Consider the following 57671-nt stretch of genomic DNA (forward strand, 5'->3'; position numbering starts at 1 on the left):
TGGCCAATATGACCTACAACGCCTATAGTAATGCAAGGAGTTGCCAGGAAATGGAAATTCAAAAGTAAAACGCAAGAGAAACGGCAAAATTTTTAAACCTCTATCCACCAATAGGAATTTTTATAATGAGCACAGACGTACAAAGAGGTTCAAAATTATATAAAATGAGAGAAGAAGGATATTTTAAAGAAACAAGTAACAGAGAAAACCTAGAAGAACAAATAGAATTATTAAAAAAATCTAGATGTTCCGGGAAATGTCCTCTACTCATCAGGCCACATAGTAAATCTTGTAAAAGTAACATCTCACATGAGAAATAAGAAAAATGATAAAAAATTAGAAGATGCCCTAAAAAATCTAGATGAAAAAATCCTAGATTCAAAAATAAGGGTAGGGCTATTTAGACTGTATGGTCTAATAGCCTCAGAGCGTAGACAAAGTATGAATGTAGATAATAATTTATTTAAATAAAATTAAGCTACGTACCATCTCGACTAAGTGAGTGAAACGAACGCACGGAGAGATCTCATTAGATTTCTCGACTCACTACGTTCGCTCGAAATGGGAAAATTTTTAGTTTGTCAACAGACTGGGACTATTTAGACTGTATGGTCTAATAGCCTTATTTTTTTCATATCTTTTTCTTCAAATAATCCCAAATCATAGTGGTTGGTTATTATTATTTTTTTGCCATTTTTGTTTAAATCTTTGATTAGATTCGCTATGTATTTTGCTTTTTCTTTGTCAAGTTCATTAAAAGGTTCATCTAATAAGTATAATTTTTTATCAGTAAATAGAAGTAAAATCAAATATAAAAATTTAAATTCTCCACCTGATAGGTGGTAGAGGGTTTTATCGAAATTTTCATTAATAAAATTATTTATGTAAGAATTTTTTCTTATTTTTTCTAGAAGATTTTCATTATTTATTTGGTCAAAAAATTCCACAAAATCTTTCACCTTTATTCTTTCATAAAAAGAAAAATGTTGGCTTAGATAGATTATATCTTTTTTGTCTATATGAGGTTCTATCCTAACCTTATTATCAAAATAAAGGCCATCTAAAAAAAGAGTCTTTCCTGAACCGTTTTTGTCACAAATATAATTTATTTTATCTGAAAAATCTATCCTATTTATTTTGAAAATCAAAGTTTCTATATTAAAAACACTAAACATCATCTACGCTCCTTTGAAAATGGACTGAAATTTTTTATTGAATATAGAGATAAAGCACTAGTTAAGACAGATATTAAAATATAAGTTCCTATATAGGAAAAATTTTTATCTATTAGGGCATTTATCAATAAAAATATTTGATAAAAAGGATTTATAAGATTGATTTTTGAAGGAGAATTTAAAAGAAAAACTCCGACAAATACGCAAATATCAGTTATAGTTGATATAGAATTTACGTGGACATCTTTTAAAAGAGTTAGGTTATAAGATAAAAATCCTATATTTATCAAAATGAAAACTAATACCATATCGTAGGAAAAAAGTTTTAAAAAACTTATTTTAAGAGCAAAGCTTGCACCAATACAAAATATTAGGCTGCAAAGACTTGCATAAATAATTTGTGATATGAGAAGAGCCCCAAAATATTTTGTTTTTTGATAATTTAAACCGAAAATAAATTTACACATACCACTTTCTCTTTGTCTTAGGGCCCTTAATCCCACCCCATAAATATAGGAAGTTACTATTATATAGGCACAATAGATTAAAGCTTCATTGATATCAATTTTTTTGTGAGAATTAATAAGCAAAAAAACTAGGGGAAGAATTATTGACCAAAATATAGAAATTTTGTCTTTGAAAATTATTTTGAAGTTGAATTTTATTAGCGATTTTAACATAATATTTTCCTTATAATTATTTTTGAATAAGCAGAAACACTTTCTCGTATTATAACATAAATATATTAGAGGAAAAAAATTTGAAATAAAATTTAAAAATAAAATTTTTAAAATATAAATCCTTGTAATTGATAATAAATCTTGAAAAAAAACATATTTTATGCTAAAATAAAAGCAGTATTTAGGAGGGAGTGAGTTTTGCACTCCCTTTCCTTTTCGTTATTTTTATAAATTTACGAAAAAATTGAAAAAATATGATTTTATAAATTAGTCAAGATATTATATAATAAAAGTAATATTTTAAGGAGGACTTATGACAGAAACAAGAGTTAGATTTGCACCATCACCAACAGGTTACCTCCACATCGGTGGACTTAGAACAGCACTTTTTAATTACCTTTATGCAAGACATACTGGTGGAAAAATGCTTTTAAGAATTGAAGATACAGACAGAACCAGATTTGTTGAAGGAGCCTTGGAAAATTTATTAAAGACTTTAAAATGGTCAGGAATTGAAATTGACGAAGGCGTTATGCTTGATGAAAATGGTCAAGTTACTGAAAAAGGAAATTGTGGTCCTTATATCCAATCTGATAGGGTTAAGGCTGGAATTTATGATAAATATATTGAAAAATTAATCGAAGAAGGCAAGGCTTATTATTGCTTCTGCTCAAAGGAAAGACTAGATAATTTAAGAGCAAGACAAAAAGCTGATGGTCTTACACCAAAATATGATGGACTTTGCCGTTCACTAACATTAGAAGAGGCAAAAGAAAAAATTGCCAATGGTGAAAAATATACTGTAAGATTAAAACTTCCAAAAGATACAGATATTTCTTTTGAAGATAGGATTAAGGGAAAAATTACCTTTAATACAAATGATATGGATGACCAAGTTTTAATAAAAGAAGACGGATATCCAACCTATCATTTTGCAGTTATTGTTGACGATCACGAAATGGGAATCACCCATGTTGTAAGAGGGGATGAATGGATTTCATCAACTCCAAAACACGTATTTTTATACCAAGCTTTTGGATGGGAGGCTCCAGAATATATCCACCTTCCTACAGTTTTAAATAAAGATCACAAAAAATATTCTAAGAGAAATGGAGATGGAATGGTTGAAGATTTCATCGAAAGAGGATATTTACCAGAAGGATTAATAAATTATTTGGCTCTTTTGGGATGGTCACCTGATAGTGAAGAAGAAATTTTTACAATGGAAGAACTTGCTGACCAATTTACTTTTGATAGGGTAAATAAAACTGGAGCAGTTTTTGATGTAAGAAAACTAGATTGGGTTAACGGTCATTATGTAAGAGAAATGAGCGTTGAAGATTTGGCAGCTGCTATAAAACCATATTGTATTGAAGCAGGATTTTTCGGGGAAGATTATCCAGAAGAAAAATTAAATCTTCTTGCAGCTACTTGGCAATCAGCAATTGATAAATTTTCTGATATAAAAGATGAAGCTTATGTTTATTATGTAGATGATAAAGATATGAAATGGACTGATGAAGCAGTTGAAGCTATAAAGACTGATGAGGCTAAAACTTTATTTGATGCCTTTATCGGAAAGCTTGAAGAAGTTGATGAAGTTGAGCTTGATTTTGCAAAAACCATAATGAAATCTATCCAAAAAGAAACAGGAATAAAAGGAAAGAATTTATGGTTCCCAGTTAGGGCAGGACTTACAGGAAATGTTCACGGACCAGAACTTGTAAATGCCTTTGTAATTATGGGCAAGGAAAAAATGATCGAAAGATTAAATTACGTTAAGGAAAATTTTTAAGATGAAAATATATAATACATTCACAAGAAAAAAAGAAGATTTCAAAACAATCGATGAAAATAAGGTAAGAATGTATGTATGCGGCCCTACAGTTTATGATTATATGCACATAGGAAATGCTCGTCCTTTGGTAATTTTTGATACAATGAGAAGATATTTAAGATATCTTGGAAATGATGTAAAATACGTTGTTAATTTTACAGATGTTGACGATAAGATTATAAACAAGGCCATAAAAGAAAATATATCAACTAAGGAAGTTACAGATAAGTATATAAAAGCTTATATGGAAGATGCAAAAGATTTAAATCTTGACGAAGAGCACACCATTCACCCAAAAGCTACAGAAACTATGGATGATATTATAGATTTTGTAAAAGAATTGGTAGATAAGGATTGTGCATACGAATCTGATGGAGATGTTTATTTTGATATTTCAAAAGCAAAAGATTATGGCCATCTTTCAGGAAAAAATATTGAAGATTTAAGAGAAGGCGCATCAAACAGATTAGATGATAAGGATAAGGGCAAAAAAAGAAATCCTATGGATTTTACCCTTTGGAAAAAACAAAAAAGAAGGAGAAATCTCTTGGGATTCTCCTTGGGGCAAGGGTAGACCGGGCTGGCATATAGAATGTTCAACCATGAGCAAAAAATTATTGGGAGAGACAATCGACCTTCATGCTGGTGGAGAAGATTTACAATTTCCTCACCACGAAAATGAAATTGCCCAATCAGAAACAAGGTCAGGCAAAAAATTTGCAAATTATTGGATGCACAACGGCATGATCCAAGTTGATGGAACCAAAATGAGTAAGTCTTTGGGAAATTTCTTTACCCTACACGATATCAAAAAAGAATACGACCTTATGGTTGTAAGATTTTGGCTATTATCTGCAGGTTATAGACTTCCAATAAATTTCACAAGAGAAATAATAGAGCAAGCCAAAAATTCCCTAGAAAGATTAAACAATGCCAAATTTAGGATGGATGATCTTTTAGAAAAGGCAAGTGGAAATTTAAAAGATGAAGAAAAAGACTTGGTAAAAGAGCTTGATAATTTTGAAAATAATTTTAGAAAAGTAATGGATGATGATTTAAACACAGCAGATGCCCTTACAGTCTTATTTGAAATTTCAAAATTTGCTAACACCAAACTAGATTCAAATTCTTCAAAAGAATTTGTAGAAAAAACAAGAGCTTTATTTATAAAACTTGAAGATGTACTTGGTATAGAAAATAGGAAAAAAACAGACGATTCCCTTGATGAAGATTTGATAAATAAACTAATTGATGAGAGAAAAGAAGCTAAAAAGGCAAAAGATTTTGCAAAGGCTGATGAGATTCGTGACAAACTTTCTGACATGGGAATTATAATCAAAGATACAAGAGAAGGAACCAAGTGGGAGCTTAAATAATGGCAAGCATATATGGAAGAAAATCTGTACTTGAAACCATTGATGCAGGGGAAAATATAAAAAAAGCCCACATCCTTGATAACAAGGGTAAAAATCACAAGTTAATTGATAAGATTATAAATAAATTAGAAGATAAAAATGTGCCAATATTTTTTGAAGACAAGGATTATTTTTCAAAAATTTCTGGCAACCACCAAGGTGTTGAAATCGAAGTAGAAGATTACAAATACAAGGACTTGGATGATTTAAAAGATAAAAAAAGACTAATGATTTTAGATCAAATAGAAGATCCCCACAATCTTGGTGCAATAATTAGAAGTGCAGAGGCCTTTGGATTTGATGGAATAGTTATTTCAGAAAGAAGATCTGCTAAAGTAAATTCAACAGTATATAAGACAAGTGCCGGAGCAATCAACAACATAGACATAGCCATGGTTAAAAATATAAATAGGGCCATAAAAGAAATAAAAGAAGAAAATTTTTGGGTTTATGGACTAGCTGGAGAAGCTGATGGCGATATTACCCAAACAGATCTTACAGGAAAAATCGCCCTAGTTGTTGGTAATGAAGGAAAGGGACTTTCAAGACTTGTAAGAGAAAATTGCGATGGACTAATAAAAATACCCATGCTTGGCAAAATAAATTCATTAAACGCATCGGTAGCAAGTGCAATCGCAATCTATGAAAGTCTAAGACAAAATGGCTTTAACTAAAAAAAATATAACCTATGTTGATGGCTATAACATAATAAACTCTTGGCCTGACTTAAATCATATAAAAGAAAATTCCCTAGAGCTTGCTCGTGAAAAATTAATAGACGAGATGGCAGAATATGCCTCTCTTTCAAATGAAAAAGTTGTAGTAGTTTTCGATGCCTATAATTCTGATGGTGAAAAAGAAAATATATTTGAAAAATTAGGAGTAGAGATTGTCTATACCAAAAAATTTCAAACGGCTGACACCTACATCGAAAAAATGACCAATCAATATGCACGTCGCCACAATGTAAAAGTTGTAACCGACGATGGGCAAGTCCAATCACTTGCCTTTGAAAGAGGAGCAAGTAGGATTACTGCCCTTGAGCTTAGGAATGATCTTTTAAATAAAAGGGTAAAAATAAAAAGAAGTCAAAAAAAAGACTTTTCAAATAATTTCAAGCAATTTCCCTTATCAGATCACATAATAAAAAAACTTGATGATATAAAAAAGACTTGGAAAAATAAATGGTAAAGGTAGATAAATTCAATTTATAAAAATTCAAATCATTTTTATAAGAACTTGGCTGCTTAGCAGACCAAATTTATGGTGGTTATATGGATAAAATAAATTTTAATGATGAAGAAATCTTTGAAAAATTTAAGGATTTCTTTGACGAAGAAGATATTGATCAAAAAGAGGCAGAAAAATTATATAAAAGCCTAACAGAAGACGAAAAAGAAGAATTTGACCAATACTTAGAAGACGAACAATTAGAAGATGACGAAGAAGAAAATATACACAAAATAAAAAACTCCCTAGTGGCAAAAAAAAGAAGTGATATAATAAGGCTTTCCGACTTAACAAACGAGCAAATTGTAGAACAATTTCAAGAAGGAAACCAAAATGCCCTTGGAGCCTTGGTAGATAAAAACCAAGGGCTTGTAAGAAGTAGGGCTTCATACTTTTATCGCTCACACGGAAATGACCTTGAACTTGAAGATTTGGTCCAATCAGGCATGCTTGGAATGATTAGAGCTGCTGAAAAATTTGATTTGACCTTAGGATACAAATTTACAACCTACGCCTACAAGTGGATTGATAAGGCTATAAGAAAAGCAATCAACAAAGAAGGTCACACAATAAGAATACCAGCTGGGAAATATTTAAAATTAAACAAACTAAAACAAATATTAAAGGCAAATCCAGAAGCAAGCGAAGAAGAATTATATAAGATTTTAAAACAAGAAGGAATCGACAAAAAACAAGCTGATGATTTATTCCTAATAAATAGAAATCAAGTAAATTCTACAAGTCTAAATATAAATCTAGACTCAGAAGACTCAACAGGTGATGAGCTAATGGATATGGTAGGAGATGATTCAATCCCAGTAGACGATCAAATCCTAAAAAAAGATATGGAAGATTTCCTAATGAAAGCCCTAGACCAACTGTCAGATAGAGAAAAACAAATAATAATCTACAGGTATGGTCTAGACAACGAAAAACCAAAAACCCTAGAAGAAATAGGAACAATCTATTCCCTATCAAGAGAAAGAATCAGACAAATAGAAAACCAAGCCCTAGGAAAACTAAAACAATACAGTGATCAAGATTAGATAAATAGCTTAAAAACGCCCCTGTGTGGGCGTTTTTAATATTTATCCCGCGAACGAAACCGAAGATGAAAAATTCTGCAAAATAAATCTTTATGCTAGTTTATTAAAAAATGAGTGATAAGTTAGCGTTAATTAGCTTAAAAACGTGCCAGTGGCACGTTTTTAATATTTATCCCTCGGACTAAAACAGAGAATTACAAAAAGCAAAATAAAATACTATGCTAAATTATTAGAAAAAGAGTGATAAATTAGAGTGTAAATTAGCTTAAAATCGTGCCAGTGGCACGATTCAGAATGTAGACAAAGTGTGAATGTGGATAATAATTTATTAAAAAATAAAAATTAAGCTATATACCATCTCGACTAAGTGAGTGAAACGAACGCACGGAGAGATCTCATGAGATTTCTCCGCTCGTTACACTCGGTCGAAATGGTCAAATTTTTAGTTTGTAAGCAGCCTGAATCGTGCCATAGGCACGATTTTTAAATTCATAAATAAAAAAATCTCAAAAATCAAAAGTTTAATCAAGCCCATATCGGGTAAGCTCTTAATAAGAATGTTTCTACAAAAAATGAAAGGAGATTGTTCATGAAAAATCCTTTAAATAAAACTTTATCAGTAATGGGTTTGGTTTTTATTATAACTTTAATTTTAAATCTAATCTTAGATATTGAATTTTATAATACAAATGCAAGTATAAGTTACCTTGCTTTTGCCCTTGTATATTTTTGTATAAAAAAATTTACAGGAAAAAATAGAGATTAATATATGATAGATTTAATTTTAATTATCTTAACTATCTTTGTAGTCTTATTTGCAGTCTATCAGGCTGATAAAAATAAGAAAAAGAGCAATAAAAGCCTAGAATATAAAATCTCAAAATTTGTTGCAAATATCTTGAATTTTATAACATTTTTAGATTTTTCTGATGTAAATAATTTGATAGGTGATATAGAAAATGACGAGTAAAAAAGGGCTATGCATATTTTGCATAGTCCTTTTTTAAACTCTATAGTATTATTTAATTTTTCTTTTTATAAAATGTAGGGCTGAGGATAGTCCTAAAATACTGAAGACTTCTATTAAATTATTTTCTACTCCCATTTTTGGATTAGAATTTGTTAATGTTTTTGTATTTTTATTTTCTATAGTTTTTTCAAGTCTTTTAACTTTAGGTGCTTGAGATCTAGTTATATTTATTTTCTTATCTTCAGGTTTTTTAACTTTAGGTGCTTGAGCTCCAGGTATATTTCTTTTCTTACCTTCAGGCCTTTTACTTCCAGGAGTATTTCCTTTATTATTTTCAGGTCTTTTGCCTTTAGGTGCTTGAGCTCCAGGTATATTTCTTTTCCTATCTTCAGGTTTTTTGCCTTCAGGCCTTTTACTTTCAGGAGTATTTCCTTTGTTATCTTCAGGTTTTTTACTCTCAGGATTTTTAGATTCAGGCTTAGAATCTTTGTCTTTTCCAGGATTTTCATTTTCAGGTTTTTGCGTCTCTGGATTTTTATTTTTATCTGGATTCTTAGGTAATTTTGATAAGTCAAATTCAGGTTTTACATTTACTAATGGCTTACCCTTTGAGGATTGGAAGTTTTTGTCTTTTGATGGTTTTGTTTCGGGTTTTTCTTTAGCTTGATTTGGTTTTTCTTTACTTTGATTTGGTTTTTCTTTACTTTGATCTGGTTTGCTTTGACCTTTGTCTTCTTTTTCCAAAGCTTGCAAAGACTTTTTACTTTTATCTATATTTAATTTTAATTCCTCGATTTCCTTTTCTAAGGCTAGTATTTTTTCTTTAAATCGTCAATTTTTTCTTGGATAAGATTTTTATTTTTTCTATCTGTTCTTTATTTTTCCTTAGATTTTCGATATTTTCTTTTGCTTTTTCTATTTCCTTATCAAGATCTTTAATTATAGCATTTTTATTTTGGATTGATGTATCCAATTGTTTTATCTTTTCTTTATTTTCAGCGATTTTTTCTTCTATTTCTTGTTTTTGGGCTTTTAATTCTTTTAATTTTAAATCTTTATTTTCTAATAAGTCCAAGTCACCTTGTTTTTCTTTTATTGATTTTTTGATTTGGCTTAATTCATTGCTTGTTTTTTCAACTTCTTCTCTTTGATTAGCTATTTCTTTTTCCTTATTATCAAGGTCTGTTTTTTCAGAATCTAGATTTTTCTCAAGCTGTGGCAGGGAGTTTCTTATATTATTAATTTCTTTTTCAGTGCTATTGATTTCTTTTTCTAGTGCTTCTTGTTTTTCTATTAAGTTAGTAATATCTTCTACTTTGTTTTCTGCTATAGTTTTATTTGCAAACTCTTCTTGTTGGTCTAAGATTTCGAAAGCTGATTTTGCCCCCTTAATTCTATTAGATAAATCTTTAATTTCTTTATTTAAATCAGCAATTTTTCTTATATCATTTTCATTTTCTCTTTTTTCTTCTTCTATTTGTTCTAACTCACTTTGAATTTGGCCCGCTTGTTTTTGTTTTTCAGCTAAGGATTTTCTTGCTCCATTTATATTTTTATCTAAGTTTAGATTTTCATTAGTTAAATTTGAAGATATATTTGTTTGTTCTTGTCTATTTTGCTTAAGTGTATTAACTTCAGCATTTAAGCTACTTAGTTGAGATTCTACCTCTTTAATATCTTTTTCAATTTGTGCAATTATTGCGTCAAAATCAGGATAGTTTTTATCCATATTTTGTGAAGCTTTATCTTTTGAAGCTTCTTCAAAATTTTTCTTAGCCTCTTTAGCTCTTTCTAAGGCAAATTGCTTATTTTGAAGGCCTGCTTCTTTTTCCTCAACTTGTTTGCTTTTTTCTTCAAGAAGATTATTTATCCTGTCAATTTCACTTTTAGCCTTTAGAATTTTTTCTTCATTATCCTTAATTTTTTGAGTGCTATTTTTTATAGTATTATCAAAAGGAGCCATTTCTTTCTCTAAACTATTAAATTCATCCTCTTTTGATTTTATATAATCATCAGAGTATTTATGGTAGTTAGGATATTTTTTAAGAAGGTCATTTAGTTCTGAGCTTTTTTGATTATATTGTTCTTGGTTGGATTTATTTAATTTATTAAAATTATCCCTTTGTTTTCTTATTGATTCCAAATGTTTTTTAGCTTTTGATATTTTCTCTTGAGGGATTTTATTTTTTTCCTTGATTTTCTCAACTTGTTCATCCAAATATTTCTTTTCATCTCTTATTTTCTCAAGATTTTTAGGATAAATTTCCAAATCTTTCCTTAATTTATCAATATAAGCCTTATCCCTAACATAGCCTTGCTTTTTCTTAGCGTAAGCTTGTTCATTAGATTTTAAACTTTCTTCAAGTCCCCTTTTTTCTTTATTCAAATTTTCGAGCTTTTCTTTTTTACTAGAAATTTCTTTTTCTATCTCTAATTTCTTATCACTAACAATATTTTCTTTTGCTTTCTTAATTTCTTCGTCTTTATTTTTTAAATCTTCTTCTAGTTTTTTATTTTTATCTGCAATATTATTCTTATCTTGCCTATGGGTATCAATTTTTTTTTCTTCGGAAGTCTTTTTTTCATCAAGCTCTTTAAGCCTATTATTTTCTTTTTCTATTTCTTGGTCATGGTTTGATTTGATGTTAGAAAGCTCATTCTCATTATTATTTTTCTCTTTAATCAAGTTATTTTTTTCCTTGATTTTTCCTTCCAATTCACTTTCTTTTTTTGCTATGTCTTCTTTAATAGTATCTTGTTTGCTCTTTAAATTCTCATTATTATTTAAGGAAGTATCTAGTCCAGATACTTCATCAGCCTTAACCTTGTCAGTGTTAGAAAATAAAACACTAGACGACAGGGCAAGGACTAAAGCAAATTTAAAAATATTATTGTTCTTTTTCATAGTTTATACCTCATGTTTAATATTGTATTATATATGTTTCATATATGTTGAAATAATTCTACCAAAATAAAACTAAAAAGTCAATAAAAAATTTTAATTTAATTGCACACTCAAATTTATCAAAATTATTTTATAAAAATCAGTAAATATGTGGGTTTTATGGAAGTGGATTTTATACAAAATATGTAGAAATTTTAAAAAATCTAATATGGATTTTATTTTTAAAAATATATCTAAAATATTTAGCTTATTTATCTATAAAATATTAATTTCAACTTAGATAATAAAATAATAAATAAAAAATAGACTGTTTGCATAAAGCTACAGTCTATTTTAACTTTGGAAAATATTTATAATAAATTTTATTTAGAAAAATCCAACTTCATATCTCCATCTTTTATCCAGCCTATTTTTCTTACAAAATAATAAATTATCAAAGAAACTATGGCTGGAAGGATTATGTGCATTAAAATTACTACAGATAATAATTTGAAAAATCCTACCTGGTTCATTGCTGTGAAGGTTGAGATTTGTCCTACCAAACCGCATGTTCCCATGCCTGCTCCTATTGGGGAATTTTCTAGTTTAAAAATTATTGTTGAAACTGGTCCAAGGATTGCTGATGCAAGAGTTGGTGGGATTAATATTTTTGGATTTCTCATTATGTTTGGCATTTGTAACATGCTTGTTCCAAGTCCTTGGGCAATTAAGCCTTGGGTTTTGTTTTCTTTAAATGAAATTACTGCAAAGCCAATCATTTGGCAACAGCAACCAATTGTTGCAGCTCCTGCGGCAAGGCCTGAAAGGCTTATGGTCATACAAAGAGCAGCTGATGAAATTGGAAGTGTTAAAACTATTCCAACTATTACTGATACAATTATTCCCATTATAAAAGGTTTTTGTTTAGTTGCATCCATTATTATAATTCCGATTTTTGTCATGAGTGTTTGGATAAAAGGTCCAACTAAATTTGCAATCATTACTCCAACTAAAACTGTAACAATTGGGGTCAAAACTATATCGATTTTTGTTTCTTTTGAAATCATTTTAGCAATTTCTACACAAAAAAGTGTTGCTATAAAAACTCCCATGGGTCCACCCAATTTGTTTGCGGCAAGCCCTACTATTGTTGATGAAAATAAAATTAATCTGTCAGCATTTAAGGCGTAGGCAATTGAAACTGCTATTGCAGGGCCGGTTGCTTCTTGGGCAAGGGGCCAGACAGTTTTAGATAAAAAGTCAATTCCAAAAGAGTTTCCAATTGTATTTAAGATTGTCCCTACCAAAAGTGTTGCGAAAAGCCCAAAGGCCATTGATCCTAAGGCATCAATAAAATAAACTTTTGCCGATAAGCTTATTCCTTTTCTTTTTAAAAAATTTTTCATTTTTCCCTCCTAAAATTCTTTAAATATAATTTTATATTATAAATAAAAATTTGTAAATATTCGCAAAATTTGTTTATTTTTTTATAAATATTTAGATAATTTGTATTTTATCAAACTATTATACAGGCGAACCATATTAAAATAATCGAAAAAATTAAGGATATAGTTTTTTTATTAAAAGAAAAAAATAGGGTATAAATATTAAGGAATAAAAATTTCATTATTATGTCTTTTTTATTGCTAGCAATAAGTTTTTATATAAGCTTTTTGTATTTTAAAGAAAGGATGATATTATGATAAATTATTTTAAAGAAGCAGAAGAATTAAAAGATGAATTAGTTAAAAATCGTAGACATATACATGAAAATCCAGAATTAGGATTAGTCTTACCTCAAACTAAGGAATTTGTAATAAAAAATTTAAAAGAAATCGGGGCTGAAATAAAGGAAATTGGAGAAAGTGGAGTTCAAGCTACTATCAAAGGAGAAAAGGGTCCTGGTAAGAGAATTTTAATAAGGGCTGATATGGATGCTCTCCCAATGGATGAGGAAAGTGGTCTAGATTTTTCATCAAAAAATAAGGGAGTAGCCCACACTTGTGGACACGACCTTCACACATCAATTGGTCTTATTAGTGCAAAATTATTAGCAAAGCATAAAAAAGATTTTAAGGGCGAGGTAAGATTTATGTTCCAACCTGCTGAAGAAATTTTTAAAGGATCAAAGATGATGATTGAAGAAGGTGTACTTGATGGGGTTGATGTTGCACTTGCCCTTCACACAAACCTAACTCATGAGGCTGGATCAGTTTCTTATTATGAAGGATATATGGCAACAAGTTGTGATAATTTTAAAGTTACAATCAAGGGTCAAGGAGGACATGGTGGTTATCCTCACACAACCAAAGATCCAATTAATGCAGGAGTTATGATTTACCAACAATTTAATCAACTTATAAGTCGTGATGCAAATCCTTCTAAGCACACAACTTTAACTTTTGGACAATTTTCTTCAGGTTCAAATTCAAATATTATTCCTGATACAGCAATTTTACAAGGAACTATGAGAACTTATGACCCAGAAATCAGGGAAAAATTATTAAAAAGAATTGATGAAATTGTAGAAGGAGTTTCAAAGGCAAGTGAATGTGAAGTTAATTTGGGATATTTTGCCTCAGTTCCTTCACTTTATTCAGATCCATCTCTTACAAAAGAGCTTGTTGAATATGTAGAAAAATCATCTGATATTGAAATGATTTCTGGTGAAAGGCTAATGGCAAGTGAGGATATGGCCTTTGTTTCAAGAAAAGTTCCTACAGTTTATTTCCTACTAAATTCAAAAGTTCCAGGAAATAATTATTCTCACCACAATCCAAAGGTTGATTTTTCAGAAGATGCAATGCCAATAGGTGTAGGCTTATTTTTGACCTGTGCTATTAATTGGTTAAATAATAATTAATTTTTATAGGCTAAGTTTATTAGCCTATTTTTTATTTCTCTAAGGTACAGAATTTATCTTATAAATTTAAGCTATGAGATCTATCGACTACTAAAACTCAATCGCTTTGCAGCTTTTTCGTGTTTTCCAATAGTTTTAGGGATAAATATGGCAAATCAAGGCATATTTATCTGCTCGAGATGGGTAGTTTTTAGATTTGATTTATTGCTAAAGGAGGTTTTGATTTATTTGTAATTAGAATAATTTATTTAATTATAGGCGATATTTAAGAAAGAGATCTCTCGACAGGCTCGAGATGGGTAATTATTGGCTTTAATTTTATACTGAAGAAGTTTTTAGAATTTTTTTAAATTATAATTTTATTTATTATTCTATTTTAGATTAAATAATAAGTAAGAATGAATCAAATACATCAAACTTTAGCTTAAAATCTTTTCTATTATTTCTCATCTCGAGCGAATGTAATGAGTCGAGAGATCTCTTTTTTTGTTTTATTTTTTTATTTTATTTTTAAGTTATTCAAAAAAATTTTGAAATTTTACTCCTTATTTAATCAATTAGATATCTCGATTATGCTCGAGATGGGTGATTTTGGGATTGGGTTTAGTGCTGAAGGATATTTTTATTTATTTTTAAATTTTTAATTTGTAAATTCTATTTCCAAATTCAATTATTGAGTTTAAAGATTTAAGAAAAGAGTCAAACAATTTAAACTTTAGCTTAAAGCTATATTTACACATTACCCATCTCGGCCGAGCGAAGTGAGCGGAGAGATCTCTTTTGTTTTATTTATTTTTTAATTTTTGATTTCTTTAGTAATTCAAATAATTTTTTTATTTCTTTAATTCTTAAATTTTATCAATAGAAAAATCCCTTTATATAAGTATAATTTTTATAAAAGGAAGTGAATTATGGAAAAGGAAAAACCATTTGTTTATATAGATACTAATTTTAGTTTGTCAGAAATTTTGATGTTAAAGCTTGCTTTTAATTCTAATGAGTTTGAAATTGTTGGGATTTCTTCTGTAAATTCTTTTATGGATGCAAAAAGTGCCGCTTTAAATATTTTGTCTATGACTTGTATGGAAGATTTGATTTTGCCAATTTGCCAGGGCTCATCTTTTAATTTAAAAAATCAAGAGATTTTGACTAGGGGAGAAAATTCTGTGATTTTTGATAAAGAAGATGACTACTTGTCAGAAGAAGATCCTGAAGATTTTCTTTATAATTTGGCAAAAGACTGCGGAAGGCTTGATATCATTGCAACAGGTCCCCTTACAAATATAGGAAAAGCTATAGAAAAATATGATGATTTTGTAGATTATATAGACCATATTTTTATTTTAGGATCAAATTTTTCATCAGGTGATATTACCAAGTCATCAGAATTTAATTTTTTTACAGATCCAAAGGCTGCAAATATTGTTTTGAAAGAAAAAATTGAAACTTTTATTTTACCAATTGACCTTTCAAATTCTTTGACCTTGCCTGACGAGATTTTGAAAGAAAATTCTTCTGACCCAGTTTTAAATAAGATAAAGGAAATTTATAAGATTTACCCAAAAAATGAAAGGGAATTGAAGGCTGCTATCTTGCTTTACATGGTAGTAAAACCTCAAGCCTTTATTTTTGAAGAAAAATCAATCAAGGTTAATGAAGATTTTGATAGGGGAGCTATTAGTGAAATTTCTTCTAAAAACAAAAAATATGTAGCAAATAGGCTAAATGACCAAACATTTTTTGACTTTTTATTTGATAGGCTTGGAGTATGAAATTTAAAAAACCAGGGCAAAGAATTTTCAAAACTTCCCTAGCAGTTTTTTTTGCCTTTACCTTATCTCATTTTAGGTCGGCTCATGCTCTTCCCTTTTATTCGGCTATTGCTGCAATAATTTGTACAAAAAATGATGTAAATGGATCTATTAATATTGGATTAAATAGAATTTTGGGTACTTTTATTGGTGGTTTTGTTGGCTTTTTATATCTTTTATTTGTAAAGAAAAATCTTACAAATGAGATAGAAGAATATTTTTTGCTTTCTGTGATTATGGCATTTTTGATTTGGCTAGTTTCATCATTTGAAAAGCCAAATGCTATTTCTATAATGTGTATAGTTTTGGCATCTGTATCAATTAACCATGCAGGAGAAGATTTTGGAGCCATTGATTTTGCAGTAAATAGAGTTTTGGATACCCTAGTTGGGGTTTTGGTTGCGATCTTAATTAATTCTATTGATTTTGAAATTTTAAAATTTATTAAATATGAAAAAGATAAGTCATAGTTTCTTATCTTTTTTTATTGTATTTTATATGGTAAAATAATTATAAATAGGTAAAAAAAAATAAGGAGTATTTATGCTAAAAGTAGAAAGACTTAAAAAAAAGTTTTGGCGATCTTGATGCTTTAAAAAAAATAGATTTTGAAGTAAAAGATGGGGAACTTTTTGGAGTTATAGGCCAAAATGGTGCAGGAAAATCTACACTTTTTAGGTGTATAATGAACTTTTATTCAAAATATGAGGGCAGTATTACTTATAAGGGCAAAAAATTTTCAAAAGTTCCTTTGGAAAAAATTGGATTTTTGCCAGAAGAAAGGTCTCTTGATCCTAAAAGAAAAGTAGAAGATCAAATAAGATATTTTGCAAAATTAAATAAGATGAGAAAAATTTCAGATCAAAAATTAAAAGAATGGTTTGATTATTTTGAAATTGATGGAAAATTATCATCAAAAATAAAGGAGCTTTCCAAGGGAAACCAACAAAAAGTCCAACTTCTATGTGCTTTAATTTATAAGCCAGAATTTGTAATTTTGGATGAGCCTTTTTCAGGTCTTGATCCATACAATATCAGACTTTTGGAAAAAATAATCAAAGATGTAAATAAAGAAGGAACAACAATTATGTTTTCATCTCACAATATGGAAAATGTGGAAAGTCTTTGCCAAAAATTGATCATGCTTAAAAAAGGAAATATAGTTTTAAACGGTTCACCTCAAGAAATTAGAAATTCTTACGAAAGAAAAAAACTTGTGGTTGAATCAAGCGAAGATTTGTTTTTCCTAAATGATGAAAATATTGAAATGATTTCCCAAGATGGTGATAAGTGGACCTTTATTTTAAAAGATGAGGACTATGCTAAGGTAATTTTCAAAAAAATTGTCGATAATATTGGATTCGTACCATATTTTGACCAATCACCTCCAACATTAAATGAAATTTTTGCAAGAAAGGTGGAAGAAAATGAATAGGTTTATGACTGTATCTACCGATACTCTAAAAAAACATCTTAAAACTCCTACTTTTTGGATTATGGTTTTGATGCCTTTCATTATGGCAGTAGTTATTGGGATAATTTCCTATATTTCCTACTCAACCAAAACTCCAGACACAATCGCAGTTGTAACGGAAGAAAAATATAAGAAAAATTTCCAAAATAATCCTATGGTAGATTTTGAATTTAAGGAAAAAAATGAGGCCAAAAAAGCCCTTGATGATAAGGATATTTCAGCCTATCTTGAAGTTAAAAACAAAGATGGACTTTTAAATTTTGATTATTATGGAGATACAACTGCAAGGACTCCTATGCTTGTCATAAATTCTTTGGCAGAGAATATGCAAAGAAAAGAAAATTTGAAAAATTCAAATATAGATGCCAAGCAAAATGCCATAATTAGCCAAAAACCTAAGGTAAATCTTCACGAAATAAAAGACAATTTAAAAAATCCAGGAAATATGTTCGCCCTTTTTGCTACAATTTTCATAATGTATTTTGTCTTGATTTTTTACTCACAAATAATAATGCAAGATATAGCAATAGAAAAGGGCTCAAAAATGCTAGAATTTATATTCTCATCAGTTAAGGCGGGAACCTATATGGCAGGAAAAATTTTTGGAACAATCCTTGCCATGCTAGTTCATTTTGGAATATATGTAATTTTGGGACTTGTGGGATTTGCAGTAATTAAATTTACAGGTTTTTATGATAAGATAAGATCAATGCTAGATATAAATATTTCAGATTTATTCAAGGGAATAAACACCAACTTGGTTATTGAAATAGTTTTATTTATGGTTTTGGGATTGATTTTATATATAATCCTTTCAGCCATGCTTGGATCTTTGGTACAAAAACAAGAAGACGCTGGAAAAATGGCAACACCAATAATGCTAATAATAATGTTTTGCTATTTCATTTCCACATCATTTGTAGGAAGCGAGCCAAATTTATTTATAAAAATCCTATCCTACATCCCATTCTTATCAACATTCTTCATGCCAATGAGATTAATTTACGAAAATGCAAGTCTTTTCCAAGGAATGATTTCACTAATTATTTTGTTAATCGGAATTGTTTTAATGTATATAATTGCAGCGAGAGTTTACAAGAAAAATATCCTAAATTATTCAACAAATAAACTATTTGGAAGAGGAAAAAAAATTGAAAATTAAAAAGAAAAAGAAATAAAAAACGGATGTTGCAAATTATGAATTACTACCGTCTTACAATCATAAATTTTTTACGATTATTTTGAAAGGGTTAATAATTTTGCAACATCCTTTTTTATTTAAAAATTTTATTGAATTTTTGCTTTTATAACCATCAAATCACTATCTTCGATTGCCTTTAGGGCATGCATTTCATTAGGATCCATAGTTATTATATTACCAGGAACTATAATCTCATTTCCATTTTCTCCAGTAAAATCAACCTTGCCCTTATAAATTACAACTACTACACTTTTATCTGACTTATGACTTGGGACTTCTTCACCTTGTTTGATTTGAAGGTGGGTAATTTGTAGTTTATCCTCATCAAGCAAGTGTTCAAATTTACCATCTAAAATATTTGCGCTTAATTTTTTCATAAAGCCTCCTTATATATAATTAGTATTAATTCTTATCCTATAAAAATTTAAATTATTTCTTGGATAATTTTTTTAATTTCTGGCAGTGTTTCATCTTTAAAAAACTTGTTCTTAGCCATCCACCTATTATTCAAAGGACTTGGATGGACTAGGGGAAAGTATTCTGGCAGGTAATCTTTAAAATTTCTTACTGTTTCTGTTAGGTTTTTCTTAAAATCATCTTTAAGGTAAAACTTTTGTGCATAGGCACCTATCAATATAGTTAAATTTATATTTTTAAGCCCTTCAAGTAGGAGAGGGTGGTATTCTTTTGCTATAAATTTTCTTGGGGCCTTGTCACCACTTTTTGCCTTACCAGGATAATAAAAGTCCATGGGAATTATTGAAAAATTTTCGCCGTGGAGGGTATCCATACTTATACCGAGCCAATCAACTAAGTTTTCCCCGCTCTTATCATTAAATAAAATTCCACTTTCCTCAACTTTTTTTCCGGGAGCCTGACCAATTGTTAAAATTTTAGCATTTTTATTAAACTGAAAAATTGGACCAATTCCTCTTTTTGTGTAAGTTTTATTTCTAGGATCAGCCTTTAATTTTTCAATTATCTTTTCTATTTGCATAAACACCCCTAGTTACTTTTAAATAAAATTATATACTTTTATTATTATTTTATTTTTTATAAATTCTATAATTAATTCCACCAACAAGGTCTACTCCGTAAGGGGAATTTTCAAAATATCCTTTCAAAAATTCATACCTATATTCATGATAAGGTGAAATTTCTTCTTTTAATTCAAAACCATTTTTATTAATTTCAAAAGCTTCGTGGTGGTCGTGGCTATGGCCTCCTTCACAAGTGTTTGAAAGAGAATCTTCTGGATTTATAAAATCTTTAAAGTATCTCTCGTGGGTATTTACATTTGTAATTAAAAATAAGTCGCCGTTTTCATCAATTGTTGCAGAAAGACCATTATCACATGGCATGCCATCAAGAAGCATGGTATTTAAATCTTGAAAAATTTCATTATAATCAGAGAAATTTTTTCCCTCTCCTTGTTTTTTTCCAAATTCAAATAATTTTTCCTCTGTTTTTTTGCTATTTTTTATTGCAAAGGCAAGTCTATTTTCAACAACAGCAATTTTTGAATCAAGCCAACCGTGAATATTTTCTTGGTCAATTAGATTTTCTAAATTATCAGTTGAAACAGGGGCAATTTTTTCGTCAATTTCTTTTGTATTTCCATCCAAAAGAAAATTTGTAATCTTATCTTGAAACTTTATCTTATCATACATCATATAATGTATTGGTCCTAAAAATTCACTCATTTAAAACTCCTTTTTCTATTTTAAATTTATTATATTAAAAAAATAATTTTATTTCTGTAACCCATGTTACATTCTAATATTTTACAAGAAATATTTTAAAATTAAAGACTTAAATTTTTGTATATTTATAATGAAATTCTTGGGGAAAATGATATATTTACACAATTTTAAATATACTATATAATAAAAAAGTAATAATAAATTTATTGGGAGGGGTTATGAACAAATTAACTACAAAAAAAATTACATATACAGGACTTTTTATCGCCCTAGTTTTTATTTTCTCAGCATTTTTCCAAATTCCATTAAAAACTCCAATGGGAGATACAAGATTTCATTTGGGAAATGTATTTTGTCTTTTAGGTGGAATAATTTTAGGACCAGGACTTGGTGGCCTTGCTGCAGGATTGGGATCTGCAATTTTTGATTTAACAAATCCACTTTATTTCGCATCAGCTCCATTTACATTTATAAATAAATTTATGATGGGCTTTGTAGCAGGTTTAGTTTTTCATAAGGTAAAAATGAAAAATGAGAAATTAAGAGCTGCCCTTGCAGGCTTATGTGGACAAGTAACCTATATTGTTCTTTACCTACTTTATACTTTCATAAAAAATAAAGTAGCCATGGGCTTATCATTTGAAGCAAATATGGTAGAAGTTGTACAAAAACTTGGAGTTTCCTCAATAAACGGAATAATTTCAGTAATAGTTGCTGCTATATTTTCAATTGCAGTTTCAAAAAGAGTAAAAATGGACTAGAAATAGTCCTTTTTTAAATGCTGATTTTTTGTTTTTTATCTTAAATTTAATTTTTTTATAAAATCAATACTTCGTAATGTTAGGGCGGAGGAAATGGGGGAGTTTCGATTCTCCCCCTTTTTCCTCCCCCTAACATTACGAAGTATTAAAAAATAATTGTAATTTAGTATATTATAAAAATTTAATTTTAAAAATCAACAACTATCTTTTATTTGGGTATAATGTTTAAAGAATGTTTAAGTTAAAAGGAAAAATGAAAGGATTTTTTTATGGTTTATAAAAGATTTGGTGATAAGTTAGTTATTAGATTAAAAAAAGGCGACAAACTTGTGGAATCTGTTAGGGAAATTCTTGAAAAGGAAAATGTTAAGGCAGGTTTTTTGACAGGAATTGGTGCTACAGATAATCTTGAGGTTGGTCTTTTTGATCCAAAAACTAAGGATTATAATATAAAAAAAATATGAAGAAGATTTAGAGATTGCAAATCTTTGTGGAAATATTTCAAATAAAGATGGAAAACTTTATACCCACTTTCATATAACTTGTGGAAGGGTAGAGGATAATGCCCAAAAAGGACAAATTCCAGGATCTGCTATTGGTGGTCATTTAAACGAGGCTATTATTTCTTTGACAGCAGAAATTTTTGTAACAATTATTGATGGGGATATCAATAGGGTTTATGACGAAGATTTGGGATTAAATTTAATTGAGTTTTAATATGGATTATTTTGTTTTTGACATGGACGGGACTCTTTTTGATACCGAGAAAATTTATTACAGTACTTGGATTGAAATTAGTAAAAAAGAAGGCTTTCATTTTGATATAAATGATAAATTAAACTTATCAGGAAAACAAGAAAAGGAAGCTATAGACTACATGATAGAAAATTTTTCTATGGATTATGATAAGGCAATTAGGGTCAGAAAAGATTTAAATGCTTTAAGAGATAAGCGCTTTGGCGAAATTGATTATTGTATAAAAAAACCTGGACTTATAAATTTATTGACATACTTAAAGGAAAATGAGAAAAAAATAGCCCTAGCCTCTTCATCTTCAAGAAAAAGAATTGATTTTTTCCTTGATAAGGAAGGTGTGAGACATTATTTTGAAAAAATAGTTTCATCAGATGATATCACAAAGGGAAAGCCTGATCCAGAAATTTTTAATTTGGCTATGGAAAAATTGGGGGCTGATAAGGATAAAACTTATGTTATTGAAGATTCTTTGGCAGGAGTAAAGGCAGCAAGAGCAAGTGGAGCCAAGGTTGTTTTGATAATTGACCTTGATGATTCAGACCTTATAAAAAGTCAGGCAGATTTGGTATTCTCATCTCTTGATGAATTTTTGGAGTATATAAAAAAAAATACAAAAATAGATACTAGAAATAAGGATTTTAAATTATCCTGCCCATCTTGTGGGGAAAATTTTACAAAATCCTTGCCAACAGCAGTTTTTTCTATAAATGATAAAGAGTTTTTAGAAAATATTGGCCTTGTAGAATGTCCTTCATGTAAAAAATTATTTAAATTAAACTACAGATATGTTTACACAGATAATGACAAAAAATTAATGTTTGTAAATGACCCCAAATTTGCTCAAAAAAGAAACCAACTTGCCTTTAAGTCTTCTTTGAAACTTTTGGATAAGTTTAACAAGAATAAGGCAGGAGATTTCTTGATAAGAATGTGCCAAGATGATAAGGACTTGAAAGAAAAAATTTCTATTTTTAATGATGGCAAGATTGATAATATAGTTGAATTAATGAAACTTGTCCTAATCCAAAGTCCAGATTTTAAATTTGATAGGGAAAGTATTTTAAAAATTTATTATAAGGACAATGAATTTATTATAAACACTAAAGAAGGAAAATTTAAGATGCCCTTTATTGACGACTTGTATGAAAGTTTGTATGAAAAGTATATCCCTTTTATAGATATAAAAAATACAGAAATGATAGATCAAAATTGGGCTAGGAAAATAGTTAAAGAAATATGAAAATATACTTAGAAAATGAAAATTTAAGAAAAATTGTATATGATATTTTAAATATTTTTTATGACAAAAAAGACTTTTCTTTTGTAGGAGAAAATGAGGATATTTCAATCAAAAATGGACTTGTTAACACAAAAGATAAGTCTTACTTTTTTGATTCTAATTTGAAATTAAAAGAGATTCTATTTGAAATTTTTAAAGATGAATTGAAAAAATCTCCTCCTTGGGGGATTTTGACAGGATCAAAACCGTCAAAACTTCTAAAGAATCACAATCTAGAAGATTTGAAAAATATTTATAAAGTAAGTGATGAAAAAATTAATCTTTTAAAAAAAGTAAAAGAAAGTCAAGATAGGCTAAAATTTGCCCCAAATTCTTTTAACCTTTATATAAATATTCCCTTTTGCCCTCAAAGGTGTAAATATTGTTCCTATCCTACTATTGTGTCAAACATAGTAGATAAAAATCAATATGTAGATTTTTTATTAAAAGAAATAAAAGGGATAAGCTTAGATAAAAAATTAGATACAATTTATCTAGGAGGGGGGACTCCTTCAAATTTATCTCTTAAAGATTTGGATAGGATTTTGTCCTTATTAAATGAAAAATTTACTTTTGATGAATTTACCTTGGAAGCTGGCAGGGAAGACACCTTAGATTTTGAAAAATTAGACTTGTTTAAGGAAAAAAATGTAGGAAGAATTTCTCTAAATCCCCAAACTTTTTCAAAAAATGTTTTGGAAAATGTAAATAGGCCCATTGATTTTGAAAACTTTATAAAAATTTACAAATATGCCAAAGATTTGGGCTTTATTATAAATATGGATTTTATAATTGGACTCTTTGGTGAAAATAGAGAAAGTTTTAAGAAAAATTTTGAAATTTTAAAGGACCTAAATCCAGACAACCTTACCTTTCATGCCCTAGCTCAAAAAGTTGGGTCAAAATATTTTGAAGAAAATATAAATGGTGATATCAATGAAGCTATAAAAATATCAAAGGATATAGAAAAATTTACCAAAGAAAATTCCTACAAACCCTATTATCTTTACAGGCAAAAAAATATAATAGGAAATTTGGAAAATGTAGGTTATGAAAAAGGGAATACTGCCCAAAGATATAATATTTTGATAAATGAAGAGCTAGAAAATATTATAGGCCTTGGCATGAATGCAAATTCTAAATTGATGAATGGGAAAAAATATAGGAATGAAAGAAATTTAAGAGATTATTATAAGAATATAGAAAAAGAAATTTCTGATAAGAATAAATTAATAGAAAATTTTAATCCTTGATACAAGGCTTATTTTTTATATTATATAAATTTATATGATAAAATAAGCCTATAGATAATTTAGGAGGGGATATGAATAATAATATAAAACTTGTAGCTATAGATCTTGATGGAACTCTTTTAAATTCTGATAAAAAAGTTTCAAGAAAAAACATTGAAACTATAAGAAAATTAAGGGATAAGGGAGTATATATTACAATTTCCACAGGAAGGCCTGTAGGTGGATTTTCTTGGATTCTTGATGACTTATCCTTATTTGCAGATGATGATTATTCCATTACTAATACCGGATCTCTTATTATAAAAAACAAGGATAAATCAGATATTTCCAAGGAAGTTTTGTCAATGGATGATTATTTTAAATTAAAAAATATGATCAATGATAAGATGCAAATTGGAATTTACAATAAATATAATTTATACTCTAACAGCGAAAAAATAAATGAGCACTTTGCCTTTGAATCAAAAATTTTAAAAATGCCAATCGAAAAATTTGATGAATCTAATAAAAATCAAAGTGTTGATAGGATTTCTATTACAGGTGATGGGAAAGTTTTGGATATTTTTGAGAAAAATTATAACAAAAAGTTATTAGAGACCTACCAAACAGTTAGAAATGTCCCAGAAGTTTTTGAAGTTTTAAATAAAAAAGCTGATAAGGGCCAAGCCCTTCAAAGACTTTGCCATTATTTAAATATTGATATAAAAAATACCCTAACAATTGGAGATTCAAATAACGATAAGACCATGTTAAGTATATCTGGTCTTTCAGCAACTTGCCAAAATGGAAGAGAAAGTGTGAAGGAAATGGTCGATATAGTTTCAGCTTATTCAAACGATCAAGATGGAGTTTCTAATATTTTGGAAAAAATATTTTTTGATAAGTAAATTGAAAAAAGGCACAAAACCAGTATTATAAGATTAGTTATTTATGTAAGATTTTTTTAAATCTTACATATTTTTATGTTAAATTTTTTTAAAAAGATAGGAAGTATTATGAGTAAATTTTGCTCTCTAGCTTCAGGATCTTCGGGAAATTCTGTTTTTGTTGAGCACAAGGGATCAAAAATTTTGATTGATTGTGGATTTTCTGGAAGAAAAATTGAAAATCTTTTATCCCAAATTGATGAAAAGCCAAGTGATTTGGATGCTATTTTTCTAACTCACGAACACATGGACCATGTAAAAGGGGCAGGTGTTATAAGTAGAAGGTATGATATTCCAATTTATGCAAATAAGGGAACCTGGCTTTCTTTTATAAAAAATGCAGGCAAATTGAAAGAAGAAAATATTAAAATTTTTAGGTCAAATTCCTTTTTGAATTTCAATTCTTTTGATATTTTTCCAATTTCAATCCACCATGATGCAAATGAACCTGTTGGTTTTATTTTGTATTTGGATAATAAAAAAATTACGGTTTTAACCGATACGGGAATAATTGATGATAGGATTTTAAATGAAATAAAGGGATCTGATGTTTATTATTTCGAGGCTAACCATGACCTAGATGCCTTAAAAAGGGGGCCTTATACCTATCCTATGAAAGTTAGGATTATGGGAAAAATGGGACACTTATCAAATGATCAATCAGCAAAAATTTTGGCAGATGCTCTCCAAGGGAAAAATGAAAAAATTTTTCTTGCCCACTTATCAGAAACAAATAATTCAGAAGAACTTTGTAAAATAACTGTAGATAATTACCTAAAATCCTGTGGACTAGACACAAGTAGAGATATAAAACTAGAAGTTGCAAAAAGACATGCACCTTCAAGCATAGTGGAGTTATGATGGAATTAGTAGAAATTGAAAGATCGATTATAAAAAAATATAGGAAAGAAATTTGGTCAAAATTTGTAAAGGCTGTAAAGAAATATGAATTAATAAATGAAGGCGATAAGGTGGCCTGTGCTATTTCTGGTGGAAAAGATTCACTTTTAACTGCAAAACTTGTAGAAGAATTGCACAAACATTCAAAGGTAAATTTTGAAGTAGAATATATTTGTATGGATCCAGGTTATGATAAGGAAAACAGGGATTTGTTGGAGAAAAATTTAAAATATTTAAATATTCCAGCCAAAATTTTTGATTCAGATGTTTTTGAAATTAGCGAGAAAATTTCTGGAGACTATCCTTGCTATATGTGTGCAAGGATGAGAAGGGGATTTTTGTATGCTAAGGCAAAAGAGCTTGGTTGCAATAAAGTTGCTCTTGGCCATCACATGAATGATGCAATAGAGACAACCTTAATGAATGTTTTATATGCTGGAAACTATAAAACAATGAAGCCAAAACTTATGGCCCAAAACTTTGATGGAATGGAACTTATTAGGCCCATGTATTTTATAGAAGAAAAAGATGTAATAGCTTGGCGTGATTATGTGGGATTAGACGCTTTAAATTGTGCTTGTACTGTTACAAAAAAAAGTGAGTCTTATACAAGAAAAAAATAAAAAATCTTATAGAAGATTTAAAAGAAGACATACCAAATGTAGAAAAATCAATCCTAAGGTCAGCAGAAAATGTAAATTGTGATATGGTTTTGGGATATCAAATAAAGGGAGAAAAACATTCATTCTTGGAGGAATTTGAAAAATGATATTAGATTTGTTAAAGGTATTTATCCTTTCAATTGTAGAAGGGGTTACCGAATTTTTACCAGTTTCATCAACTGGACACCTAATTTTGGTAAATGAATTTGTAAAACTTGAACCGGAAAAATTTGCCAATGCTTTTAATGTAATTATTCAATTGGGGGCAATTTTATCAGTAGTAGTTTTATACTTTAGGAAATTAAACCCTTGGGATTTGGAAAAAACTAAAAAATATTTTCCAAAAAATTATGAAAAGCTAAATGGTCAATCAAAAATTTATTACAGGTTAAGCCACCCTCACAAAGAAACAATGGATCTTTGGAAAAGAGTAATAATTGGGGTTATTCCTGCAGGAGTATTGGGATTATTGTTAGATGATATAATCGATGCTTATTTATTTAATCCAATGGTAGTTGCCCTTATGCTTTTTGTTTGGGGTATTGGAATAATTTTACTTGAGAAGAAAAATAAAAATGAAAATAGACAAAGAGTTGATAATCTTTCCCTAATTTCTTATAAAACTGCATTTTTTATAGGATGTTTCCAAGTTCTTGCTATGATTCCAGGCACATCAAGATCTGCTGCAACAATAATTGGGGCTATGATTTTGGGACTTTCAAGATCTGCCAGTGCAGAATTTTCATTCTTTTTGGCAATTCCAACCATGCTTGGAGCAACTCTTTTAAAAGTTTTTAAAAATGTATCAGGTTTTAATGCTTATGAATGGATTTTAATTCTTATTGGAATGATTTTATCTTTTATAGTTGCCTATATAGTAATTAAGAAATTTATTTCTTATGTTCAAAAAAACGACTTTATAATTTTTGGAAAATATAGGATTATTCTTTCTATAATAGTATTTTTATATTTTTTAATAATTAAATAATAAATTTTAAAAGGCGGATTAATCCGTCTTTTTTTGAATTTATAAAACTTTAAAAAAAACAGCTTATAGTGTAAAATTAGTATATAAGAATTTGAAAAAAGAGGAATTTATATGAAAATATTGTTTTGGATTTCTGCCTTTGCACTTTTTTATGCAATGGTTGGATATCCTTTAACTTTAATTATTTTAGATAAAATTTTAAAGAAAGAAAATAAAAAAGATTATTCTTATAAGCCAAAGGTATCTATGGTTATATCTGCTTATAACGAAGAAAAAGTTATTGAGAAAAAACTAGAAAATATAATAAAATCAGATTATGAAAATTTGGAAATTATAATTGCAAATGATTGTTCAGATGATAGGACTGTTGAAATTTGTGAAAAATTTATAAAAAATCATCCGGACTTTGATATAAAAGTAAATACAGCCAAAGACCACTTTGGAAAAACCAATGCCCAAAACGAGGCAGTTGCTGTTGCAAGTGGAGAAATTATTGTATTTTCTGATGCAAATTCCATGTTTAAAGAAGATGCAATCAAAGAATTGGTTTCATTTTTTACCTCAGATGACATTGAATATGTTTGTGGATCTCTTATTTATAAAAAAGATGGGCAAATATCTTCAGTTGTTGCTGAAAATACTTATTGGGATTTGGAACTTAAAATGCGTGAAATCGAATCAAAAATTTCTACCATAGCTGCAGGAAATGGTGCTATTTATGCTTGTAGGAAAAAAGATTATAGGCACTATAACTTGGTTTCATCCCATGATTATGAAATGCCCCTTCATGCTGGACTTAATAAGAAAAGAGCCTTGTATAATAAGGATGCCATAGCAGTAGAAAAGGCAGGGGCGACAACCAAGGATGAATTTAAAAGAAAGGTAAGGATGCAAAGAAGGATTCTTACTAATATTTTTACAAATATAAAAAGACTAAATATATTTAAGTATGGTTGGTTTGCATTTTTCCATTTCAACCACAAAACATTAAGATTTCTGCAAGCATTTTTCCATATTTTAATATTTGTAGCAAATATATTCTTGATAAAAAGTGGAATTTTTTATCAAATAACAATGATAGGACAAATTTTATTTTATATTTTGGCACTTTTGGGATACTTAAGTAAATCAAAGGCAAAAATTTTATATTTTCCCTTATATTACAGCCTTATGATGCTTGCCCAAATAAGGGGAGCTTATAATCAGATAAGTGGAAAATCAAAGGCAACTTGGGAAAAAGCGGAGTCAACAAGATAGTATGAAAATAGAAGTAATAGTTTCAACTATGGGGCAAAAATCCATAGATTTTTATAAAAAATTAAATATAAAGTCAGACTGTCTTATTATTAACCAAACCGATCACGAATCCTATGAAGAAGTTTATGATAAGGAAAATAAAATCAGGATGATTTCAACAAAGACTCGTGGCCTTGGCAGGAGTAGAAATCTTGGACTTTTAAATTCCAAGGCTGATGTAATTGTTTTGTGCGATGATGATGAAGTATTTGAAGATGATTATGTTGAAAAAATTGAAAGTGAATTTAAAAATCATCCCCATACAGATTTTTTTATAATGAAAACAAAAATTTACCAAGATAATAAGGAAATTATTAAGGTTAAAAATGATGGAGAATTGAAATTTTTTAATTCCTTAAAATACGGATCAGTTCACTTTGCCTTTAAAAGAGAAAGGGTCCAAAAATATAATATGTCATTTTCAACATATTTTGGAGCAGGAACTGAAAATGGTTCTGGGGAAGATTCTCTTTTTATAAGAGATGGCTTTAAAAATAAATTAAAATTTAGGACATCAACAAAGCTTATAGCAAAAGTTTACAATGACGACTCTACTTGGTTTACAGGCTATGATGAAAAAATGTTTTTTGATAAGGGCCAGCTTGCAAGGGCACTTTTTCCAAAACTTTATAGGTTATATATAGAATATTACTTAAAAAACCATGAAAAATTCATGGAAAATATAGATAAAAAGACAGCTAGAAAGAAGATGCTAGAAGGGGCAAAATATTTTGGAGGTTAGGATGAAAAAGAAAGAATCAATATTTATTGTTATACAAAAGGCTTTGATTTTTGGAATTATTGTGGGAATTGGATTTTATTTCTTATCTGATCGTTTAGGTTTAAAAACTTACAAGGCACAAGCAAAAATCCTTACAACATCAAACGAAAAGATAAAAGACCAAGACAAAACAACCTATACTTATGCAGAAACAGTAAAGTCTAATGCAATTAAAAAAAGAGTAATAGAAAATTTAAAACTTGATATAAGTGAAGATGAACTTGATAAAAAAATGCAAATTCAAGCTATTCCAAATACTCATATTTTAAATATAAATGTTGAAGATTCTGTAAAACTTAGGGCAGAGGACATAGCAGATGAATACGCAGAAATTACAGTTTCTGTAATTAACCAACTTTATCAGGCAAATTCTTTGATAATTGACCATGCTTATCCGAATGCAGCCTTAGTAAAAACAAGTCAAAAAGATGCAATGAAAGTAGGACTTGCAGGATTTCTAACATATTTTATTTTTGGCTCTCTTATGCTTTTTATTAGAAATTCAAAAGTTGAAGAAAATGAAAAGATAGTTGAGGAAAAAGTTGTTAGAAAGGTAGTTTTTGAAGATAATGACAAAGAAGACTACCAATATGATAATCTTCATGAAGACTTTGTAGAAGATCAAAATAATGAGGATACTTTTGTAAAAGAATACCATGTAGCTGAAAAAATAGAAGATGAAAATCCAGAAGTTGTAGAAGATGATATAGATTATGATGAATCTTTTAAATATGTAGAAAGCCTTGATGAGGACGAAGAAGAGCTTGGGGTCTATGAAAATAAGGAAAACAACAAAGATTATACAATAATAGCAGATATGCCTAAATATGACGACGGTGATTTAGATGTTTAGCAAAAAAACAGACCATATTGAAAAATCTTTTGAAATATTAAAAAAGAATTTTTTGAAAGTTACAGAAAAAAATTCACTGGTTCAATTTGTTTCGTCAAATGAAAAAATAAACAAGGCTTCTTTGATTTTAAATCTTGCAAGAAGCCTTTCAAAAGATAATTACAAGGTAATTATAGTAGAGGCAGACTTTAGAGACCCTGAATTAGGAGAGCTTTGTGATATTGATTTTGATAGGGGATTTTTTGATATTTTAGAAAAAGAAAAACCTTATGAAAATTTTATAGTAAAAGATCACTTTTATGAAAATCTTGACATAATTCTTGCACCAAAGCAAAGAGAGGATGTTCATAGCATAATGAACTATGAGAGGGTAGAGAGCATATTTTCTTCATTAAAGGAAAAATATGACTATGTATTTTTGGATACAGCAGACAATGAAAACTATGATGATGCAAACTTTTATCCGAGCCTTTCAGATTTTGTAATAGTCTTAGCCCACAAAAAAGATTTTAGAAAAAAAAGACTAAATTCATCAATAAGAAAGCTTGAAAATGTAAATTGCCAAATAGCTGGCATTATTACTACAGATAATTAAGGAGAAGAAATGAAAAAGAAAATTTTATTAATACTAGCCTTGTCTTTGACACTTTCAGCATGTAAAAAGGACCAATATGTATCCCAAAGACATCCAGATGAAAATAAAAGTAATCCTGTATCAACATCTGTAAGCTATCAAGAAGAAAAAAATAAGGAAAATAAAATTGTATCTTCTGATTCTAAAAAAGCCTCATTAGAAAAAGTAGATGATAAAAATAAATCTAATGAGAAAAAAGAAGACAAAAAAGAAACTAAAAAAGAAGTTAAAAAAGAAGAAAAAACAGAGGATAAAGATAAGGAAGTAAAAGAAGCTGTAGGAACTTTTACAGTCAAAGATATTTCAAACATAAGAAGGGAAACAAACGAGGAATCAGAAATTGTAGCTACTATACAACCAGGAGTTGAAGTAGAAAGATCAGAAATCGATGGAAAATGGTCAAAAGTTTCCTACGACCAATACCAAGGATATATTTTGACAGAATTATTAACTGATATCCAATAAATTTTAAGTCTGGAAAATCCAGGCTTTTTTTATTACGATTTTTTAAAATAATTTAATAAAAATTAATCTTTTTAAAAACAATTTAAAAATAATATAAAAAAACAATTATATATAATTTAAAATTTATGATGAAAACACTTTTATTTTTTTTAATTTAGTGTTATATTAGATTTGTAATTAAATCATGTTTATGGAAAAAAGAATTTTATGGCCTATGCCGTAAAATTTTTTAAGTTGCAGAGGAAAATGATACCTGTTATCAAATTCCAAAAATTATTTTTAGGAGGATATATGGCTTACACAGATTATCTTATCAAAAAAGATGAGGCCAAGGATTTATTTGAAATCCTAAAATCCAAATACACAATTTTTGCCCCAAAAAGAATTGTAAATGGTGGAAGATATTGTGAAATGGATGCAATAATGTACGAAAATGTACAAAGTTTTGACGAAATCGAGTATAAGGAAAAGTCTACATATTCAGCTAAGGAAGCTTTACTTCCAATGACTGAAAACTTATTTTATTTTACAGAAGACGACTATACAGAAACAAAAGAACCTTACAAAAAAGAAGTTTTAGTTTTTGCAAGAGCTTGTGATATAAATGCAATCAAACATTTAGATGATATTTTCATCAAAAATGGACCATTTGAAGATATGTTTTATCAAAGACGTAAAAATAAAGTTCATTATGCACTTTTAGAATGTCAATCAGATATTGATGAACATTGTTTTTGCGTATCATGTGATGCAAACAAAACAGATAATTATACATACGCATTTAGATTCAATGAAGATGGATCTATGAACATAAAAGCAGAAGATGATTTAGACTTATCAGTATTTTCAAATGAAAAATTTGATTTAAAATTCCCAGAAGAAAATGAATTAAAAGTAACATTCCCAGAAATAAAAGATGATAGAGAAGCAAACATAATTGCAAATTCTGATATTTGGAATGAATACAATTCAAGATGTATAGGATGTGGATCTTGTACAACTTCTTGTTCAACATGTACATGCTTTACAACAAGAGACGTTACTTATACATTAAACAGACGTGTTGGTGAAAGAAGAAGAACTAACGCATCATGTATGACAAAAGATTTCGATCTTGTAGCTGGTGGTGGACATTTTAGAAACCAATTGAAAGAAAGATACAGATATAAAATCATGCATAAAATTTACGCTCACAACAAGAGATTTGGCGATGGCCCAATGTGCGTAGGTTGTGGAAGATGTTCAGCTCACTGCCCACAATTGATTTCTTATCCAGAAACAATTAACAAGGTAAATAAAGAATTAGAAAAAGTAAGAAGTGAGGTAAAATAATGCAAAAAAATGAAATAAAAAGATCAACAGATGATTATTTAAATTATGTTTTACCAAAATCTTATGAAATTTTGGATATCAAAAAACACACAAATAATGAATGGACTTTCAAAGTTGAATTTGATAAAAAAGTTGAACCAGGACAATTTTTACAAGTATCTCTAGTAAAAATAGGTGAAGCTCCAATTTCTGTTTCAGGAATGGGAGAAGGCTATGTAGAAATGACCATCAGAAATGTTGGTGAAGTTACATCAGAACTTTTCAAATCAGTACCTGGAGATAGAATTTATCTAAGAGGACCATATGGAAATGGATGGCCAGTAGATGAATTAAAGGGCAAAAATGTAGTTGTTATAGCTGGTGGTACAGGAGTAAGTCCTGTTAAAGGCTTAATCGAATACATTAAAGAAAACCCAGATGAATTCGAATCACTAAACCTAATTTTAGGATTTAAAAATCATGAATCAGTACTTTTCAAAGAAAATCTAGAAGATTGGAAAAACCAAGAAAAAATAAGCACTGTTTATTCATTAGATAATGAAGAAGTTGATGGATTTAAAAAAGGAATGGTAACAGCATTTATTCCTGATCTTCCATTAAAATCTTTTGACGGAAACTATGCAGTAGTTATGGTAGGACCTCCAATCATGATGAAATTTACATCTCTTGCTTTAATTAAAGAAGGTGTAACAGAAGATAAAATTTGGACAAGTTTTGAAAGAAAGATGTCTTGTGCAGTAGGAAAATGTGGACACTGTAGAATAAATGAAACATATGTTTGTCTAGACGGACCAGTTTTCCCATATACAGTTGCAAAAGACTTATTAGATTAAGGAGAAAATATGACATTAGATATTAATGTAGGAAAAGTTAGAAATAATTGTTACCGTCAATCTAAAATTCCTGGAGAATTTTTACTTCAATTAAGATCTCCTGGTGCATTTTTAGATGCAAAATGGTTAGAAATGGTACAAATGCTTTGCCAAAAATATGGAGATGGAAATTTCCACTTTGGTACAAGACAAACTTTTAATATTACAGGAATAAAATACGAAGATATTCCAAAAGTAAATGAAATTATTAAACCATATATAGAAGAAATCGAAGGTGATAGAAACGTAGATATAGAGTATAATGATGATGGATACCCATACATTGGACCAAGAAATATCATGGCTTGTATTGGTGGAAGACATTGTATAAAAGCTGCACAAAATACACAAAGACTTGCAGATAAATTAGAAAAAATAATATATGAATCACCATACCAAATTAAAACTGCAGTTACAGGTTGCCCAAATGACTGTGTAAAAGCACACTTTACTGACTTTGGATTTGTTGGAGTTACAAGACCAGTTTACGATATTGATCGTTGTATAGGTTGTGGAGCTTGTGTCGATAGATGTAAAGCTGTAGCAACAAGAGTATTGTCATTAAACGACCAAGGGAAAGTAGATAAAGACCCATGTTGTTGTGTTGGATGTGGAGAATGTGTAACAAGATGTCCAAATAATGCATGGAGAAGACCTGACAGACAAATGTGGAATGTAATAATTGGTGGAAGAACTGGAAAGCAATTCCCAAGAATGGGACAAATGTTCGCAAGATGGATGGACGAAGATGCAGTAATCCAAATGATGGAAAACTGGAAAGACTTCTCAGCTTACGTTCTTGACAACAAACCAGTATATCTTCACGGTGGCCACTTGATTGATAGGGTAGGATTCCCAACATTCAAGAAGATGATGTTAAAAGATGTCGACTTAAATCCAGAGTGTCTAATAGCTGATAGAATTAATTGGACAGAAAAAGAATATAGATCTTCAATAAATGTAATGAATGTTGAAGATCATAAAACTGTAAAATAAGGAGAAGTAAATGAGATCACAATTTCAACCAAAAGATTTACTAGAAACATTAGTAAAACTAGAACAAAATGGTCAAAAATTTTATGAAGAAATGGCAAAAAAATTCTCAGATGACAAAAAAAATAGAGAATTCTTTGAATTTTTAGCTGAACAAGAAACTCATCACGAAGTTTTATACAAAAATTTGTCAGAAAAACTTGATAATAACCAATCAATTGACAAAGAATACGATGATGAATACAAAGCTTATATCCAATCAATGATCGATCAAATATTTAACTTTGATTCATCAAATGTTGGAGATGACCCAATAGATATCTATAGATTTTCAATAGGAATCGAAAAAGATACAATTTTATTTATCAAAGAAGTTAGAACAATAGTTCCAGACTTTGAACCAGAATTAATAGATAGAGTTGAGGCTGAAGAAAGAGGCCACATCAAATTAATTCACCAATGGTACAATGACTATATAAAATAAAAAGTAAAACCCCATTTCGAATAAAGAAAAGTTTAAAAGCTAGACTTTACTTTCACCCGAAATGGGTGTTTTTTATTTTGTAAAACAATAAAATTCTTATGAAAGTTTTGATTTTTATAGGAATTAAAATAAATTTAATTTTTAAATAGCTAGCTTTAGGCTAGGACTTGACAATCGTTAACTGTTAATGTACACTATATACAGTAGGAGGAATAAATGGATATTAAGATCAAATACTCGAGTAAGGATCCCATATATTTACAAATTAAAAACCAAATAAGAGATGCAATTTTAAATGATGAGATAGAAAAAGACAAGGCTCTTCCTTCTATTAGACTTTTAGCAAAAGAGCTTAGAGTTAGTGTAGCTACAACGAAAAGAGCCTATGATGAACTTGAAAAAGATGGTCTAATTAATTCTGTTCCTGGTAAGGGAAATTTTGTTAAAGATCAAAATCCAGAATTAATCAGAGAAAAATTTTCATTAAAAATTGAAGACCATCTAAGAGAAGTTATTAAATTGTCTAAACTTGCAGGAATTTCAAAAAAAGAAATTATTTCTCTTATGGATATATTGGAGCAAGATTATGAATGATATATTAAAAATAAAAAGCCTTAGCAAATCTTTGAATGATTTTTATCTTGGACCTTTGGATTTATCTATCAAAAGAGGGTCTATCCTTGGCTATATTGGAGAAAATGGAGCAGGAAAATCTACTACAATAAAGTTGATTTTGGGCGATATGGAAAAAGATTCTGGGCAAATTTATATTTTTGGTAAAAAAATTGAAGATTTGACAGAAGATGAAAAGAAGAAAATTGCCTTTGTATTTGAAGATTTTTTCTTTCCTCAAGAGATGAATGTTAAGGAAGTAGAAAAATTTCATTCTATGTATTATGGAAATTATTGGGAGAAGGAAAAATTTAATAAGCTTGTTAAAAGATTTAATCTTCCAGAAAAAAAGAAAATTTCTACTTTTTCTAGAGGTATGAAGATGAAATTGTCATTAATTTTGGCCCTAAGCCACAAGGCAGAGCTTTTGATTTTGGATGAGGCGACAAGTGGGCTTGATCCTGTAGCAAGGGATGATATTTTGGATATACTTTTGGAATTTATCCAAGATGAAAATAATAGCATTATGATTTCATCCCATATTTTGTCAGATTTGGAAAAAATTGCTGATGAAATTGCCTTTATACATAGGGGAAAATTAATTTTTGTAGAAAGTAAAGATATATTGGAGGAAGAGTACGGTATAGTTTCTCTTTCCAAAGAAGAATTTGAAAGCCTAGATAAAAGTGCCATAATTTCTGTAAGAGATTATAAATTTGGCAAGGAATGTTTGGTGAAAAAACAATTACTTCCTGAAAGTCTTGAGGTTGAAAATGCAAGTGTGGAAGAGATTATGGTTTATATGATAAAGGAGAAATACAATGAAAGCCTTGATATATAAAGATTTGATTTCAATAAAAAAAGCCTTAATTTTACAATTTGTAATTATAATTGGCTTGGGACTTTATTTTTACAAAGAAAATCAATTGGTTTTAATTCCATTGTTTTTTATCTTGGTTCCAGTAATACTTTTGGGTATGGTTTTTGGAATTGACAACCAATATTCTACAAATAAGTACCTGGTTTCAAGTGGAATTTCTAGGAAAAAAATTGTTATTTCAAGGTATTTGATAATTTTATTTATGGCTCTTTTTTCAATATGCCTATCCTTTGTAGTAGGATTTGACAAAAATCCCCTTACAAAAGAAATTCCCATGCTCTTAATTTTATCATCCTTATTTTTTGTAACTAGCATAGTTGGAGTTATTGAACTTCCTTTGATGTATAAGTTTGGGGCAGAAAAGGCAAGGCTAGTCTTTGTGATTTTATACTTTGTCGTATTTGCATTTTTCTCAACCGTCTCTTCAAACAAAGAATGGCTTTTGGAATATGTAAATAAGGGCTTAAGCATGGATAAGACTCTTTTAGCTCTATTGATATTTGTCATAACAATAATATTTCATCTACTTTCAATTTTTTCTTCAATTAAAATTTTTGAAAATAAAGATTTTTAAAGACAGGATTTATTTCCTGTCTTTTTCATATTAATGATTATTTGACTTATTTTTTATAATTCATATAGTTATAATAGATATATAAAATTTCCTAACAAAGGAGAAAAAATGGAGTATATATATAAATTTGATACGGATAATGGGTTTGAAATGACTGATATATCCAGTTTTTATGATGTAATAGAAGATGATGATTTTTACTTAATGTATTTGGGAAAGGCAAGCTTTATTGATTTTGCCAAAACTTATAACCTAGATGATGCCATAATTGATTTACTTATGTCAGATACGGCAAAAAAATCTTATATGGCAGTTGAGGATAATTATACCTTTGCCATTCTTGAAATGCTGGATATTATGGGAAATCTTGAAACATCAGACCTAATAGGATTTTACATAGAAAATAACAGGCTTATAATTGTTGATATGTATGATAGAGACCAGTCAACAACAGAGGCCTTTAGAAAGATGCTTACAAAGAAATTTTCAGCGAGGTCTCCTGGAAGGCTTTTAAAATATTTTATAACAGCCCTTGTAAACAACCATACAAGAATTTTTAACCAAATAAAAAATTCAACAGCTGATGTAGAAGATGCTATTATAAAAAATAGAAATTTCAGAAATAGTATAGAGGTAATTTCTGATAACAGGCACAAGGCCCTTAATTTGTACGCTTCCTACGAAAGGCTTCTTGATACTTTGGAAGTTTTTATGGAAAATGAAAATGAAATATTTGATGACGATGATATAAAACACCTAAAGTCAGTTTTATTTAGGGTGGAAAGATATTCCTCAAATATTTCCTACTTAAGTGGATATATAACAAATGTCAAAGATTCATACACATCAAAAATGGATCTTTCTATGAATAATACCATGAAAGTTTTGACAGTTGTTACAACAATATTTACACCAATTACTATAATAACAGGTTGGTATGGAATGAATTTTGAAAATATGCCAGAGCTAAAGTGGAATTTTGGCTATATGTATGTAATTGGAATTTCTTTGATTAGTGTGATTTTAGTTTACTTATTATTTAAAAAGTTTGATAGGTAATATATAAGAAACTTATCTTAAAAAATATAAATATTAGAAGCTAAAAGAAAAGAAAATTAACAAATAAATATAATTAATAGATCTCTCGAAACAAAAACACATTTTCTAGGTGAATTTCTTCCTAATTTTACATTGTTTAGTAGTCGAGAGATCTCTTTTATATCAATACTCTCATTATCAAAATTTTAGTATTTCATTAATCTAAAACCTACAAGCCAAAAATAAACCTACAAATCCCAAATATTAACAAATGAACTGGATAGAATAAATAATTGAATAATTTATTTTGTTTTCCTTTTTCTCCATTATAAAACTGAATTGTCAAAAATCCTAAGAAACAGTAAACTTCTTTTATTATGACAAGGTAGGACAAAAGGCAGGATAGGGGTCTTTTGTTGTAGAAAAGGTAGAGGATAAAAATTATTATTATGGAATAATAATCGTAGTCAAAGGATAGAAGGGTTGCAATTATGGCATTTACTCCTACTATTAATATGGAAAGAATAAGCCAAGTGTATTTATTTTTGATTTTTTCTTTTAATTTATCGACAATAATTAGGGTCAAAAGTCCAAGAGCAAGGGCCCACATAATATTTTGTGATCTATTATTTATAAAAACTTTTGATTGGAACATATCATAGGGAATTTCTGATATTATGGCGAAAATCAAAAGATTTCTTAGATATTTAAATCTTGATTTTGTTTTATAAAAGCCTTCTACAACCATAAAGGCAAAAATCGGAAAGGCGATTCGTCCGATTATATCGAAAATTGTAGATATGGCCACAAGGGGCTGCTGGTAATTTAAATATGGGGTGATAATCGCCTTATTAAAATGGTCGATAAACATTGAAATAAAGGCAATATATTTTAAGACTGCTCCGTTTATTTGGTATTTTTCTTGTATTTGTTTTAATTTTTCCATGTTTTCCTCTTTCTTTTTGGTATTTTTATATTATACTATTATACTATATTTTATTTTACGTTATCTATTTTTGGAAATTATATTTACTGGTAATAAATTAAAGATTTTAAATTTTTATATAATTGGTTAAAAATTAAAGATATACTAGGTGAATATTATAAAGAGAATAAAAGAGATCTCTCGACAGGCTCGAGATGGGGTATGTATTTACCTATTTTTATTTACTATGAATGGAGTTAAATTAAGCTTAAAAATATTAAAAGGATTATAATAAAACTTAGAATGATTATTAGCCTTATACTTTAGCAATCAAACAAGGAAAATCAAACCCCATCTCGAGCGAAGTCGAGAGATCTCATGGAAAAGTAAGTATATAAATATAGTATGTATTTAAAAATAAAAATAAACTTAAAAATCACAAAAACCTATATATCTCATATAATAAAAAATTAGCTAAAAAAATAAGCTGCTACAAAAATTATTGTAACAGCTTTTATTTTTTTATATTAGATAAATAATCCTGCACATACAACAGATACTACTGTTATAAGTTTTACTAGGATATTAAGTGATGGTCCGGATGTATCTTTGAATGGATCTCCTACTGTATCACCTACTACTGCAGCGTGATGGGCTGGTGAATTTTTACCGCCTTCTGCTCCAGATTCTATAAATTTCTTAGCGTTATCCCAAGCTCCACCTGCGTTTGACATAAATATTGCCATTAATACGCCTGTAACTAGGGCTCCTGCTAATAGTCCACCAAGTGTTTCAGCTCCAAATACTTTTCCTACAAATAATGGTACTACTATAGCAAGTGCTCCTGGTATTACCATTTCTTTTAGGGATGCTCTTGTTGAAATATCTACACAAGATGCATAGTCTGGTTGGTCTGTTCCTTCTAGGATACCTGGTTTTTCTCTAAATTGTCTTCTTACTTCGTTGATCATTTCTGTTGCAGCTTTTCCTACTGAATTCATTGTCAAAGCTGAGAATAAGAATGGTAACATTCCACCTACAAACATTCCTGCAACTACTTTTGAATCAAGTAATGAAAGATTGTCAAGGTTTAATGTGCCTGTGTAGGTTACGAATAATGAAAGTGCAGTTAAGGCTGCAGATCCAATCGCAAATCCTTTACCAATTGCTGCTGTTGTGTTTCCTACTGAATCAAGGCTATCTGTGATTTCACGAACAGATTCTTCAAGTCCACTCATTTCAGCAATTCCACCGGCATTATCAGAAATTGGTCCGTAAGCATCAACTGTTACTGTTGTTGCTGTGATTGAAAGCATTCCTACTGCTGCTAGGGCAATTCCGTACATTTGCATTGTGTGGAATGATACTAAAATTCCTACAGCTATAAGGATGATTGGTCCAACTGTTGAAAGCATACCACTTGAAAGACCTGCTATAATGTTTGTTGCAGCTCCTGTTTGACTTTCTTCAGCTATTCTTTTTACTTGACTATATTTTTCAGATGTGAATACTTCTGATAAAAATCCTATTGCAATTCCTACGAGTATTCCAACAACTATACATATAGCAGCTTTTATATTTCCAAAGAAAATTGGTGAAAGTATAAATGATGCTATAAGAACTATTGCTCCTGATAGATAAATTGTCATCATTAGTGCTGATTGTGGTGATTTTTGTTTCTTTCTTAAGAATAAGAAAGCAGCAAGGATTGATGCGACAATTCCTATTGATGATAATACAAGTGGGAATCTAATTCCTGCATCTCCAAAGATTGAAAAACCTAGAACCATTGATGAAAGGATTGCTCCTGAATATGATTCGAAAAGGTCAGCTCCCATTCCAGCAACGTCTCCTACGTTATCTCCTACGTTATCAGCGATAACTGCTGGGTTTCTTGGGTCATCTTCTGGGATTCCTTTTTCAACTTTTCCTACAAGGTCAGCTCCAACGTCTGCAGCTTTTGTGTAGATTCCTCCACCAACTCTTGCAAAAAGTGCAACTGAACTTGCTCCAAATGAGTAACCCATAAGGATTGCTGGGTCTCTAAATATTAAATAAACAATTCCAACTCCCAAAAGTCCAAATCCTGTTACAGCAAATCCCATTACAGATCCACCAGCAAAGGCAACTTTAAGAGCTGAAGAAAGACCACTTTCCTTAGCTTCGTTTGTACATCTAGCATTTGAGGCTGTAGAAATTCTCATACCTACATAACCTGCTGCCATTGATAATAAGGAACCAAAGATATAACAAATCATGGTACTTACGTTGATAAAAATTGCTATAAGAATTGCGACAACAATCACAAAAATAATAACGTATTTATACTCACGAGATATAAATGCCATAGCTCCTTCTTTAATATTTCCTGATATAGCTCTCATTTTATCGTTTCCTTCGCTAACTGGAAGTATATTTGTTTTAATTTGCAATGCCATAAAACAAATTGCGATAACTGCTACTATAACAGGTAAAAAATCAGATAACATAAACTCCTCCTATTTTTAATATTTACCTTTCTATTATATAACATAATATAGATATAAACAATTGTTTTTGATAGAATCTTGGGAAAACATGAGAAAATTCTTGGGATTTATGAAAATTTTTAAAAATTTATAGGAAAATTAGGACTTTAGGAATAAAATAAATAAAACCCAAAGATAATCCAAGGTAAAAATCAAATTATCATAACAGTACAATCCAGAGATCTCTCGACTGGGCTCGAGATGGGTTATACTTCGTTTAGTTTATATTAACGTAAATAAATAATTAATTATAAAGTCAATATGAGAATATTGAGAAAACAAGAACTTTAGTAATAAATCAAAAAGAGCTATTACCCATCTCGAGCGAATGTAATGAGTCGAGAGATCTCATTCAAGAAGTAAAGCGAGATAAAAAGTAAATATTTAAAGAAATATCCTTAAATAATCCAAGGTAAAAATGGATTATCATCACAATACAATCCAGAGATCTCTCGACAAGCTCGAGATGGGTTATACTTCGTTTGTCTTATTATAAATGTAAATAAATAATTAAATAAAAGTCAATATGAGAATATTGAGAAAATAAGAACTTTAGCAATAAAATAAAGACAATAATCACCCATCTCGAGCTGATAAATATGCCTTGATTTGGCATATTTATCCCTAAAACTAGTGAAAAACACGGAAAAGTTTGCGAAGCAAACGAGTTTTAGTAGTCGAGAGATCTCATTGATTAAGTGAATATAAAAATAATTAATGCACAAAAAATAATAATTCACACAGTTAATAGGTTTATATGTAATAAGAAAATTTACGGTTTTAAGGCTATGGATTAAAAAATAATTGTAAAATTAAATAAATGTTTCGAGTAGTGGATTTATTCTCTGCTCGTTTTTTGTGTATAATTAGTTATGGAAATTGTCAAAATTTATATAATTATAAAGGAGAATTATGTTTAGTAAAATTTTTAGAAAAGTACCAGCTGCTTTGATTGTTGTTCCAATGCTTTTTGCAGCTTTTATAAATTCATTTTTTCCCAAGTTTTTTAACCTTGGTCCAACCTCATCTTCAATCGCATCTGTTGATGGGCTTAATGCTATTATTTCGATAACTTTAGTTGCTGTAGGAAGTCAACTTACATTATCTAGATTAAAAAAAGCCCTTAGTCGTGGTCTTACTTTGTTTATTTCTAAATGGGTAAGCTCTATTGTTTTAGGTTTTATTTTTATAAAACTTTTTGGAAATAAGGGGATTTTTGGTATAAGTAGTCTTTGTTTTATAGCTGCAATTTCTAATCAAAATAACTCTATTTTTGTAGGTCTTATTAATGATTATGGAGATGAATATGATATGGCATCAGCAGCTATTACTTCTATTATTTCTGTACCAATTTTTACTTTTTTAACTCTTTCAATTTTAAAAGTAGCCGATATAACTCCATCATCAATTCTAGATTTAGCCCTTCCAATTCTTGTTGGAATTTTTCTTGGAAATATTGACAAGGATTTTTGCAAATTTCTTGGACAAAGTCAAAAGTATATATTAGTATTTTTGGGTTTTTCTATCGGGGCAAGTATTAATCTTTCTACAATAATTGAAGGGGGACTAGGAGGAATTATTTTAAGTATTTTGACAGTTTTGTCTGCATTTTTATTTACAGTTCCAGCAGATATTTTAATAAATAAAAGACCAGGCTGGGCAGCAATTTCAATTTATACTGCAGCAGGAAATGCTATTATTGTCCCAGCTTTGGTTTCAGATCTAGATAAATTACGGCAAGCAACAAGGGCAATCTCTCAAGCTCAACTTGGTACAGTAGTAATTTTTACATCAATTTTGGTTCCTATTGTGGTAGGCTTGTGGAATAAAAAATTTGGTGTAGAAAAAATTAAAAGATAAAAATTTTAAGGTAAAAAAATATAATTTTAAATCAATACATAAATTTAGGTGAAAATATCCTATATAGACTATAAATATATGTTTATGTAGCATATTTATCCATAAAAGAAAGACGAAAATAAAAAAATGTAAATGAGAATAGCTTTAGTATGTTGTATTATAAATTAAATATAATTATAAATAAAGTAAGTACTTAAAAGATTAAAGATTTAGGTGAAAATTTAGAAAAAATATATCAAATAATAAAAAAAGGATATTTCAAAATACTTAATACTTTGAAATATCCTTTTTAATTTAGCTTTTAGCTTGCTTTAAATTCCCTTGACATACTTGCCATGCTGGTATTTCCATTTTTAATTCAAATTGTCCTATCAAAAATGATGAGATAATTGTTGTTAAAAATGAATAAATCAAGTGTCCAAATGGAATATAAATTAATGATAAGCCAAGGACCAAATAATCTGTAAACAAGTAGGCTCTTGAGATAGGCCACTTTGTTTTTTTGGAAATTGTCATTGCCAAGGCGTCATCGCCTCCTGCACATCCTCCGGCTGTAACTGCTATTCCACAACCACATCCTATAAATATTCCACCAAATATGGCAGCAAGGAAAGGCATATCATATAGGCTTGGAATTACTGGTCCAATAAAATCAAAAATCCAATAAAATACTGCAAACATTATAGTTGCAACAATTGATTTTTTTAAAAATATTCTTCCAAGCATTGAAAATCCTAAAAGATAGCATAGACCATCTAAAATTGGTGTTGTGTAGGCAAGATTCATATTAAAGGCTTTTTTTAAAAATAAACCGAGTCCCAAAACTCCACCTTCAGTTATTTGTGCTTGTTCGTGGACATTTATTACCCCAAAGGCCATAATGGCACAACCAAGGGAAATAATCAAAAATTCTTTTTTCGTAACTTCTAAACTTCTCAGAAATTTTCTGAGCATAAATTTCACTCCTAATCTCTGGCGATTAGCAAAACAAAAAAGACTGCTGTCTTAGTAATAACTAATCGCGCAATCTTCGGCTGGTGTTGATGCTTTTTTGTTTAGATTATTTTTTCTTGTAAAAACTCTGAGCTTATAGAAGAATTTAAGGCCAAGTAAATCCCACATCAGGCACTTAATAGGCACACTCAACTTCCATGCATCAGATAAAAACTACCGACAAAAATCGGCAACCACCGTTTTACAACAGTTCTTCGAATATTATGATACCTGCTTTTTTTAATTTGTAAAGTTTTAGGTTTATTTAGAGCTTAAACTGCAATAAGCCCAAAACCATATCGAGAGAAGAAGTTATTTGAGATTTATGAATTAATGATGGATTTAATTTATTTTTGCTTTATGATTTCTATGTTTAAAATTAATATTAGCCTTAAATAATCCATGAGATCTCTCGACTACTCTCGAGATGGGTAAATATGGTATTTATTTTAATGCTAAAGTTTGTATTTTTAAAAAGATTATAAATTTTTACTTATTTATAAAATTTTAATATAAAATTAAAAACGAAGCGAAACACATCTCGAGGGAATGAAATGAGTCGAGAGATCTCTTTATTAATTTTGAATTTTAATTTATTTTTTACCTGTGAAATTTCAATTTAATAGTTAACGATTCTTTAAAATGATATAATAACTTTGTTATCGTACCCAAACTGGTAACAGTTGGGAGGTGAGGTTATGGAAAAACTCGGTACCATTTTAATATCTGTCGTAGGTATGTAGTTGCTCATTATATTATCAAGTGGCTGGATAGATATTATAAACATGATAATTAGCACAAAAAAGACAGGAGTGGCTGCTCCTGTCTTTTTGTTTGGTCATGGATATAACTCGGTACCATGCTCAATATTATTATATAAGTTTTATTTTAATTTCAATTTAATAGTTTATGATTTTTCTAAATGATATAATAAAAGTGTTATCGTACCCAAACTGGTAACAGTGAGGGGGTGAAGTCATGAATTTTCTCGAATCTATAATAATATCTGTCGCAGCCAACATATTAGCTCATTATGTTATCAAATGGCTAGATAGATATTCAAAATACGATAATTAGCCTAAAAAAGACAGGAGCCGTCACTCCTGTCTTTTTTGTGTGCCATGGTATAATTCTCGAATCCATGCTCAATGTTATTATATAATTTTTATTTTATTTTCAATATATTCTTATTTTATAATTTTTTGCATACATTATAAATGAGATCTCTCGACAAGCTCGAGATGGGTAAATATGGTATTTATTTGAAGGCTAAAGTTTGTATTTTAGATTGAAATATAGGTTTAATGAATATATTAGTTTGATAAAACCGAATTAGATTATACTAAAGTAATGATAGACAATGAGCCGTTTCATATATTAATGAGAAAATATTTGATAATATAAAAAAATGATAGTATATGAAAAATATTTAAAGACTTAAAACCTGATGGGTATAATGACTATATAATGATATTTTCTATTTTAAATTGAGATAAAATTTTAACTTTTGGAAGAGGGGTATTTACATATGAATTTAGCAGATCCTAAAGATATTACTGTTAAAATATTTTTGTTGATTCCAATTATTTTATGCTTATTTTCTTCATATATGATAGATAAGACTAATGGAAATATTATAGCAGGATTTAATACTATGGAAGAAGATAAGAAAGAAGAGCTAATAAGAAAAGGATATCTATCTAAAGTCAAAAAAATGACTTTTATAATGAGCATACCTTTAGTTATTGCCTTTTTGTCTAGTTTTTTTGTTAAGAATATTAAGCTTTATAATGATATTCTTATGGGATCATGGGGGTTATTTGGAATAATTACGATTTTAGGAATTGTAGTTGTTAATTATTCTGTAAGAAAATAATTCCTAGAAGCTTTGAAATAGTTTGTGTATAAAACCTCCTGATTTTGGTAGAGAAAAACTAATCAGGAGGAATTTTTATAACTTATATTTTTAAAATAGATTATTATTTTTTACTTATTTATAAAATTTTAATATAAAATTCAAAACGAAGTCAAACCCATCTCGAGCAGATAAACAACCGTCGGTTTCGGTTGTTTATCCCGATTTATCGTATGAAATGAGTCGAGAGATCTCTTCATTAATTTTGGATTTTGATTTATTCTTACATTGAGATTTCTATGATTGAAATTTATGTTAAGCTTACATAATCTATGAGATCTCTAGACTCGGCTCGAGATGGGTTAATAAGATATTAAAATAATATCTAAAGAATTTATTTATTTAATTTTTCACTATAAATTAGATCACTTAAAAAATTTTTACGCCCAATTTCCATCAACAAATACATCAAATTCTTCCCCGTCTTTGTAGGCTTTTATATTTAAATCTTTTGCTCCTACCATAAAATCTTCGTGGATTAGGGAATCATTTAAGCCAATGGTATGAAGGTCTTTATCTTCAACTTCTGTTCCGCCTTTTACTGTTGTTGGGTAGGCTTTTCCAAGGGCAAAGTGGCAGGATGCGTTTTCGTCAAACAGGGTGTTAAAAAATAAAATATTTGATTTTGAAATTGGAGATTCGTATGGAACTAGGGCAATTTCTCCCAAATATTTTGCATTTTCATCTGATTCTAGCATTTCTTTTAGGGTATCATATCCCTCTTCTGCCTTAAAGTCTACAACTTTTCCATTTTCAAAGGTGAATTCAAAATTATTTATTATTACTCCATTATAAACAAGAGGTTTTACAGCAACAAGCCTTCCATCAACTCCGTCAAATTGAGGTGAGGTGAAAACTTCTTCTGTTGGAATATTTGGCAAAAATAAATCGCCTTTTTCATTTTTTGATGAAGCTGACATCCAAATGTGATTTTTTGGTAATTTAACCCTCAAATCTGTTCCGTTTTTTGACTTGTAATGAACTTCGTCAAATTGGTGAGAATTTAAAAATTCTGCCTTTTCATTTAATAAGTTTATGTGGTCATTCCAATTTTTTTTGGTTTTTTCCCAATCTTCATCAACACGGCTCACATCAAAAATTACTTCCCATAATTTGTCTACTGCTTTTTCTTCTGGAAGGTCTGGGAAAATTTTCTTTGCCCATTTTTTGGTTGGATAGGCAATAACAAGCCATGAAACCATATCATTCATGGTATATTTTACAAAATCTTTTAATTTCAAAGAATTTTCCCTAACAGCTTCTGCTATCTTTTTTTGGTCCAAATCTTTTAATAAATCTGGATCGTCACCAATTATAGAAATCCTGTTTGACCTGTGTTTTTCAAGTTGGTAGATATTTTTTTCAATAATATAATCTGGAACTTCATTTAAAGTTTCTTGGTTCTCGTAGGTATATTTTAATTTTGTTAGCTCTTCGTCTTTCCAATTAATACTTACAAGTCTTGCACCCTTCTCATAGGCATATTTTGCAATAAGTCTTGCAAGGCTTGGATCTTCCAAGGATGAATTTATCAATACATCTTCATTTTTTTGTACATTTACACCAAATTCAACTGCAAGTTTGGCATAATTTTCTAATTTATTTTTGTTTACTGTCATATTTCCCTCCATTTTTTTCATTATACTATATTGTGATGGTATAATAAAATGTAGAAATGGAGGGAAAATATGGTAAAAAGAAATGAAGTTGATATAAAAGAAACATGGAGATTGGAAGATTTATTTGATAGTGATGAGAAATTTTATGAAGAACTTGATAAAACAGTGAAAGCAAGTGAAAATTTCAAAAAAACTTACAAGGAAATAGACTCTTCCGATAAATTATATAAGGCCTTAAAAGATTTATCTGAAACTTATGGGGCCATGCATAGGCTTGGATCTTTTGCAGGAATTTCTACAGAAGTTGATGCCAACGATCCACACCCACAAAAAAGATATGCAAATTTTGGGTCAAAGGCAAGCGAAGCTTATGCAAATTTAACTTTTTTTGATGGACTTTTGACAAAAATTGATGAAAAAATCATAAATGAAGTGAGAGAAAATCACAAAGATTATGATTATTTTCTAAAAAGAGCCTTGGACAAAAAAGATTATATTTTAGATGATGCTGCTGAGGAAGTTATTTCAAAATTAGCCCCAACTTTTGATGCACCTTACGGTGAATATGCGTCCTTGCGTTATGGGGATATAAAAGTTGAGGATATTAAAATTGATGGAAAGGAAATTCCTTTAAATCACAATACTTTTGAAGAATATTACGAAAGTGATGAAGATACAAAAATTAGAAGGGAAGCTTTCAAAAATTATCACGAGGCCCTTTCTCGTTATGAATCAGGAAATGGGGCGATTTATAATACCCACATAAATAATGAAAAAATTCTCGCAAATTTAAGGGGATATGACTCAGTAATTGATATGCTTTTATCCTACCAAGATATTCCAAGAGAAATTTACGATAATCATATCAATACAATCATGGAAAAACTTCCAAAGCACATGAGAAAATATGCAAATATTTTGAAAAAAGTTTATAAACTTGACCAGATGACCTATGCAGATTTGAAACTTTCAATTGATTCTGGTTTTTCAAAAGAAATTGAAATCGAAGAGGCTAGAGATTATATAGTAGATGGCCTAAAAGTTTTAGGAGATGATTATGTAGAAATGCTCAAAAAAGCCTTCAGCGATAGGTGGATTGATTATGCACAAAACGAAGGAAAAAGAACGGGAGCATTTTGCGATACACCTTACGGATGCCATTCCTATATAATGACAACTTATAACAAGGACATGAGCCAAGTAATGACCCTTGCTCACGAATTGGGACATGCTGGACATTTTGAAAATACAAATAAAAATCAAGATGCATTAAACACAGATGTTTCAATGTATTTTGTAGAAAGTCCATCAACAGCAAACGAAATAACCATGGAAAGATATTTACTAAAAAACGCCAAAGACGATAGGGAAAAGTTGTGGGTTTTGGATACAATGATTTCAAAAACCTACTACCACAATTTCGTAACCCATTTTCTAGAAGCAGCCTTCCAAAGAGAAGTTTATGAGAGAATCGATAAGGGAGAAAGCCTAACAGCAGGAGATTTCAAAGAAATTTTTAATAAAAAATTAAAAGAATTTTGGGGAGATGATGTAAAACTTGTAGAAGGATCCGACTTGACTTGGATGCGCCAACCACATTATTACATGGGACTTTACCCATACACCTATTCAGCAGGACTTACGATAGGCACAAAAGTTTCTGAAAAAATAATAAATGGAGATGAAAAAGATATCAAAAATTGGAGAGAAGTCCTAACCCTAGGCTCAACCCTAAGCCCAATGGACCTTGCCAAAAAAGCTGGAGTGGATATGACAAATACAAAAGCCTTAGAAGAAACCATTGAATTTATAGGACAAATAATTGACCAAATAGATGAGCTTTGTGAGAAGCTTGGTCTTTATGAATAGAAAATAGTAAAAACAAAAAAGTATCAAAAAACCAAAAGGAAGGAGCCAATCCTTCCTTTTTTCTTTGATTTTTGGGGTAGGAATAGAGTAAGAAAAAATGGAGGGATATTATGGAAAAAGAAATGTCTATATTTGATAAGTTAGAAAAATCTTTAACAGATTTTGCAAAAGAAGATGAAAATCATGATAGTGATAATCTTGATAAGAAAAATCCTTATAAAGAAATAAAATTAAAAGAAGTTTTTGATGAATTTTTTGAAAGTTTAGAAAAAAATAATTCTGATTTTTCTTGGGTAGACAAGCTAAATAGAATAGATAAAAATAAAAATGCAGAAGATAAGGATAAGGTTGCTAATATTCATTATGGTTTGCCTTCTCATGTTCATGGAAATTACAAAGATGGCTCTATATATTTATGTTTATTTAATCCAAATGTTATAGGAATACTGGATAATAATTTGATTTATAAAAGTGAATCTTCTAAAAAGGAAAGTGCTAAAATATGCAGCTTAGAAGATTATTATACAAAACCACCACTATTAGAAGATAAAAAAGACCCTATAGATGATGAATTTTGGAGAATTATCAATTCTTATAAAGAATGGAAAAATGATGATAAAAAAAGAAAAGTTAATATAGAAAAACTTAAAAATTTAATAATAAGTGATGAATCTACCTTAACAAAAGAATTGAAAAACCCTGAATTAGGGACATACTATATTGATAATTATTTTGATAAATTAATTAATAAATGTGCAAATAAATTAAAAGATACGGATAAAATTGTAAATATGGAATTGTGTCCATTTAGATCTAAAAATGCTAGCACAATAAGCAATGATATTTTAAAATCAGAAATTTCTTTATTTGCTTGTTATATCATATGGTATAGAATAGGAAAATATATAAATAATAAAAATACCAATAAACCTATTTTTATATTTAGAAGCTATAGTAAATGGGAAGATATGTTAGAAGATTCTTTATATAAATTAAACAATAAAAAGATAACAAAGATAATTATTAGAGAATATATTACAAAAATTAGAAATGAGTTTTTCTATCATTTTCCAAATCAAAGTGGAATGATAAGTTCAAAAAACTTAAGAAAATTTGTAAGTGAAGAAGAATTTGATCATATAAGGAAAAATATAAAAAAGTCTGAAAATAAGTAAAATTTGAAACTTTAGCAATTAAATAAGATAAAAATAAACCCATCTCGAGTGGATAAACAACCGTTGATTCGGTTGTTTATCCCGATTTATCATATGAAACGAGTGGAGAGATCTCATAAAAAATTAAGAATAGAGAAAAATAGGATCGTAGATAATTCAATGAAAAGAAACATTGATTTCTAAAATTAATAAAGAGATCTCTCGACTGGGCTCGAGATGGGTTTAATTATTTGATATATTCAAATACTTCGAATTATTTAAAAAAATATATAAATAATTACTAAGAAAGCCATGATTTTATAATAAATACATAAAATTCAATCTTAAATTAAAAAAGAACTTATAACTTCCAAAAACAAAAATTAAACTTTAGCAATTAAAAATCAAAACTCATAACCCATCTCGACTGACCGTAGGGAATGGAGAGATCTCATGAATTAAGTAAAGCTGGAAATATGTATATATTTAAAAAAAAATCTTTCTTTTGGGTAAAAATATAAAAATGTTAAATTCGAAAGGAGTTTTATGAAGTATTTATCTAAAAGATTTACAGGAAAATATGGATTTTTTAAATTTATATTTTTACTTTTATTAATGTTTTTGGGACCGGTTCCTGCAAGTTATAGTATTTTAATTAGGGGAGTGGATAAGTCTGTTTTGTATATAATGACAGGGGCTTATCTTCTGGTAGCTTTTTTGTTTTTATAATTTTTTATAGGAGATTTAAATTTTCTGGTGGGTTTTTCCAAAATTTAATGATTCTTGTAGTCTCTATTCTTGCAATTTATGGACTTTCATTTTTGCTTGATTTAATTTTTGGATCAAATTTAACAAATCCTCAAAATCAAGAAACTATAGAGTCAATGCTGAGATTAAATTTTTCACCTGCCCTTATAGCTTATATAGTTTTTTTGGGACCCTTAGTTGAAGAGTACACTTTTAGGGAATATTTGCCGGGTGTTTTTAGGAAAATTTTTAAAAGACGTGACCAGGATGTGAAGGATATAATTGCCCTTATTATGGCAAATATTTTGTTTTCTCTTGCTCACATGCCTACTGATATTTATAGCTTTTTGGTTTATTTTTCAATAGGTTTTGTCCTTGTATTGGTGAGATTTTTTACTAATAATTTAAAATTATCAGGCCTTGTCCATATTTTTTGGAATCTTTTATCAACTTTAATTTTATATTTTGCCCTATAAAAAAATCCCAAGTTTTAAACTTGGGATCTCTTTTATTCTTTTTCTGTATCTACCTTATTAAATCCGTCATATTTTATCTTGTTTATAGCATCAGCCTCGTCAAGGTCTGAATAAGGGGTATGGATATTGTAATTTACAGCTCCATTATTTTCACTAATATCATCTACTTGATAAACTATAACAGTTTCTTTAGGCTCTAATTTTTCAACTTCATTATCATCATCGTCATATTTTTTGGATACTTTGTCATAAGTTACCTTATAAATATAGGCAAGTTGGAATTTATGACTTTTACCATTTTTGTCAACTCCATCATTAGAAATGGCTTCTTTTGGAACCTTGTTTTCAAAAACTCCCACAAGTTCCATTTCAAGATTTTTTGTTTTAGTTGAAAATCCACTTCCATCAGAAATATATTGGTCAGAAATTTTCTTTTGTATATCTCCTTCAAATTTATCCTTTGTATCTTGGCTAAGGTCCTTGTAAGAGTTTAAAAATTTATCCAAGCCCTTAACCTTAAATTTCTTTTCGATTTTGTCATCGCTAAAGGAAACTTTGTATGGAGGAAGAGCAGTGTATTCAACAGTTGCAGTAACAACATCACCGTTTTTTATATTTTTGTCCTTATCCAAGGTGATTTTTTGTGTGTAAGCTTCTTCAATATCTTTTTGCAAATATTTATTCTTAAATTGACTTAAAACTGGAGCATCTGTAGTTGAGGCAGATGCCTTGGCATAGCCACTATATCCTTCAACATTAAATTTAATATCAACAGCTGAAGTATCAAATTCAGCATCAGGTTTCAAAGCAAAAAATATTGATTTTGCAGCAAAAAATAAAATTATAGCTGCCAAAACTCCAAGACCAATAAAGAGGTATTTCTTTTGATCTTTAGAAAGATTTATGCTAGATTCCCCATTTGGATTAGTAGACTTTTTAAAGTCATCAGACTTGTTTATTTTTTCGGTTTTCTTAAAATTATCATCTACATTTTCATTATCATCATGGGATAAATCTTCATTTTGAGAGTCAAAATTTATTTTTTCATGATCAAAATCTTTTTTTTCATCTTGAATATTTTTATCCCCATCAAGGTCATCAGAATAATTTTTCTTAAAACCAGAAGAAAAATCATAGGCCCCGTGCCTAATTTCTCCACTATTAGAAGGTTTTTTCTCTTTTTTATCAAAAGATTCATTTAAAATATCATCCCTATTTAAAACACGAGTTTTATCAAAATCTTGGTCAGGATTTACCTTATTTTCAGAAAAATCTTCCTTCTTATCCTTAACTTCATTATCAGAATCTTCTTCTCTTAATTTCTTACTCAAACCTTCACTTGCATTTGCCAAAGTTCTCTTTGCTTCTTTATAAGAACCTTTAAAAGATTCTTTAACAGCTTCTAAATCCACATCATCGACATTTTCATATTTTTTCTTAGTAAGAGCCATTACCAAAAAATAAATAGAAGCTATGAAAGAAATTATAGCTAAAACAAGAAGAAATCCAGCAAATTTTGCCCTTCCAGGACTAAAAGTTAAAATTAAATTTTGTAACTGCAAGCCAAGATTTTCAAACTTTTCTTCAATTCCACTCAAGGCATCAAAATTAGGATTCATAAAATTGATTCCCTTAAGAGTTGATTTAGCTAAATTTAAAAAGCTAACTAAAGGATGGATCAAAATATATGAAATAAGCATAAGTCCACAAGATACAGCAGAAAAAACATATTCATAAAGATTAGCCTTAAAAATAAAAATAGCCACAAGTAGCAAAATGAGATTTATAAAAAATAAAAATTTAATAAAACCCATGTAGGAGATCATATCTTTAAAATTATTGATATATTTTAAAATACCAAAACCCAAACTTTCTACAAATCCTTCAATATTATCGCCTGCAAGTTGTAAAGATTGGTATAAATCTGATATAGATTTAACTTTAGCTAAAAACAAAGCAATTAAAATAACCAAAATACCTTGAATAGCAATTTGACCAATATAAAGAGCAAGCTTTCCCTGTTTCTTAGTCATAATTTTCTCCTTTTAAAAAATATTTTTTAAAAATTATTCACATAATTTACACATATTATTATATCATAATCTGATAAAAATTTCTGGTATTTTTGTAGGAAAATATTTTAATAAAGTAAATGGAAAAATTAAAAATACAAGTCTTATTGTAAAATAATTTTATAAAATCTAAAAATAAAAAGTTATTTTTAGTATTGATAAATCAATAAGATTTTTGAATAAAATTTCTTGCTATTGAATAGGTTTTTCTATATAATAGAAATGAGTGAGTTTATCACAACTTAAAGTGATAATATTTAAAAGTAAGGAGAAGTTATGAAAATAGCATCTATGGAATATAAAAATGGAATCTCTAACTTGCTCAACTCTAAATTTGATGAAAACGAAGTTGTTGTAAAAAAATATGAAAATTTTGAGGATATAATCCTAGAAGATGACCTATCGGAATTTGATTTGATTTTGGTGGATATGACCCATACAAGGTGCATTGAACTTATCCAATACATAAAACAAACAACAAATATTCCAGTAATCTATCTTACAGATAGGTACAAAAAAAGTCCTTACGAGGCAAAAATTGACGATAAAGATTTTGTAATTCATTCTTATTCAAGGGATGAATTTGTTAAATTTACCCTAAAAAAAGTCGAAGAGATTAACAATTCCAAAATTATTTCCTTTGGATTTTGCTCAATCGAAGTAGACAATGGTATTTTTAGGATAGGAAATGACATATTAAACCTTACAAAATCAGAGATAAGTCTTTGCACTATCCTTATCAAAAAAAATGAACAGGCCTGTTTCAAAAGAAATTATTGTAAAAGAAATGGCAAAAATGGGAATTGAAACAACAGATAGATCAGTTAGAGAACATGTTAGAAAAATCCGAAAAGAATTTAAAAAAGTAAAATTAGAACCAATAAAAACCATAAGGGGCCAAGGCTATTCTTGGGTTATGGAATCTTGTGATGTTGGAAAATAAAGTCAGCCTAGGCTGGCTTTTCTTGTTGAAAAAATATTTTTATGCTATTATATAAATATCTTCAGGGTGAGGTTAGATTCCTAACCGGCGGTAAAGTCCGCGAGTTTTTACTGAATGGGTGTAATTCCCATACCGACAGTTATAGTCTGGATGAGAGAAGATATTCTTTTTATGAGAAATTATTTAAGCCCTGAAAGGGCATTTTTTTTATGCCGAAATTTAGGAGGATATTATGAGTCATGATCAAAAAAAATTAAGAAATTTAGTAAAAGTTGGAATACTTTCAGCAATGAGTTTTATATTAATGTTTGTACAATTTCCAATACCAGTTGCCCCACCTTTTATGAAAGTTGACCTTGCTGATGTACCAGCCCTTATCGGTGGATTTTCAATGGGACCTGTTTATGGAGTTTTGATCCAATTAATTAAAAATGTATTAAACTTAACAAAAACTTCAACAGGAGGAGTTGGAGAAATTTCTAACTTTATAGTTGGGGGATTATTCGTATTTATTTCAGCAAGCATTTATAAAAAAATAAAACAAAGAAAAATGCAACCATAGCCATGGTTTGTGGTGTACTTGTTATGACACTTGCTGCAACATTTTCAAATGCCTTTGTAATTTTTCCCTTATATGGAAAGGCAATGGGAGTAGATATGAGTGCCTTTGTAGCAATGGCACATAAAACAAATGCATTGGTAAATTCATACTTTACCATGATGTTATTTGCAATAGTTCCATTTAATTTAATAAAGGGATTTATTGAAATTTTGGTAACAAAATTATTATACAAACATGTATCTTCAATCCTACACGATAGAAGATAAAATTTTAAATTAAAACAGACTTTAGGGTCTGTTTTTTTGATGTAATTTAAAATAAAGACAAATTATAAGCAGAATATAGTAAGGAGATCTCTCCATGCACTCCACTGCGTTGCGTTTAGTCGAGATGGGTAATTTTCTTATATGTGTAATAGCTAAAGTAGAATTTTTTAGTAGATTTATTAAATATATTTAGAATAAATTGATATAGGATAAGTAAAATCAAAGAAATAGATTTTAAGAATAGGGATTAAGATAAAGAAAATTCTTTAGTAGTAAAATAAGAAAAACATAAACCCATCTCGAGCCTAGTCGAGAGATCTCATGCATTAAGTAAATCTATAAAAAAAGTATATATTAAAATAAAACTTAGAAATTACAAGGTAAAAGTAAATTATAAGCAAAATATAATAAGAGATCTCTCCATGCACTCCACTTCGTTAATACTAAAACACGTTTGCTACGCAAACTTTCCCGTGCCTTCTCACTTAGTTTTAGGGATTATTGTGCCAAATCAAGGCACAATAATCTAGTCGAGATGGGTAATGGGGATATTTATTTAATTGCTAAGGTTTGTATTATTTAATATTAGAAAAATAAAAAATTAGATTATATAATAAAAATCAAAATATTATTTAGTAAATTCTTTAGTAATAAAAAAAGCTAAAGTAATCCCATCTCGAGCGAAGTCGAGAGATCTCTGTATTAATTTTATCTCAAAATAAAATTTAAACTTTAGCCAAAACAATAAAAGAGATTTCTCCATATCAACCACTTTCTTATCTCCAATCAATACAGGTAATTTTATTTAACAAATTTAATTGGATTTTTTTAATTTTAGCTTATAATATATTTTACAAAATGCCTTAAAATTAAACTTTTGTAGTATAATATGTGATAAGGAGTTTTTATGAGAATTAATTCTTTAAAAGAAATGGAAGATTTCGCTTTTGATTTTTCTAAAAAATTGAAAAAAGGCCAGGTTATAAATCTTATTGGTGATATGGGTAGTGGAAAGACTACTTTTGTTTCATATATTTGTAAATATTTTGGAATTTCTAATACTTCATCGCCTACTTTTGCTATCGTAAATATGTATGATGGTAAAAAGCAAGGG

54 protein-coding genes, 4 pseudogenes and 1 riboswitch (1 of these 59 running past the window's edge) are annotated in these 57671 nt (G+C 29.0%); of the genes and pseudogenes, 45 read left to right on the top strand and 13 right to left on the bottom strand.

All coding sequences use genetic code 11. The features are described from left to right. The first annotated feature begins 309 nt into the window (after nucleotides 1-309). Entirely contained in the window at nucleotides 310-471 is a 162-nt protein-coding gene (locus ANHYDRO_RS10265; protein ID WP_004812871.1) for a hypothetical protein, read from the top strand. A 128-nt stretch (nucleotides 472-599) separates the two neighbouring features. Here ANHYDRO_RS10265 and ANHYDRO_RS01880 read toward each other — a convergent pair whose 3' ends face one another. Beyond that, the gene (locus ANHYDRO_RS01880) at nucleotides 600-1178 is read right to left on the bottom strand and encodes an AAA family ATPase (protein ID WP_004812872.1); all 579 of its coding nucleotides are present in this window, start codon (nucleotides 1176-1178) and stop codon (nucleotides 600-602) included. Further along, nucleotides 1175-1855 (bottom strand): hypothetical protein, encoded by a 681-nt coding sequence (locus tag ANHYDRO_RS01885; protein WP_004812873.1) that lies wholly within the window; start codon nucleotides 1853-1855, stop codon nucleotides 1175-1177. Before ANHYDRO_RS01885 ends, ANHYDRO_RS01880 begins: the two co-directional genes overlap by 4 nt. 313 nt (nucleotides 1856-2168) lie before the next feature. Here ANHYDRO_RS01885 and gltX point away from each other — a divergent pair, with 313 nt between their 5' ends. From gltX to ANHYDRO_RS01915, 7 genes and pseudogenes are all read left to right on the top strand, one after another. Beyond that, nucleotides 2169-3650: a glutamate--tRNA ligase gene (gene gltX / locus ANHYDRO_RS01890; protein ID WP_004812874.1), complete on the top strand. Its 1482-nt coding sequence runs from the start codon at nucleotides 2169-2171 to the stop codon at nucleotides 3648-3650. 1 nt (nucleotide 3651) lies between these two features. Further along, a pseudogene (gene cysS, locus ANHYDRO_RS01895) lies at nucleotides 3652-5068 on the top strand (cysteine--tRNA ligase). Further along, a complete protein-coding gene (gene rlmB, locus ANHYDRO_RS01900) occupies nucleotides 5068-5781 on the top strand; it encodes a 23S rRNA (guanosine(2251)-2'-O)-methyltransferase RlmB (RefSeq protein WP_004812877.1) in 714 nt (237 codons plus the stop codon). The pseudogene cysS and the gene rlmB overlap by 1 nt, the downstream one beginning before the upstream one ends. Then, nucleotides 5768-6298 (top strand): NYN domain-containing protein, encoded by a 531-nt coding sequence (locus ANHYDRO_RS01905; protein ID WP_004812878.1) that lies wholly within the window; start codon nucleotides 5768-5770, stop codon nucleotides 6296-6298. The genes rlmB and ANHYDRO_RS01905 overlap by 14 nt, the downstream gene beginning before the upstream one ends. An 83-nt stretch (nucleotides 6299-6381) precedes the next feature. Then, nucleotides 6382-7383: a sigma-70 family RNA polymerase sigma factor gene (locus ANHYDRO_RS01910; RefSeq protein WP_004812879.1), complete on the top strand. Its 1002-nt coding sequence runs from the start codon at nucleotides 6382-6384 to the stop codon at nucleotides 7381-7383. 589 nt (nucleotides 7384-7972) lie between these two features. Continuing rightward, nucleotides 7973-8149: a hypothetical protein gene (locus ANHYDRO_RS10025; RefSeq protein ID WP_004812880.1), complete on the top strand. Its 177-nt coding sequence runs from the start codon at nucleotides 7973-7975 to the stop codon at nucleotides 8147-8149. A gap of 3 nt (nucleotides 8150-8152) precedes the next feature. Continuing rightward, complete coding sequence (locus ANHYDRO_RS01915; protein ID WP_004812881.1) at nucleotides 8153-8353, top strand: hypothetical protein; 201 nt, start codon at nucleotides 8153-8155, stop codon at nucleotides 8351-8353. Between the two features lie 48 nt (nucleotides 8354-8401). Here ANHYDRO_RS01915 and ANHYDRO_RS01920 read toward each other — a convergent pair whose 3' ends face one another. The 3 genes from ANHYDRO_RS01920 to ANHYDRO_RS01930 form a co-directional block, all read right to left on the bottom strand. Continuing rightward, a complete protein-coding gene (locus ANHYDRO_RS01920; RefSeq protein WP_162010663.1) occupies nucleotides 8402-9097 on the bottom strand; it encodes a hypothetical protein in 696 nt (231 codons plus the stop codon). A 79-nt stretch (nucleotides 9098-9176) separates the two neighbouring features. Beyond that, nucleotides 9177-11258 carry a hypothetical protein gene (locus ANHYDRO_RS01925; protein WP_004812883.1) on the bottom strand — a complete coding sequence of 694 codons (2082 nt, stop codon included), beginning with the start codon at nucleotides 11256-11258 and terminating at the stop codon, nucleotides 9177-9179. Nucleotides 11259-11620: 362 nt separating this feature from the next. Beyond that, nucleotides 11621-12643 carry a PTS sugar transporter subunit IIC gene (locus ANHYDRO_RS01930; RefSeq protein WP_004812884.1) on the bottom strand — a complete coding sequence of 341 codons (1023 nt, stop codon included), beginning with the start codon at nucleotides 12641-12643 and terminating at the stop codon, nucleotides 11621-11623. A gap of 293 nt (nucleotides 12644-12936) precedes the next feature. Between ANHYDRO_RS01930 and ANHYDRO_RS01935 the strand changes: the two genes are divergently transcribed. The 5 genes from ANHYDRO_RS01935 (at nucleotide 12937) to ANHYDRO_RS01955 (ending at nucleotide 18547) form a co-directional block, all read left to right on the top strand. Beyond that, on the top strand, nucleotides 12937-14100 hold the full coding sequence (locus tag ANHYDRO_RS01935; RefSeq protein ID WP_004812885.1) for a M20 metallopeptidase family protein: 1164 nt from the start codon (nucleotides 12937-12939) through the stop codon (nucleotides 14098-14100). Nucleotides 14101-15011: 911 nt separating this feature from the next. Next, nucleotides 15012-15872 carry a nucleoside hydrolase gene (locus tag ANHYDRO_RS01940; RefSeq protein ID WP_004812886.1) on the top strand — a complete coding sequence of 287 codons (861 nt, stop codon included), beginning with the start codon at nucleotides 15012-15014 and terminating at the stop codon, nucleotides 15870-15872. After that, on the top strand, nucleotides 15869-16381 hold the full coding sequence (locus tag ANHYDRO_RS01945; RefSeq protein ID WP_004812887.1) for an FUSC family protein: 513 nt from the start codon (nucleotides 15869-15871) through the stop codon (nucleotides 16379-16381). Before ANHYDRO_RS01940 ends, ANHYDRO_RS01945 begins: the two co-directional genes overlap by 4 nt. 131 nt (nucleotides 16382-16512) lie before the next feature. Next, nucleotides 16513-17346, top strand: a complete 834-nt coding sequence (locus ANHYDRO_RS01950; protein ID WP_148315709.1) for an ABC transporter ATP-binding protein — start codon at nucleotides 16513-16515, stop codon at nucleotides 17344-17346. Further along, nucleotides 17339-18547: an ABC transporter permease gene (locus ANHYDRO_RS01955; protein WP_244261615.1), complete on the top strand. Its 1209-nt coding sequence runs from the start codon at nucleotides 17339-17341 to the stop codon at nucleotides 18545-18547. Before ANHYDRO_RS01950 ends, ANHYDRO_RS01955 begins: the two co-directional genes overlap by 8 nt. Nucleotides 18548-18672: 125 nt before the next feature. Here ANHYDRO_RS01955 and ANHYDRO_RS01960 read toward each other — a convergent pair whose 3' ends face one another. The 3 genes from ANHYDRO_RS01960 to ANHYDRO_RS01970 are packed head-to-tail and all read right to left on the bottom strand — an operon-like array spanning nucleotide 18673 to nucleotide 20289. Further along, nucleotides 18673-18963, bottom strand: coding sequence for an AraC family ligand binding domain-containing protein (locus tag ANHYDRO_RS01960; RefSeq protein WP_004812890.1), 291 nt, complete (start codon nucleotides 18961-18963; stop codon nucleotides 18673-18675). A 47-nt stretch (nucleotides 18964-19010) separates the two neighbouring features. Then, entirely contained in the window at nucleotides 19011-19583 is a 573-nt protein-coding gene (locus ANHYDRO_RS01965; protein ID WP_004812891.1) for a uracil-DNA glycosylase family protein, read from the bottom strand. 49 nt (nucleotides 19584-19632) lie between these two features. Continuing rightward, nucleotides 19633-20289 carry a hypothetical protein gene (locus tag ANHYDRO_RS01970; protein WP_004812892.1) on the bottom strand — a complete coding sequence of 219 codons (657 nt, stop codon included), beginning with the start codon at nucleotides 20287-20289 and terminating at the stop codon, nucleotides 19633-19635. A gap of 218 nt (nucleotides 20290-20507) precedes the next feature. Between ANHYDRO_RS01970 and ANHYDRO_RS01975 the strand changes: the two genes are divergently transcribed. From ANHYDRO_RS01975 to ANHYDRO_RS02075, 22 genes and pseudogenes are all read left to right on the top strand, one after another. Beyond that, entirely contained in the window at nucleotides 20508-21050 is a 543-nt protein-coding gene (locus ANHYDRO_RS01975) for an ECF transporter S component (protein ID WP_039913769.1), read from the top strand. A 269-nt stretch (nucleotides 21051-21319) separates the two neighbouring features. Continuing rightward, a complete protein-coding gene (locus ANHYDRO_RS11075) occupies nucleotides 21320-21514 on the top strand; it encodes a PCC domain-containing protein (protein WP_004812894.1) in 195 nt (64 codons plus the stop codon). A gap of 34 nt (nucleotides 21515-21548) precedes the next feature. Then, a pseudogene (locus ANHYDRO_RS11080) lies at nucleotides 21549-21650 on the top strand (DNA-binding protein); the annotation flags it as partial. 118 nt (nucleotides 21651-21768) lie between these two features. After that, complete coding sequence (locus ANHYDRO_RS01985) at nucleotides 21769-23046, top strand: HAD-IA family hydrolase (RefSeq protein ID WP_004812895.1); 1278 nt, start codon at nucleotides 21769-21771, stop codon at nucleotides 23044-23046. Next, on the top strand, nucleotides 23043-24338 hold the full coding sequence (gene hemZ / locus ANHYDRO_RS01990; protein ID WP_004812896.1) for a coproporphyrinogen dehydrogenase HemZ: 1296 nt from the start codon (nucleotides 23043-23045) through the stop codon (nucleotides 24336-24338). The genes ANHYDRO_RS01985 and hemZ overlap by 4 nt, the downstream gene beginning before the upstream one ends. Nucleotides 24339-24409: 71 nt before the next feature. Further along, on the top strand, nucleotides 24410-25225 hold the full coding sequence (locus ANHYDRO_RS01995) for a Cof-type HAD-IIB family hydrolase (RefSeq protein WP_004812897.1): 816 nt from the start codon (nucleotides 24410-24412) through the stop codon (nucleotides 25223-25225). A 108-nt stretch (nucleotides 25226-25333) separates the two neighbouring features. Next, a complete protein-coding gene (locus ANHYDRO_RS02000) occupies nucleotides 25334-26125 on the top strand; it encodes an MBL fold metallo-hydrolase (RefSeq protein ID WP_039913772.1) in 792 nt (263 codons plus the stop codon). Continuing rightward, nucleotides 26125-26933: pseudogene (locus tag ANHYDRO_RS02005) on the top strand (tRNA 2-thiocytidine biosynthesis TtcA family protein). The gene ANHYDRO_RS02000 and the pseudogene ANHYDRO_RS02005 overlap by 1 nt, the downstream one beginning before the upstream one ends. Then, a complete protein-coding gene (locus ANHYDRO_RS02010; protein ID WP_004812900.1) occupies nucleotides 26930-27814 on the top strand; it encodes an undecaprenyl-diphosphate phosphatase in 885 nt (294 codons plus the stop codon). Before ANHYDRO_RS02005 ends, ANHYDRO_RS02010 begins: the two are co-directional and overlap by 4 nt. Before the next feature lie 111 nt (nucleotides 27815-27925). Further along, entirely contained in the window at nucleotides 27926-29071 is a 1146-nt protein-coding gene (locus ANHYDRO_RS02015) for a glycosyltransferase (RefSeq protein ID WP_004812901.1), read from the top strand. Between the two features lies 1 nt (nucleotide 29072). Next, the gene (locus ANHYDRO_RS02020; RefSeq protein ID WP_004812902.1) at nucleotides 29073-29852 is read left to right on the top strand and encodes a glycosyltransferase; all 780 of its coding nucleotides are present in this window, start codon (nucleotides 29073-29075) and stop codon (nucleotides 29850-29852) included. A 1-nt stretch (nucleotide 29853) separates the two neighbouring features. Then, nucleotides 29854-30744 carry a YveK family protein gene (locus ANHYDRO_RS02025; RefSeq protein WP_004812903.1) on the top strand — a complete coding sequence of 297 codons (891 nt, stop codon included), beginning with the start codon at nucleotides 29854-29856 and terminating at the stop codon, nucleotides 30742-30744. Then, entirely contained in the window at nucleotides 30737-31339 is a 603-nt protein-coding gene (locus ANHYDRO_RS02030; protein WP_004812904.1) for an AAA family ATPase, read from the top strand. Before ANHYDRO_RS02025 ends, ANHYDRO_RS02030 begins: the two co-directional genes overlap by 8 nt. Nucleotides 31340-31348: 9 nt before the next feature. Further along, nucleotides 31349-31843 carry an SH3 domain-containing protein gene (locus ANHYDRO_RS02035; RefSeq protein WP_004812905.1) on the top strand — a complete coding sequence of 165 codons (495 nt, stop codon included), beginning with the start codon at nucleotides 31349-31351 and terminating at the stop codon, nucleotides 31841-31843. Between the two features lie 291 nt (nucleotides 31844-32134). Beyond that, on the top strand, nucleotides 32135-33175 hold the full coding sequence (gene asrA, locus ANHYDRO_RS02040) for an anaerobic sulfite reductase subunit AsrA (protein WP_052588912.1): 1041 nt from the start codon (nucleotides 32135-32137) through the stop codon (nucleotides 33173-33175). After that, nucleotides 33175-34008 (top strand): anaerobic sulfite reductase subunit AsrB, encoded by an 834-nt coding sequence (asrB, locus tag ANHYDRO_RS02045; protein ID WP_004812907.1) that lies wholly within the window; start codon nucleotides 33175-33177, stop codon nucleotides 34006-34008. The genes asrA and asrB overlap by 1 nt, the downstream gene beginning before the upstream one ends. Nucleotides 34009-34017: 9 nt before the next feature. Next, nucleotides 34018-35043 (top strand): sulfite reductase subunit C, encoded by a 1026-nt coding sequence (gene asrC / locus ANHYDRO_RS02050; protein WP_004812908.1) that lies wholly within the window; start codon nucleotides 34018-34020, stop codon nucleotides 35041-35043. 10 nt (nucleotides 35044-35053) lie between these two features. Further along, nucleotides 35054-35524, top strand: coding sequence for a ferritin-like domain-containing protein (locus ANHYDRO_RS02055; protein ID WP_004812909.1), 471 nt, complete (start codon nucleotides 35054-35056; stop codon nucleotides 35522-35524). Between the two features lie 216 nt (nucleotides 35525-35740). Then, entirely contained in the window at nucleotides 35741-36118 is a 378-nt protein-coding gene (locus tag ANHYDRO_RS02060; RefSeq protein ID WP_004812910.1) for a GntR family transcriptional regulator, read from the top strand. Next, the gene (locus ANHYDRO_RS02065) at nucleotides 36111-36977 is read left to right on the top strand and encodes an ABC transporter ATP-binding protein (RefSeq protein WP_004812911.1); all 867 of its coding nucleotides are present in this window, start codon (nucleotides 36111-36113) and stop codon (nucleotides 36975-36977) included. Before ANHYDRO_RS02060 ends, ANHYDRO_RS02065 begins: the two co-directional genes overlap by 8 nt. Further along, nucleotides 36958-37590: an ABC-2 transporter permease gene (locus ANHYDRO_RS02070; RefSeq protein ID WP_004812912.1), complete on the top strand. Its 633-nt coding sequence runs from the start codon at nucleotides 36958-36960 to the stop codon at nucleotides 37588-37590. The genes ANHYDRO_RS02065 and ANHYDRO_RS02070 overlap by 20 nt, the downstream gene beginning before the upstream one ends. A 108-nt stretch (nucleotides 37591-37698) precedes the next feature. Further along, nucleotides 37699-38649: a magnesium transporter CorA family protein gene (locus ANHYDRO_RS02075; RefSeq protein ID WP_004812913.1), complete on the top strand. Its 951-nt coding sequence runs from the start codon at nucleotides 37699-37701 to the stop codon at nucleotides 38647-38649. Nucleotides 38650-38857: 208 nt separating this feature from the next. Here ANHYDRO_RS02075 and ANHYDRO_RS02080 read toward each other — a convergent pair whose 3' ends face one another. Together ANHYDRO_RS02080 and ANHYDRO_RS02085 are read right to left on the bottom strand one after the other, a co-directional pair. After that, a complete protein-coding gene (locus ANHYDRO_RS02080; RefSeq protein ID WP_004812914.1) occupies nucleotides 38858-39574 on the bottom strand; it encodes a TraX family protein in 717 nt (238 codons plus the stop codon). Between the two features lie 506 nt (nucleotides 39575-40080). Further along, nucleotides 40081-42042 carry a sodium-translocating pyrophosphatase gene (locus ANHYDRO_RS02085; protein WP_004812915.1) on the bottom strand — a complete coding sequence of 654 codons (1962 nt, stop codon included), beginning with the start codon at nucleotides 42040-42042 and terminating at the stop codon, nucleotides 40081-40083. Nucleotides 42043-42993: 951 nt separating this feature from the next. Between ANHYDRO_RS02085 and ANHYDRO_RS02090 the strand changes: the two genes are divergently transcribed. After that, nucleotides 42994-43941, top strand: coding sequence for a 2-keto-3-deoxygluconate permease (locus ANHYDRO_RS02090; protein ID WP_004812916.1), 948 nt, complete (start codon nucleotides 42994-42996; stop codon nucleotides 43939-43941). Between the two features lie 294 nt (nucleotides 43942-44235). Here ANHYDRO_RS02090 and ANHYDRO_RS02095 read toward each other — a convergent pair whose 3' ends face one another. Continuing rightward, the gene (locus ANHYDRO_RS02095; protein ID WP_004812917.1) at nucleotides 44236-44895 is read right to left on the bottom strand and encodes a DUF6198 family protein; all 660 of its coding nucleotides are present in this window, start codon (nucleotides 44893-44895) and stop codon (nucleotides 44236-44238) included. Nucleotides 44896-46462: 1567 nt separating this feature from the next. Here ANHYDRO_RS02095 and ANHYDRO_RS02100 point away from each other — a divergent pair. Continuing rightward, on the top strand, nucleotides 46463-46810 hold the full coding sequence (locus ANHYDRO_RS02100) for a DUF3784 domain-containing protein (RefSeq protein ID WP_004812919.1): 348 nt from the start codon (nucleotides 46463-46465) through the stop codon (nucleotides 46808-46810). 419 nt (nucleotides 46811-47229) lie between these two features. Here ANHYDRO_RS02100 and ANHYDRO_RS02105 read toward each other — a convergent pair whose 3' ends face one another. Next, nucleotides 47230-48468, bottom strand: coding sequence for an aminopeptidase (locus ANHYDRO_RS02105; protein WP_039913782.1), 1239 nt, complete (start codon nucleotides 48466-48468; stop codon nucleotides 47230-47232). Nucleotides 48469-48537: 69 nt separating this feature from the next. Here ANHYDRO_RS02105 and pepF point away from each other — a divergent pair, with 69 nt between their 5' ends. From pepF to ANHYDRO_RS02120, 4 genes are all read left to right on the top strand, one after another. Then, the gene (gene pepF / locus ANHYDRO_RS02110; protein ID WP_004812921.1) at nucleotides 48538-50337 is read left to right on the top strand and encodes an oligoendopeptidase F; all 1800 of its coding nucleotides are present in this window, start codon (nucleotides 48538-48540) and stop codon (nucleotides 50335-50337) included. 110 nt (nucleotides 50338-50447) lie between these two features. After that, on the top strand, nucleotides 50448-51512 hold the full coding sequence (locus tag ANHYDRO_RS02115) for a hypothetical protein (protein WP_004812922.1): 1065 nt from the start codon (nucleotides 50448-50450) through the stop codon (nucleotides 51510-51512). 525 nt (nucleotides 51513-52037) lie between these two features. After that, nucleotides 52038-52220 (top strand): hypothetical protein, encoded by a 183-nt coding sequence (locus tag ANHYDRO_RS10270; RefSeq protein ID WP_004812923.1) that lies wholly within the window; start codon nucleotides 52038-52040, stop codon nucleotides 52218-52220. Between the two features lie 47 nt (nucleotides 52221-52267). Then, nucleotides 52268-52714 carry a CPBP family intramembrane glutamic endopeptidase gene (locus ANHYDRO_RS02120; RefSeq protein WP_004812924.1) on the top strand — a complete coding sequence of 149 codons (447 nt, stop codon included), beginning with the start codon at nucleotides 52268-52270 and terminating at the stop codon, nucleotides 52712-52714. A 32-nt stretch (nucleotides 52715-52746) separates the two neighbouring features. Here the strand turns inward: ANHYDRO_RS02120 and ANHYDRO_RS02125 are convergent, their stop codons facing one another. After that, nucleotides 52747-54747, bottom strand: coding sequence for a hypothetical protein (locus ANHYDRO_RS02125; protein ID WP_004812925.1), 2001 nt, complete (start codon nucleotides 54745-54747; stop codon nucleotides 52747-52749). Between the two features lie 315 nt (nucleotides 54748-55062). On the opposite strand from ANHYDRO_RS02125, the gene ANHYDRO_RS02130 reads away from it, so the two are divergent. From ANHYDRO_RS02130 to tsaE, 4 genes and pseudogenes are all read left to right on the top strand, one after another. Further along, nucleotides 55063-55593 (top strand): response regulator transcription factor, encoded by a 531-nt coding sequence (locus ANHYDRO_RS02130; protein WP_004812926.1) that lies wholly within the window; start codon nucleotides 55063-55065, stop codon nucleotides 55591-55593. Next, nucleotides 55535-55729, top strand: a complete 195-nt coding sequence (locus ANHYDRO_RS10275) for a winged helix-turn-helix domain-containing protein (protein WP_316244748.1) — start codon at nucleotides 55535-55537, stop codon at nucleotides 55727-55729. The genes ANHYDRO_RS02130 and ANHYDRO_RS10275 overlap by 59 nt, the downstream gene beginning before the upstream one ends. Nucleotides 55730-55782: 53 nt before the next feature. Next, nucleotides 55783-55895: riboswitch (FMN riboswitch) on the top strand. 123 nt (nucleotides 55896-56018) lie between these two features. Next, nucleotides 56019-56557 (top strand): annotated as a pseudogene (locus ANHYDRO_RS02135) (ECF transporter S component). Between the two features lie 907 nt (nucleotides 56558-57464). After that, a protein-coding gene (tsaE, locus tag ANHYDRO_RS02140; protein WP_004812932.1) for a tRNA (adenosine(37)-N6)-threonylcarbamoyltransferase complex ATPase subunit type 1 TsaE crosses the window boundary here: on the top strand, nucleotides 57465-57671 show its start. It continues 213 nt past the right edge of the window; 207 of the gene's 420 nt are visible here — the first part of the coding sequence; its start codon is at nucleotides 57465-57467; its stop codon lies off the right edge, out of view.

The organism is Anaerococcus hydrogenalis DSM 7454 (assembly GCF_000173355.1).
GTDB lineage: Bacteria > Bacillota > Clostridia > Tissierellales > Peptoniphilaceae > Anaerococcus > Anaerococcus hydrogenalis.

Excerpts from the sequence above, each read along its gene's own strand:
- ANHYDRO_RS10275 (WP_316244748.1), top strand. The coding sequence starts at position 55,535 with ATGAACAGGCCTGTTTCAAAAGAAATTATTGTAAAAGAAATGGCAAAA.
- ANHYDRO_RS02035 (WP_004812905.1), top strand. The coding sequence starts at position 31,349 with ATGAAAAAGAAAATTTTATTAATACTAGCCTTGTCTTTGACACTTTCA.
- ANHYDRO_RS01975 (WP_039913769.1), top strand. The coding sequence starts at position 20,508 with ATGAACAAATTAACTACAAAAAAAATTACATATACAGGACTTTTTATC.
- ANHYDRO_RS02020 (WP_004812902.1), top strand. The coding sequence starts at position 29,073 with ATGAAAATAGAAGTAATAGTTTCAACTATGGGGCAAAAATCCATAGAT.
- ANHYDRO_RS01885 (WP_004812873.1), bottom strand. The coding sequence starts at position 1,855 with ATGTTAAAATCGCTAATAAAATTCAACTTCAAAATAATTTTCAAAGAC.
- ANHYDRO_RS01955 (WP_244261615.1), top strand. The coding sequence starts at position 17,339 with ATGAATAGGTTTATGACTGTATCTACCGATACTCTAAAAAAACATCTT.
- ANHYDRO_RS02095 (WP_004812917.1), bottom strand. The coding sequence starts at position 44,895 with ATGCTCAGAAAATTTCTGAGAAGTTTAGAAGTTACGAAAAAAGAATTT.
- ANHYDRO_RS02000 (WP_039913772.1), top strand. The coding sequence starts at position 25,334 with ATGAGTAAATTTTGCTCTCTAGCTTCAGGATCTTCGGGAAATTCTGTT.
- ANHYDRO_RS02025 (WP_004812903.1), top strand. The coding sequence starts at position 29,854 with ATGAAAAAGAAAGAATCAATATTTATTGTTATACAAAAGGCTTTGATT.
- ANHYDRO_RS01910 (WP_004812879.1), top strand. The coding sequence starts at position 6,382 with ATGGATAAAATAAATTTTAATGATGAAGAAATCTTTGAAAAATTTAAG.
- ANHYDRO_RS10025 (WP_004812880.1), top strand. The coding sequence starts at position 7,973 with ATGAAAAATCCTTTAAATAAAACTTTATCAGTAATGGGTTTGGTTTTT.
- ANHYDRO_RS10265 (WP_004812871.1), top strand. The coding sequence starts at position 310 with ATGAGAAATAAGAAAAATGATAAAAAATTAGAAGATGCCCTAAAAAAT.
- ANHYDRO_RS01985 (WP_004812895.1), top strand. The coding sequence starts at position 21,769 with ATGGATTATTTTGTTTTTGACATGGACGGGACTCTTTTTGATACCGAG.
- ANHYDRO_RS02080 (WP_004812914.1), bottom strand. The coding sequence starts at position 39,574 with ATGGAAAAATTAAAACAAATACAAGAAAAATACCAAATAAACGGAGCA.
- ANHYDRO_RS02085 (WP_004812915.1), bottom strand. The coding sequence starts at position 42,042 with ATGTTATCTGATTTTTTACCTGTTATAGTAGCAGTTATCGCAATTTGT.
- ANHYDRO_RS01905 (WP_004812878.1), top strand. The coding sequence starts at position 5,768 with ATGGCTTTAACTAAAAAAAATATAACCTATGTTGATGGCTATAACATA.
- ANHYDRO_RS10270 (WP_004812923.1), top strand. The coding sequence starts at position 52,038 with ATGAAGTATTTATCTAAAAGATTTACAGGAAAATATGGATTTTTTAAA.
- rlmB (WP_004812877.1), top strand. The coding sequence starts at position 5,068 with ATGGCAAGCATATATGGAAGAAAATCTGTACTTGAAACCATTGATGCA.
- ANHYDRO_RS01960 (WP_004812890.1), bottom strand. The coding sequence starts at position 18,963 with ATGAAAAAATTAAGCGCAAATATTTTAGATGGTAAATTTGAACACTTG.
- ANHYDRO_RS02130 (WP_004812926.1), top strand. The coding sequence starts at position 55,063 with ATGAAAATAGCATCTATGGAATATAAAAATGGAATCTCTAACTTGCTC.
- asrC (WP_004812908.1), top strand. The coding sequence starts at position 34,018 with ATGACATTAGATATTAATGTAGGAAAAGTTAGAAATAATTGTTACCGT.
- ANHYDRO_RS02065 (WP_004812911.1), top strand. The coding sequence starts at position 36,111 with ATGAATGATATATTAAAAATAAAAAGCCTTAGCAAATCTTTGAATGAT.
- ANHYDRO_RS01995 (WP_004812897.1), top strand. The coding sequence starts at position 24,410 with ATGAATAATAATATAAAACTTGTAGCTATAGATCTTGATGGAACTCTT.
- gltX (WP_004812874.1), top strand. The coding sequence starts at position 2,169 with ATGACAGAAACAAGAGTTAGATTTGCACCATCACCAACAGGTTACCTC.
- ANHYDRO_RS01935 (WP_004812885.1), top strand. The coding sequence starts at position 12,937 with ATGATAAATTATTTTAAAGAAGCAGAAGAATTAAAAGATGAATTAGTT.
- ANHYDRO_RS01880 (WP_004812872.1), bottom strand. The coding sequence starts at position 1,178 with ATGATGTTTAGTGTTTTTAATATAGAAACTTTGATTTTCAAAATAAAT.
- ANHYDRO_RS02070 (WP_004812912.1), top strand. The coding sequence starts at position 36,958 with ATGAAAGCCTTGATATATAAAGATTTGATTTCAATAAAAAAAGCCTTA.
- ANHYDRO_RS01925 (WP_004812883.1), bottom strand. The coding sequence starts at position 11,258 with ATGAAAAAGAACAATAATATTTTTAAATTTGCTTTAGTCCTTGCCCTG.
- ANHYDRO_RS02100 (WP_004812919.1), top strand. The coding sequence starts at position 46,463 with ATGAATTTAGCAGATCCTAAAGATATTACTGTTAAAATATTTTTGTTG.
- ANHYDRO_RS02090 (WP_004812916.1), top strand. The coding sequence starts at position 42,994 with ATGTTTAGTAAAATTTTTAGAAAAGTACCAGCTGCTTTGATTGTTGTT.
- ANHYDRO_RS02115 (WP_004812922.1), top strand. The coding sequence starts at position 50,448 with ATGGAAAAAGAAATGTCTATATTTGATAAGTTAGAAAAATCTTTAACA.
- ANHYDRO_RS02060 (WP_004812910.1), top strand. The coding sequence starts at position 35,741 with ATGGATATTAAGATCAAATACTCGAGTAAGGATCCCATATATTTACAA.
- ANHYDRO_RS01945 (WP_004812887.1), top strand. The coding sequence starts at position 15,869 with ATGAAATTTAAAAAACCAGGGCAAAGAATTTTCAAAACTTCCCTAGCA.
- ANHYDRO_RS02010 (WP_004812900.1), top strand. The coding sequence starts at position 26,930 with ATGATATTAGATTTGTTAAAGGTATTTATCCTTTCAATTGTAGAAGGG.
- ANHYDRO_RS02075 (WP_004812913.1), top strand. The coding sequence starts at position 37,699 with ATGGAGTATATATATAAATTTGATACGGATAATGGGTTTGAAATGACT.
- ANHYDRO_RS02015 (WP_004812901.1), top strand. The coding sequence starts at position 27,926 with ATGAAAATATTGTTTTGGATTTCTGCCTTTGCACTTTTTTATGCAATG.
- ANHYDRO_RS02120 (WP_004812924.1), top strand. The coding sequence starts at position 52,268 with ATGATTCTTGTAGTCTCTATTCTTGCAATTTATGGACTTTCATTTTTG.
- ANHYDRO_RS02105 (WP_039913782.1), bottom strand. The coding sequence starts at position 48,468 with ATGACAGTAAACAAAAATAAATTAGAAAATTATGCCAAACTTGCAGTT.
- ANHYDRO_RS01970 (WP_004812892.1), bottom strand. The coding sequence starts at position 20,289 with ATGAGTGAATTTTTAGGACCAATACATTATATGATGTATGATAAGATA.
- ANHYDRO_RS01965 (WP_004812891.1), bottom strand. The coding sequence starts at position 19,583 with ATGCAAATAGAAAAGATAATTGAAAAATTAAAGGCTGATCCTAGAAAT.
- ANHYDRO_RS11075 (WP_004812894.1), top strand. The coding sequence starts at position 21,320 with ATGGTTTATAAAAGATTTGGTGATAAGTTAGTTATTAGATTAAAAAAA.
- ANHYDRO_RS01915 (WP_004812881.1), top strand. The coding sequence starts at position 8,153 with ATGATAGATTTAATTTTAATTATCTTAACTATCTTTGTAGTCTTATTT.
- asrA (WP_052588912.1), top strand. The coding sequence starts at position 32,135 with ATGGCTTACACAGATTATCTTATCAAAAAAGATGAGGCCAAGGATTTA.
- asrB (WP_004812907.1), top strand. The coding sequence starts at position 33,175 with ATGCAAAAAAATGAAATAAAAAGATCAACAGATGATTATTTAAATTAT.
- pepF (WP_004812921.1), top strand. The coding sequence starts at position 48,538 with ATGGTAAAAAGAAATGAAGTTGATATAAAAGAAACATGGAGATTGGAA.
- hemZ (WP_004812896.1), top strand. The coding sequence starts at position 23,043 with ATGAAAATATACTTAGAAAATGAAAATTTAAGAAAAATTGTATATGAT.
- ANHYDRO_RS02055 (WP_004812909.1), top strand. The coding sequence starts at position 35,054 with ATGAGATCACAATTTCAACCAAAAGATTTACTAGAAACATTAGTAAAA.
- ANHYDRO_RS01940 (WP_004812886.1), top strand. The coding sequence starts at position 15,012 with ATGGAAAAGGAAAAACCATTTGTTTATATAGATACTAATTTTAGTTTG.
- ANHYDRO_RS01930 (WP_004812884.1), bottom strand. The coding sequence starts at position 12,643 with ATGAAAAATTTTTTAAAAAGAAAAGGAATAAGCTTATCGGCAAAAGTT.
- ANHYDRO_RS02030 (WP_004812904.1), top strand. The coding sequence starts at position 30,737 with ATGTTTAGCAAAAAAACAGACCATATTGAAAAATCTTTTGAAATATTA.
- ANHYDRO_RS02125 (WP_004812925.1), bottom strand. The coding sequence starts at position 54,747 with ATGACTAAGAAACAGGGAAAGCTTGCTCTTTATATTGGTCAAATTGCT.